Origin of the sequence: Streptococcus infantis, assembly GCF_047464155.1 — a bacterium.
In the GTDB taxonomy this organism is placed as follows: Bacteria; Bacillota; Bacilli; order Lactobacillales; family Streptococcaceae; genus Streptococcus; species Streptococcus infantis_U.
This window is the reverse complement of the sequence record NZ_JASHCL010000001.1, coordinates 749727-807397: the sequence shown is the minus strand read 5'-3', so window position 1 is coordinate 807397 and position 57671 is coordinate 749727. Positions and strand designations below refer to the sequence as shown.

Here is a 57671-nt window from a genome sequence, read left to right as displayed (position 1 = left end):
AATTCAGTTGGAAATATTAGGTAGTGTTTGTCAAACGCTACGTAAAGGTGGTATAATAACTTATAGTACCTGCACTATTGTCTCTGAAGAGAACTTTCAAGTTGTTCAAGCGTTTTTAGAAAGTCATCCAGAGTTCGAGCAGGTTAAACTAGAACACGAATGCAAGGATATCCTGAAAGATGGCTGCATCCTCATTACTCCAGATTTGTATGGAAGTGATGGATTCTTTATCAGCCAATTTCGCAAGATATCCGATTAGGAAGGAACTGACACAATGGAGATTTCATTATTAACAGATGTGGGTCAGAAACGTACAAATAATCAAGACTATGTCAATCTTTTTGTCAACCGTGCCGGTCGCACGATGATTATCTTGGCTGACGGGATGGGAGGACACCGCGCAGGTAATATTGCCAGTGAGATGGCAGTAACAGATTTGGGTGTTGCCTGGGTAGATACTCAGATTGATACCGTTAATGAAGTTCGTGAATGGTTTGCAGAACATCTAGAGATTGAAAATCAAAAGATTTACCAATTAGGTCGAGATGAAGCATACAAGGGAATGGGTACAACTCTAGAAGCCCTTGCAATCATAGATAATCAAGCTATCTATGCTCATATTGGCGATTCTCGTATCGGATTGGTTCGTGGTGAAGAATACCATCAATTAACGAGTGACCATTCTTTGGTGAATGAATTGCTCAAGGCAGGTCAATTAACACCTGAAGAAGCTGAAGCACATCCACAAAAGAATATCATCACCCAGTCTATCGGACAAAAAGATGAAATTCAACCGGATTTAGGAATTGTAAGCTTGGAACCAGGGGATTATATCGTTATGAACAGTGATGGTCTCACGAATATGATTTCAGGAAGTGAAATCTATGACATCGTGACAAGTGATATTTCACTTGAAGACAAGGCGGCAACTTTAGTACGTTTTGCAAACAATGCCGGAGGGCTTGATAACATTACTGTTGCCTTGATTGCGATTGAGGAGGAATCAGAATGATCCAGATCGGCAAGATATTTGCCGGACGATATCGGATTATCAAACAAATTGGCCGCGGAGGGATGGCAGATGTCTACCTGGCCAAAGATTTGATTCTGGATGGGGAAGAAGTTGCTGTAAAGGTTCTGAGAACCAACTATCAGACAGATCCTATCGCTGTTGCACGTTTTCAGCGTGAAGCGCGTGCGATGGCAGACTTAGATCATCCTCATATCGTTCGAATTACGGATATCGGTGAAGAAGACGGTCAGCAGTACCTAGCTATGGAATATGTAGCGGGTCTTGACCTCAAACGCTATATCAAAGAACACTATCCTCTCTCTAACGAGGAAGCTGTTCGTATCATGGGGCAGATTCTCTTAGCTATGCGTTTGGCACATGCAAAGGGAATTGTTCACCGTGATTTGAAACCTCAAAATATTCTCTTGACTCCTGATGGCACTGCAAAAGTTACAGACTTTGGGATTGCGGTGGCCTTTGCAGAAACAAGTTTGACACAGACCAACTCTATGTTAGGTTCTGTTCACTATCTATCACCTGAACAGGCGCGTGGTTCAAAGGCGACAATACAGAGTGATATTTATGCCATGGGGATTATTTTCTTTGAAATGTTGACAGGTCATATTCCTTATGATGGCGATAGTGCTGTTACCATTGCACTTCAGCATTTCCAAAAACCACTTCCTTCTGTCATTGCAGAAAACCCATCAGTGCCACAATCATTGGAAAATGTGGTAATTAAAGCGACAGCTAAAAAATTAACAGACCGTTATCAAACAGTTTCTGAGATGTATGTTGACTTGTTGAGTAGTCTTTCATACAATCGTCGCAATGAACCAAAGCTAGTATTTGACGATACAAGTAAGGTTGATACTAAAACCTTACCGAAAATCTCACAGTCTACTTTAACAGCGATTCCTAAAGTGCAACCGAAGGAAGAGAGTCATCAGAGCCAAAAGCCGACCCAAAAGGCAACTAATAAAGAAACCGTGGCAAAACCAGTCAAGAAACGTCGTTTCAAAGCAAGATATTTTGTGCTTTTAGCTAGTTTTATACTTGTTATGGCTTCTCTATTTTGGATTGTATCGAAAACACCAGCAACTGTGGAAATTCCAAAAGTTGCAGGACAAACTGTAGCAGAAGCCAAGGAAAATCTTAAAAAAGCTAATTTTGAAATTGGCGAGGAAAAGACTGAAGCTAGTGATACTGTCGAAGAAGGTCGAGTTATCCGAACAGATCCAGATGCTGGCTCGGCACGAAAAGAAGGAACAAAAGTTAATCTTATTATCTCTTCAGGTCAGCAATCGTTTAAGATTGGAAATTATATTGGACGTAAATCTACGGACGTCATTGCAGAATTGAAAGGTAAAAAAGTTCCTGAAAATCTCATCAAGATTGTAGAAGAGGAATCAAGTGAAACAGAGGCGGGCCTTGTTATGAGACAGAGTCTGTCAGAAGGAACCACTTATGATCTCAGTAAGGCAACAGAGATTACCTTGACAGTAGCCAAGAAGGTAACTAGCGTTCCTATGCCAAGTTACATTGGATCAAGTCTTGAATTTACCAAGAATAACTTAATTCAGATAGTAGGTGTAAAAGAGGCTAATATTGAAGTGGTAGAGGTCTCTACAGCTCCAGAAGGAACTGCTGAGGAAACTGTAGTCAGTCAAAGTCCAAAACCAGGTGAAGGAGTGGATCTGAATACTACTCGTATCAAGATTTCTATCTATAAACCGAAAACAACTACGACAACTATAAATCCATCGCAAGGGAACCCTTATCGTGGAGAGACATCGCCACAGATTAGAGAACCACAAACTAATCAAACCACCACATCTTCAGATACCCATCAAGGTGAGAACTAATCAATCTTTGTCACAGTTTTTGTGACAAAGATTTTTTTTCCTTCAAATTTATGATAAAATAAAAAGGAGTTTTAGAAGGAGGAAAACATGGACGAAGTCAAACAACTGAATGCAGTGATCGATGTCATTATGCTAGCAGGAACGATACTGCTTCGCAATGGTTCTGAGATTTATCGTGTTGAAGATACCATGATTAGGATTGCTCATTCACAGGGCATTATGGATTGTAATGTTTTGGCCATGCCTGCAGCTATTTTTTTCTCCATTGAAAATACAAATATCTCTCGAATGAAACGAGTAACCTCTTCTGCATATAATATTGAGAAGGTTTGTGATGTTAATCAGATTTCACGACAACTTGTATCAGGACAGCTTGATTTGGAGACAGCCTTTATTCAACTCAAGCAATTAAATGCTAAGGCATCTCCCTACACCAATGTTCAGCTAACTGCTGCAGCTACCCTCAGTGCTCCCTTCTTCTCTATCATGTTCGGGGGGAATGTCTACGATGCCATTGGTGCAGGAGTAGCGACCATATTCGCTTTCACCTTTTCCCTTTACGTAGAAAAATTTATTCGAATTCCCTTTATGACAGCTTTTGCAGGTGCTCTTGTTTTTGGCTTGATTGCACAATTTTGGGCGCGCTATTCTGGATTGCCCTCTACAGCTGATTTGGTCATTGCAGGTGCGGTCATGCCATTTGTACCAGGAATTGCCCTGACTAATGCTGTTAGAGATATTATGACCAATCACATTAACTCTGGTATGAGCAAGATGTTTGAATCCTTGCTTGTTACCCTTGCCTTAGGGGCGGGCACCTCTGTCGCCCTCGTACTCATGAACTAATATGACTGTAACAACATTTTTATTGCAGGCTCTAGCTAGTCTGCTAGCTATTATCACTTTTTTAATCGTTTTAAACGTCCAACGTTCCATGCTCATTCCTGGTGGAGTTTTGGGTATGTCAATCTGGCTACTCTATCTAATACTCAAGGAACCAACTAATGTTATTTTGGCGACCTTTATTGCCGCTGTAATTGGTTCTTGTATCAGTCAGATTATGAGTATTATCTACAAAACACCAGCCGTTGTGTTTGCTTTAGCCATATTGGCTCCGCTGGTACCAGGTTATCTCTCTTATCGAACGACTTCATTTTTTGTGACAGGCGACTATAGAAACGCCATTGCCAGTGCAATGTTGGTGATGATGTTGGCCCTTGTTATTTCAATAGGAATGGCAAGTGGGACAGTCATACTCAAGTTGTATTACTATCTCAAAAAGAATCGAGCTAGCTAAGACTCGATTTTTTCGTGGGTAGAGTGGCTGAAAGAATATGGATGCTCCGATGGAAATGAACTTGATTTGGGGAATCAAGTCTTTTTTCGCTCATTTGACTTCAATTGTGATAAAATAGAGGTGAACGAATTTTTACAATGAATGATAAAAATAGAGGTAAATATGACAATCGGTATTGATAAGATTGGTTTTGCGACCAGTCAATACGTTTTGAAATTACAAGATTTAGCAGAAACCCGAGGAATTGATCCTGAAAAATTGAGTAAAGGACTCCTTTTAAAAGAATTGAGTATCGCTCCTTTAACAGAGGATATTGTTACCTTGGCTGCCAGTGCAGGAAATTCTATCCTGACTGAAGAAGAGAAGCAAGAGATTGATATGGTTATCGTAGCGACAGAATCTGGAGTCGATCAAAGTAAGGCCGCTGCGGTTTTTGTACACGGTTTGCTTGGAATTCAACCTTTTGCTCGTAGTTTTGAAATCAAGGAAGCTTGCTATGGTGCAACTGCGGCTCTTCACTATGCTAAGTTACATGTAGAAAATTCTCCTAAATCAAAGGTTCTGGTGCTTGCTAGTGATATTGCAAGATATGGTGTCGAAACTCCTGGAGAACCAACTCAAGGTGCAGGATGTGTTGCTATGTTGATTAGCCAAAATCCACGTGTGATGATTTTCAACAATGATAATGTTGCACAAACTCGTGATATCATGGATTTTTGGCGTCCAAACTATTCGACAACACCATTTGTAAATGGGGTTTACTCAACGCAACAATATCTTGATAGTTTAAAAACGACTTGGGAAGAGTATCAAAAGCGTTATGACTGTAATTTGAACGATTTTGAGGCTGTATGTTTCCACTTACCTTATCCGAAGCTAGCTCTCAAGGGTTTGAAGAAAATTCTCGACAAATCCTTGCCTCAAGAGAAGAAGGACTTGCTTCAAAAGCACTTTGATGAATCTATTATTTATAGCCAAAAAGTTGGGAACATTTATACAGGTTCACTCTTCTTAGGTCTCTTGTCTCTTCTTGAAAATTCTGATAGCCTGAAAGTTGGAGATAAGATTGCCCTCTACAGCTATGGTAGTGGTGCTGTATCTGAGTTCTTTAGTGTGGAATTAGTTGAAGGCTATGAAAAACAATTGCAGAATAATCGATTAGAGTTGCTAGACCAACGTCAAGCATTGAGCGTAGCTGATTATGAACGAATGTTCTTTGAGGAAGCCCACTTGGATGAGTCTGGATCTGCAACGATGTCAGGCTATGAAGGACAGGATTATGCTCTTGTTGAGATTGTAGATCACCAACGTCGCTACAGCAAGGTTGAAAAATAATGAAAAAGAATTGGAATGGATTTGCTAAAAAATCAATTCAAGAGCGCCTAGAGCTCGTTAAGTCTCAGGCGCTTACTTCTATGGAAGCCCAAGAAAGTCTCGAGCAAAACGAAAATCTCAGTCTAGCAGTAGCGGACCAATTGAGTGAAAATGTGATAGGAACTTTCTCACTTCCATACTCAGTAGTTCCAGAAGTGTTGGTAAATGGTCAAGAGCACACAGTTCCTTATGTGACCGAAGAGCCATCTGTTGTTGCTGCAGCTAGTTTTGCCAGTAAGATTATCAAACGTGCGGGTGGTTTTACTGCTCAGGTTCATCAACGCCAAATGATTGGTCAGGTAGCTCTTTATCAGGTTCCAGATAGGGATAAAGCTTGTAGTGCTATTCTGAGTCAAAAAGCAGAGCTACTCGAACAAGCAAACCAAGCCTATCCATCTATTGTCAAACGTGGTGGTGGAGCCAGAGAGCTAACAGTTGAGAAAATTTCTGGTGAGGCTGACTTTTTAGTGGTTTATCTTCATGTGGATACTCAGGAAGCCATGGGAGCTAATATGCTCAATACCATGCTTGAAGCTTTAAAACCTAGCTTAGAGGCTTTAAGTCAAGGGCAAAGTTTAATGGGCATTCTATCCAACTATGCCACGGATTCTCTAGTAACTGCAACTTGTCGGATTGCCTTTCGTTATTTGAGTCGCCAGAAGGATGAAGCGCGTGAGTTGGCAGAAAAAATGGTTTTAGCCAGCCAGTTTGCTCAAGCAGATCCTTATCGAGCAGCTACCCACAATAAGGGAATTTTTAACGGAATCGATGCTCTCTTGATTGCGACAGGAAATGATTGGCGTGCCATCGAAGCAGGAGCGCATGCCTATGCCAGTCACGATGGTGCTTATCGAGGTCTCAGTCGTTGGACCATGGATTTGGAAACAGAAGAGTTAATCGGAGAGATGACTATGCCGATGCCGGTTGCTACCAAGGGTGGATCAATTGGTCTTAATCCTCGAGTAGTCCTCAGCCATGAATTGCTAGGTCATCCATCAGCTAAGGAATTATCCCAAATTATCGTGTCAATTGGTCTTGCACAAAACTTTGCAGCTCTTAAAGCTCTTGTCAGCACAGGGATTCAGCATGGACATATGAAACTACAAGCAAAATCCTTGGCTCTTCTAGCAGGAGCCACAGAGACTGAAGTACCTAAGTTGGTAGAAAGCTTGATTGCTGAAAAAACTTTTAATTTAGAAAAAGCCCAAACTCTTTTGAAAAACTTAAGATCATAAGAAAAAACTCAGACGAAACTAGTCTGAGTTTTTTGTTTAAATACTTTTACCTGGTAAGAGACTAACTGGTAAGAAATAACCAGTCGTAGCAACTTCTTTCCCCTCGATTTTTTGAAGTAGTAAATCAACTGTCAGGCGAGCAATTTCCTCCAAAGGTTGTTTAATGGTAGTGAGGTGAGGATAGAAATTCTCGATAAAATAAGTTCCGTCGTATCCAATAACCTTAAGTTGTTCTGGAACAGAAATACCAAGTTCCTGAGCGATCTTCATCACCAAGATGGCTGTCAAATCATCCGATGCGAAAATCGCATCTGGTTTTTGTTTGGTCAGGATATTTTTAATTTCCATTTCCTTACGAAGGGGCGAAAAGTCACTGGAAACATTGATAATAGGAGCTTTTGGTAAGATAGAAGCAAAACCAGCATGACGAAGTCCAGTTGGTGAATTGGAGTTGTCATTTCCTGTAATCATGATGATAGATTGGGCTCCAGTTTTAGCCAAGGTCTGAGCAGCTAGGACACCACCAGCATAGTTGTCAGAAGAAACGACAGGGATATCTGGTGAGAGGTTACGGTCAAATGAAATAATCGGAGCAGTAACGCGATTGTAATCCTCAATCCCAAGGTTATGACTTCCCGAAATGATGCCGTCTACCTGGTTGGCTTCTAGCATTTCGATGTATTCACGTTCTTTTTCCGAATCGTGTTCACTATTACAAATGATTGTCTTGTAACCTTTTTTGAAGAGTTCGTGTTCCAATTTGTCAATCAATTCAGCATAGAACACATGGCTGATTTTAGGGAAAATCAAACCGATTAACTTGGCTGATTTTCCTTGAAGACTTCGAGCTAAGTTATTGGGTTTATAGCCCAGCTCACGCATAGCATCATTAACCTTTTGAATGGTTTTTTCTGAAAGATAACCCTTTTTATTGATGACACGTGAAACAGTAGTAGGGCTGACGCCAGCTAATTTTGCGACATCAGTTAGTTTTGCGACCATATTCTAATTCGTAGTATGTTCCAGTTGGGTTTCCAGATTTAATGAGAATTCCATTTTGATCTGCATGCGGGAATACACGACCAGAAAATACTTTTTCTCCTTTATTAATGAAAATTTCAAAGACTGAATGATCAATGAAGATATTTACGGTAGTAGCTTGCTTGTCAATAGGACATGAGCGAGTAGTTCCAAATTCTTGAGCGTATTGCTCACCTGCTTGACTGCGGTCGACGGTTACTTGACCATTGACAAGGTCAAAATTGATAGAGAGTCCCTTGCCATCTTTATCAGCAAGAAGAACGATTTCACTTTGACTATCGGCTTCTAGGTTAAGCTCAAGTTCGTAGGTGTTTTTGGTTTCAGAACGATTTGAAAATTCCTCTTTTGAAGCACGGAGTTCCTTGATGGCTGCTACAGGATACTGATAGAGTTTGCCATCTTTAATGGTTAATTCTTTGACCAATGAGAAAGTTCCTTGGTGATCAAAGCGATCAGATGGATAAGAAACATCTGGTAAACCAAGCCAACTTACTGCTAAGGCACGTCCATCAGGAGCGTTAAAAGCTTGAGTAGCATAGGCTTCAAAACCATGATCAAGATTGTGAAGTTCAGAAACATCTATCATACGAGCATTTTCTGGGTCAAAGGAAGCACCGATTTTATACATATTTGGATAGATATTGTCATAGTCAAGAACCTTTTTATCCAAACCTTGTGGACAGTAGAGAAGAACTGGCTGTTCCCCAACAAAGACTAGGTTTGGGCACTCCATCATATAGGCAGTACGGTCATTGTTGAAGTCCAAATCACCCACTTCTTGCCAGTTTGTATAATCGTTATCGACCGCTTTGTAGAGACGGACAAATCCTTTTTTCTCCAAGTCCTGACCGCCGACGATAGCATAGTATTGTCCTTTAAAGTTAAAAATTTGTGGATCACGGAAGTGGTCAGTAGCATCAGCTGGTTGATCAATCAAGACCTTATCAATTTTTTCAATCTTTCCGTCCTTATCCATTAAGGCACCAATCTGATAAGGGTGACGCACCCAGTTTTCATCACGGACATTTCCCGTATAAAATAGGAATAACTGATCGCCAAACTGCATAGCAGATCCAGAGTAAGCACCGTGGCTGTCAAGTGGAGTATCAGGTAAGATTTTTACACCTGTTTCAGTAAAGTGAACCAAGTCGTCACTTTCAAGCTGAACCCAAGATTTCAAACCGTGAGCTGCACCAAAGGGGAAGTTTTGGTAAAAGACAACCCACTTGCCATCAAAGTAAGAAAAACCGTTCGGGTCGTTAAGGAGTCCTTCTTTTGGCTCAATGTGATAGCTGACATGCCATGGGGATTGTGCCATCTTTTCTTGGATTTCTTTTCTTTCTTCTTGTGTCCAATCTTCATAACGTCTGTAACGACGTTCAGTAGTCCATTCCATTTATATTCCCTCCATAAATTCTACTATCTTTATAGTAAACGTTTCCTTTTAAAAAAGCAAGTCTTTTATCATGAAATTAAGAAAAAAATGTCAAACGATTGACAGAAATAGTTTGAAGAAATTTATGAAAATAAATGAAAAAATGAAATAATTTGCAAAAAAATCCTTAAAAACCTCACAATAATAGGTAAAATATTGCTTGTTTTATTTAAAAAACCTCAAAAACAATCAAAAAATTAAAATACTAAAATTTTTTCTGCAAAACGCTTGACATATTTTAAAAACATGATAGAATTATATGCGTAGGGCGGATAAAATCGCTTTCAAACATTTTACAAATTTTTTATAAGGAGATTTTTGCAAATGACGAATACAGAAATTGCAAAAAAAGTCATCGAAGCCTTAGGTGGACGTGAGAACGTTAACAGTGTTGCGCACTGTGCGACTCGCCTTCGCGTTATGGTTAAAGATGAAGCGAAAATTAACAAAGATGCTATCGAGAGCTTGGAAAAAGTTCAAGGTGCTTTCTTTAACTCAGGTCAATACCAAATCATCTTTGGTACTGGTACAGTAAACAAGATGTACGATGAAGTCGTAGCCCTTGGTTTGCCAACTTCAACAAAAGCTGAAATGAAAGCAGAAGCTGCTAAACAAGGAAATTGGTTCCAACGTGCCATCCGTACTTTCGGTGACGTCTTCGTTCCAATCATTCCAGTTATCGTAGCAACTGGTCTCTTCATGGGTGTTCGTGGTCTCTTGACTGCTCTTGGAATGACACTTCCAGAAGATGTGACAACTTATACTCAGATCTTGACAGACACTGCCTTTATTATCTTGCCAGGTTTGGTTGTGTGGTCAACTTTCCGTGTATTCGGTGGTAACCCAGCTGTTGGTATCGTTCTTGGTATGATGCTCGTTTCTGGTTCACTTCCAAATGCCTGGGCTGTTGCGTCTGGTGGTGAAGTAACTGCAATGCAGTTCTTCGGATTTATCCCAGTTGTAGGTTTGCAAGGTTCAGTTCTTCCAGCCTTCATCATCGGGGTTGTCGGAGCTAAGTTTGAAAAAGCAGTTCGTAAGGTTGTTCCAGATGTACTTGATCTCTTGGTAACACCGTTTGTAACACTCCTTGTAATGTCAATTCTTGGATTGTTTGTTATCGGACCAGTCTTCCACGTTGTTGAAAACTACATTCTCATTGGAACTAAAGCAATTCTTAACTTGCCATTCGGACTTGGTGGTTTCTTGATTGGTGGAGTTCACCAATTAATCGTCGTATCAGGTGTTCACCACATCTTCAACTTGCTTGAAGTTCAATTGCTTGCTGCTGACCATGCTAACCCATTCAACGCTATCATCACAGCTGCCATGACTGCTCAAGGTGCTGCGACAGTAGCCGTTGGTGTGAAAACTAAAAATCCTAAACTTAAAACACTTGCTTTCCCAGCTGCTCTTTCTGCCTTCCTAGGTATTACTGAGCCTGCTATCTTCGGGGTTAACTTGCGTTTCCGTAAACCATTCTTCCTTTCATTGATTGCTGGTGCAATCGGTGGTGGATTGGCATCTATCCTTGGACTTGCTGGTACTGGTAATGGTATCACAATCATCCCTGGTACAATGCTTTACATTGGTAACGGACAACTTCTACAATACCTTCTTATGGTAGCTGTATCATTTGCACTTGGTTTCGCTCTTACTTACATGTTTGGTTATGAAGATGAAGTAGAAGAAGCTGCAGGTGCTGTTACTGAAGCAGAAACAGATCGTTTGGCTGAAGAAGCAGTAACTGGTGCTGTTGTTGCACCGAGCGAAGGCGTTATCCAAACACCAATCGTTGGTGATGTTGTTGCTCTTTCAAATGTGAATGACCCAGTATTCTCAAGCGGAGCTATGGGACAAGGTATCGCTGTAAAACCAAGTGAAGATGTCGTTTACGCACCAGCTGATGCTGAAGTGACAATTGTCTTCCCAACAGGACATGCTTATGGCCTAAGAACAGCTAACGGAGCTGAAATCTTGATCCACGTTGGTATCGACACTGTTTCAATGAATGGTGAAGGATTCAACCATAAAGTTGCTCAAGGTGACAAGGTTAAAGCTGGAGATGTTCTTGGAACGTTTGACTCAGCTAAGATTGCTGCTGCAGGTCTTGATAACACAACAATGGTTATCGTGACGAACACTGCGGACTTTGCTTCAGTAAATCCAGTTGCTTCTGGATCTGTTGCTAAGGGAGATGCAATCATCGAAGTTAAAGCTTAATACTCTTCGAAAATCAAATTCAAACTGCGTCATACTCGCTTTGCCGTATGTATGTGTTACTGACTTCGTCAGTTCTATTTACAACCTCAAAGCCGTGCTTTGAGCAATCCACAGCTCGATTCCTAGTTTGTTCTTTGATTTTCATTGAGTATACTACTGTCGATTTAATAAATCAAAAAAACGAACAAATGTCATGTTTGTTCGTTTTTGCTTGAATGGTAAAATTTACAGAGGAAAATCTAAAATATAGAGCAATTTTCCTTCTGGAAATATGCTATAATAGAGAAAACAAATACAAGAGGTTTATCATGACAAAACTATACGGAAGCTTGGAAGCGGGCGGTACAAAATTTGTCTGTGCTGTCGGTGATGAAAACTTTAACGTTGTAGAAAAAGTACAATTTCCAACAACAACTCCTATCGAGACAATCGATAAAACTATCGAGTTCTTTTCAAAATTTGAGAATCTTGCAGGACTTGCCATTGGTTCATTTGGTCCTATTGATATCGATAAAAACTCAAAAACTTACGGATTTATCACAACAACTCCAAAACCTAACTGGGCAAATGTAGATTTACTTGGTGCCCTTCGTCGCTCTCTAAACGTGCCTATGTATTTCACAACAGACGTAAACAGTTCTGCTTACGGTGAAGTGGTAGCTCGTAATAATGCGGGTGGTCGTATCGAAAACTTGGTTTATTACACAATCGGTACAGGTATCGGTGCAGGTGTTATCCAACGTGGCGAGTTTATTGGCGGTGTTGGTCACCCTGAGATGGGTCATTATTATGTGGCTAGACACCCAATGGATATTGAAAAAGAATTTAAAGGTGTTTGTCCTTTCCATAATGGGTGTTTGGAAGGTTATGCAGCTGGTCCAAGTTTGGAAGCTCGTACAGGTGTTCGTGGTGAAAACATCGAACTGAACAACTCTGTATGGGATGTTCAAGCCTACTACATTGCTCAAGCTGCAGTGAATGCGACTGTAACTTTCCGTCCAGATGTCATCGTCTTTGGTGGTGGGGTTATGGCTCAACAACATATGCTTGACCGTGTACGTGAGAAATTCACATCCTTGCTCAACGGCTACCTACCAGTTCCAGATGTACGTGACTATATCGTAACTCCAGCTGTTGCTGGCAATGGTTCAGCTACACTAGGAAACTTCGTTCTTGCTAAGAGCGTTGCAAAATAAGAATATAAAAAACTCCCAACTGAGAAAGTTGGGAGTTTTGCTTTAGTCTTTTTCTATTTTGGTTTCCTGATGGAAAATATTTTGCCAAGTTTCGTGACGACGCCAGATGCTGGTATGAATGGTATCACCGACTTGGTAGCGGATGAGTTTAGTCTTTTGACTGATGGAAGTTAAATGAAGCTCCTTGATAGCAGAGGTCAATTCTTTTTCAGCCTTATAGGCTCCTTTGTCTAATTCTTGTCCGTCTTGGCGGATATAAATGAAGTCTTCTGCAAGTAACTCTTCCAGTTGATTTCCTTGGTCAATCAGTTGCTCTCTCATGAGCAATTTTTTATAGACATTATCTAGGATTTCATCCTCAGGGATTGGGGCTGGTTCGATATGAATGTCTGTATCAAAAACACCAAATTGTTCTGATAACATGGATTCGACCTGATCCGCAATTTCGTGGCTCTCGAAAACAGAGAGGTCTGGGTTCATCTCAAGAGTAATATCCAGATAAATGTTGCTACCGTAGGTACGACCGCGTTGTGATTTAACTTTGCTAATCTTAGGGATTTCCATGATAGCCTTTTGGTAATCTTCGAGTAAGTGCTCATCAAAACCATCAGAAAGACTGAAGGAAGACTCGATAAAGATATCATAGGCAGTTTTGAGGATAAAAAAGGTGATAACGATGGCAACCAACTTATCCACGAGAGGGAAGTTAAAACTGCTGGCTAGGATGGCGATAGTGGTTCCGAGTGAAGTGACCGCATCTGATAGATTGTCCTTGGCAGCTGCTTTCAACGCCTTAGATTTAGACTGCTTGCTGAGGTGAGTGTTGTAGAGATAGACTCCAAACATAATCACTGCAGAGATTACTCCCAGAATCGCCCCAAGTGGGTCAATCACAGTTTCTTCGCGACTGATAATCTTTTGAATCGTATCGCGTAAGACATCAAAACCAACATAGAACATGATGATAGAGGTGATAAGACTTGCTAGGTCCTCGATTTTCCAGTGACCGAAGCGATGATCTCTATCTGCGGGTTGGCGAGCCAAACGAATCCCGATGAGAAGGGCCACGTTTCCAACAATATCTGAAACGTTGTTAAAACCATCAGCTACCAAACTGGATGAATGGAGGAGGTGTCCGGTCGCTAGCTTAGCTGCAGATAAGAATAGATAGGTCAAAATGCTGATAATGGCACCACGCTCAGCCAATTTTAAGTTTGAAACCGATTGATTCATCTAACTCCCCTTCTAGCATTTTAGTATTCTTTCATTATACTGGTTTTCCAAGGAAAATTCAAATGGAGGGGATGGGGAGTTTTGCATTGATTCAACAGATTTTTTGATTGAAATATGATAGAATATAAAGTAATCATAATTTTAGAGAGAGTTTTCCATGACCCATAAACAAATCACAGATAGAATGATTCGAATTGGTCTGATTGTGCTACCATTTTTTATTTTTTATGGATATAGATTGATGAAAGGCTTTGAATATCCAGTCGTAGATGATATCATGGTCAATCAAACCATACTATCTGGTGATAATATGTTGCTTCCCTACATTGGGATTATGTTGTCATCTGCTTTAGTATTCCTTCAGCAATTGTTTACAACTTGGAATGTTTATTTTATTTTCCTAGCCCTCAGTTTTTGCTTGAGCTTTAGTGTATACTTGGATTCTTTTTTCAGGAAGAAACTTTTTTTTGTTCTTCCCCTACTTGTTATACTTCAAATGATTTTGATGAAGTATTTCTCGTTTTCAGTAATCGCTTATTTGTTGTCTACAGCAGGGATACTTTTATTGTTCGATAGAAAATACATCGTAGGAGCTCTGTTGTCTCTGATTGGATTGTCGATTAGACCGCAAATCATTGCCAGTTTATTGCTACTTTTACTGCCGTTTCTAGTTTTTGAAGTAATCAAAGAGAAAAAGAAAAAAGAGTTCTTCGTATTATCTGCTCTTATTTTACTTATCTTTGCTTCTAATAAAGTTTACACATTAACGAAACCAGATGTTCAAGAATACTTAACTTGGAATACTCTAAGTACCAATTTGAGAGATTTCCCTGCGATTGAGTATGAGAAGCATGCCAAGGAATTTCAGGAATTGGGGGTCAGTGAAAACGACTTATCTGCTTCAACCTACTGGTTGTTTGCTGAAAAAGATGCTTTGAACAATGAGTTGTTAACAAAAATTCAATCCGTACGTTCTTTCTCTGAGAAGTACTCCTTTAATGTATTTCAGATGGTGAAAGATTATTTCCAAAACATTATTTTGACAACCTTTCTTCTTGTTATGGTTGTCTGGTTTTTGTTCTTCAAGCCTAAGAAAGTCTATGGCTGGTTACTCCCGCTTGTTCCATTTGCACTAATCGGTGCATTATTTGTTAGGCAGAGAGTAGTAGAACGTGTCTATATCCCAATTATCATTAGCTTTTTAATCTTTTTCATCTACTATGCGCCCTTATTTTATACCAAGAGAAAACTGTTAGAAAAAAGAGGAGTTTTTTATAGTTTACAACTTGTAGGAATGCTGGCAAGTATGGTCTGGGTGAATAGTATAGGGCAAGAACTTTATTGGTTCCCAATCATCCAATCGTCAATGGTATCAGAGTACCATGATGTAGTGGAAAAACATTCTGATAAATTGCTTGTTTTTGGTGGCTATGGCACACTTGTCAATTCCCAACCGAGCTTAGCTACGATTAGAACGAAGTCTAATCAGTTGATAGGAAACACTACGACCTTAGGTAATTGGCAGACTTTTTCTCCTCATTACTATCAATTAATGGAAAACTACAATGTGGAGGACCCTAGTAATCTTCTTTCATCAGCTTTAGATAAGGAGAACATCCTATTCTTTTGGTCACCTTCCTCAGGAAATATGGATAGAGTAAAAAAAATTATGAAAGAACATTACCAGAAAGATGTTTATTTTGAAGAAGTTGAGGAAGTCACTTCTGATATGAATCTTTATCGACTAAGAACAGGAGAAGATAGATAGGATGAAAAAGCGAATAGGCTACCTAGATATGGCTAAGGGTCTAGCAATCATACTTGTTATTATAGGGCACAGTAGTTTTGTACCTCTTCGTGCCAAAATACTTCTTTATGTTTTTCATATCCCCTTATTTTTCTTCTTGTCAGGTTTTACTTTAAATGTTACTAAATACAAAACACTTAAGGAGTATTTTCTTAGCAAGGTAAAAAGTTTGGTTGTTCCCTTTTTTTGCCTGAATATTTTTGTTTTTCTCTTTCAACTTTTTGTCATGTATCCTGAACAAGTGTTTAGTTTTAATCTTATTCATTTTGCTAAACAGTTATTGTTGTCAGACCGCTTGCATGTTTATTTTCAGTTATGGTTTCTGAATGTCATGTTTTTAGCACATGTTTTTAGTTACTTTATTCTCAGAAAAAAATGGACCATTATCCAATGGCTTTTGATTAGTGTATCACTCTTATTTTTAGTCGTTTTGGGACAAAAAATCTATGCTTGGAATTTTTATCTTATCTGGAATATTGACCTGGTCCCTGTAGCCATTATCTTTACACTCTTAGGTGTCGGAGTGAGAAAATATTTAGCGCAGATGGAAAAGTTTTTTGCAATTTATTATTTGCCGCTTGCCTTATTGCTGACTATATTTGTTGGTAGGTTGAACTATCATTGGAGTGGGAAACAGATTGTTGATCTTTACTATCAACAGATTGGAAACCATCTCTTGTTTTACATTGCTGCAATTTCAGGTATATGGTCCACCCTCATATTCTTTAAGTCAATTCCTGAAATGACTCTCTTGAAATCAATCGGTCAAAGAACCTTGATTTACTATGGTGTCCATGCCCCGATTGTTTTAGTATTGGTAGAAAAATTAGTTTTACAATTATCTACTAGATACACCGGTATTTTTGTGAATGGTTATATTACAACAAGTGTTGTGGTAATATTGACTTTAATAGGTTGTGAATTGATTGTAAGGGTATTTAGAGGGACAAACTTTCCCTTTGGGATTAAAAGGTTAGGAGTCAAAAATGAGTAGAAATAATCCGATTTTATATATCGTGATTCCATGTTATAACGAAGAGCAAGTATTACCTCATACTAACCCAATGTTTGTTGGAAAAATTGAGGAGCTTGTGAAAAACCAAGAAGTCCATCCATTAAGTAAGGTCATGTATGTCAATGATGGCAGTAAAGATCAAACTTGGGAGCTTATCCAAGAATATGCTACATCAAATCCATATGTAGTAGGTATTTCGCAGAGCCGAAATCGAGGTCATCAAAGTAGTGTCCTTGCTGGAATGTATGAAGCTGCAGAATTTGCGGATATCGTGATTACCATTGATGCAGACGGCCAGGATGATATTCATTGTATGAATCAAATGATTGCTGAATATAAGACAGGTTCAGAGATAGTCTACGGCGTTCGTGATAATAGAGATACAGACTCAGCTTTTAAGCGTATTACAGCAGAAGGTTTTTATAAAGTGATGCATTTATTTGGAGCGGATGTCGTTTTTAATCATGCTGATTATCGTTTAGTCTCAAAACGATTTCTACAGGAATTATCTAAGTTTAAAGAAGTAAATCTGTTCCTTCGAGGGATTATGCCTCTTGTAGGATTTAAGTATTCTTACGTGACCTATAAACGGCATGAACGGATTGCTGGTGAGAGCCACTATCCACTCTCTAAAATGCTTGGTCTAGCTATGGATGGAATTACTAGCTTATCGATTAAACCAATCCGTTTGATTACTAGCTTGGGAGTTATGACTTCACTGTTTAGTTTTTTGTTAATCATTTGGGTTTTGTGGAGCAAATTTGCTGGTACAGTAGTAGCTGGTTGGGCCAGCACATATGCCATTGTAAGTTTACTTGGCGGAGTTCAGCTGATTAGTCTTGGTGTAATTGGGGAATATATCGGAAAAATTTATCTAGAAACCAAGCAACGTCCAAGATATATTATCAGTGATCGTACCTATGATGAGAGTGATGAGCAATCCTACCTCAAGGCTTGAAAACTTTTGAAATTCTGATATAATAGAACTACTCAAGGGAGTAGCTGGCGGTTAACCGCGATAGTGTCGTCATTCCGAATTATTTCCGGCACTATATTAAACAGCGAGACTTGTTTTTTTAAAAAACAGGTCTCTTTTTTTGTAAAAAGAGGCCAAAAAGGAGGAGACTGTTTTGTCAAAAGAACAAAAAAAAGATTTGTTTTACACGCAATCTTCTGAGGAAGTCCTAAAGAACTTGGACTCATCTCTTGAAGGTTTGTCAACTGCTCAAGCTCAAGAACGCTTAGCGACTTATGGTCGTAATGAGTTAGAAGAGGGCGAAAAACGTAGCCTGCTAGCTAAATTCCTGGATCAATTTAAGGATTTGATGATCATCATCTTGCTAGCGGCAGCGGCACTTTCTGTGATTACAGAAGGGATGGATGGTTTAACAGATGCCATTATCATCTTGGCCGTTGTTGTCTTGAATGCAGCCTTTGGTGTTTACCAAGAAGGGCAAGCAGAAGCAGCCATTGAAGCACTGAAAAATATGTCTAGCCCCATGGCACGTGTTCGTCGTGATGGCCATATCATTGAGATTGACTCAAAAGAATTGGTACCCGGAGATATCGTCTTGCTTGAAGCGGGAGATGTCGTGCCTGCAGATATGCGTTTGTTTGAAGCAGCTTCTCTTAAAATTGAAGAAGCTGCTCTTACTGGTGAATCTGTACCAGTTGAAAAAGATGTGACAGGACTTGTTGAAGCAGATGCTGGTATTGGGGACCGCGTTAATATGGGTTACCAAAACTCAAATGTAACTTATGGTCGTGGTATTGGTGTCGTAACAAACACTGGTATGTATACAGAAGTTGGTAAGATTGCGGATATGTTGGCTAATGCCGATGAGACTGAAACACCATTGAAGCAAAGCTTGGAACAATTATCTAAAGCCTTGACTTACTTAATCGTTGTGATTGCGATTATCACTTTCTTGGTTGGTGTCTTCGTCCGCGGGGAACATCCATTAGAAGGTTTGATGGTTGCAGTAGCTCTTGCGGTTGCGGCGATTCCAGAAGGTCTTCCTGCCATTGTTACCATCGTCCTATCTTTAGGAACAACAACCCTTGCTAAACGTAATTCAATCGTTCGTAAATTGCCAGCCGTTGAAACACTTGGTTCAACAGAAATCATCGCATCTGATAAAACAGGTACCTTGACCATGAACCAAATGACGGTTGAAAAAGTCTATACAAACGGTCAATTGCAAAGCTCTGCAGCTGAAATTACTGCCAACAACAATACGCTTCGCATCATGAACTTTGCCAATGATACAAAGGTGGACCCATCTGGCAAATTGATTGGGGATCCAACAGAAACTGCTTTGGTACAGTTTGGTTTGGACCACAACTTTGACGTTCGTGAAGTTTTGAAGGATGAGCCACGTGTAGCTGAATTGCCATTTGACTCTGATCGTAAGCTCATGTCTACCATCCATAAGGAAGCAGACGGTTCTTACTTTATCGCTGTCAAGGGTGCCCCTGACCAATTGCTCAAGCGTGTGACTCGTATCGAAGTCAATGGGGAAGTTCGTCCAATCACTGAGGAAGACAAACAAGATATACTTGCCACCAATAAAGACTTGGCTAAACAAGCCCTCCGTGTCTTGATGATGGCTTATAAGACAAGCACCGAAATTCCAACCTTGGAATCTGAAATTGTTGAGTCTGACCTCATCTTCTCTGGTTTGGTCGGCATGATCGACCCTGAACGTCCAGAAGCTGCAGAAGCTGTCCGTGTCGCTAAAGAAGCAGGTATCCGTCCAATCATGATCACGGGTGACCACCAAGATACAGCAGAGGCTATTGCTAAACGTCTTGGAATCATCGATCCAAATGATACAGAAGACCATGTCTTCACGGGTGCTGAGTTGAATGAACTCACTGATGAAGAATTCCAAAAAGTCTTCAAGCAATACTCTGTTTATGCTCGTGTATCGCCTGAACACAAGGTTCGTATCGTGAAAGCATGGCAAAAAGAAGGTAAAGTTGTTGCCATGACTGGTGACGGGGTTAATGACGCACCATCGCTTAAGACAGCTGATATCGGTATTGGTATGGGGATTACTGGTACAGAGGTTTCTAAGGGTGCTTCTGATATGGTCCTTGCCGATGACAACTTTGCAACCATTATCGTAGCAGTAGAAGAAGGACGTAAGGTTTTCTCAAATATCCAAAAATCCATTCAATACCTCTTGTCTGCCAATATGGCTGAGGTCTTCATTATTTTCTTTGCAACCCTCTTCGGTTGGGATGTGTTACAACCAGTGCATCTTCTATGGATTAACTTGGTAACAGATACGCTACCAGCCATCGCTCTTGGTGTTGAACCAGCTGAGCCAGGCGTTATGACCCACAAACCTCGTGGCCGTAAGTCAAACTTCTTTGACGGTGGTGTATTCGGAGCTATCCTTTATCAAGGTATCTTCCAAACCATGCTCGTTCTTGGTGTCTATGGTTGGGCAATTCTCTTCCCAGAGCATCAAGTTCAATCTGAAATCCACGCAGATGCCCTTACCATGGCTTTTGCAACTCTTGGTTTGATCCAATTGCTCCATGCCTTTAACGTTAAATCTGTTTATCAATCAGTCTTTACAGTCGGACTCTTCAAAAACAAAACCTTTAACTGGTCAATCCCAGTTGCCTTCATCCTCTTGATGGCTACGATTGTAGTTCCAGGATTTAACAGCCTCTTCCACGTTTCACATTTGAGCTTGACTCAATGGATGGCGGTTGCTGTAGGAGCACTTATGATTGTTGTTCTTGTTGAAATTGTTAAAGCAATCCAACGCGCACTTGGAAAAGATAAAAACGCCATTTAAACATTGAAAAGTCATCTTCGGATGGCTTTTTTGCTTTTATATAAGATAAACGGAGATAGATTTTATGCTATAATCAAGTAGAATGATAAAGGTGGAGGAATAGTAGTTGGAAAAGAAAATTGTAAAAGATATGATGTTTTTGTCGCAGGTATCCCAGCCTGCTAGTCAGGAAGATTTACCCCTAGCAAAGGATTTGCAGGATACCCTATTGGCTAACCGAGAAATCTGTGTTGGACTAGCGGCCAATATGATTGGGGTACAAAAACGCGTCATTATTTTTAATATCGGAATGATTCCCATGGTTATGTTTAATCCAGTTCTCAAATCTTTTGAAGGCTCATACGAAACAGAGGAAGGTTGTTTGTCTTTGGCAGGTGTAAGACCGACAACTAGGTGTGAGAAGATTACAGTAAGCTACAGAGATATCCATTGGCAAGAGCAGACCATTACCCTGACAGGATTTCCTGCTCAAATTTGTCAGCATGAATTGGATCATTTGGAAGGGATCATCATTTAGGCTTAAATCCTTGGTAGTCCTAAAAAAATATGCTACACTAACACTATGAAAATTCTAATCCCAACTGCAAAAGAAATGAACACCCAAATCCCTAGTTTAGAGGCACAGCCTTTGCGTCCTGATAGTCAGGCAGTGCTGGATGCATTGGCGACATACTCTGCCCAAGAGCTGGAGAACTTTTATAAAATATCTTCCGAAAAAGCGCAAGAGGAATATGACCATATCCAAGCCTTGAAAAATGAAACTGCGACAAACTATCCCGCCTTGCACCTCTTTGATGGACTCATGTATCGCAACATCAAACGGGACGATCTCACCAAGGAGGAGCAAACCTATCTGGAGAAATACCTCATGATAACGTCAGCTCTCTATGGTGTGATTCCAGCCTTTGAACCGATTGCACCTCACAGACTGGACTTTTTGATGAAGCTCAAAGTTGATGGAAAAAGCTTGAAAAGTCATTGGAAGGTGGCCTATGAGGAGTCGATGAAGGGTGAAGAACTAATCTTTTCTCTCTTGTCTTCTGAGTTTGAAACTGTCTTTCCAAAAGAAATCCGTGAGAAAATGGTGACCTTCAAGTTCATGGAAGAAAGAGATGGAAAACTAAAAATCCACTCAACTATTTCTAAAAAAGCTAGAGGGGCCTTTTTGACAGCCTTGATGGAAGGTCAGGTAACTTCAGTAGAAGAGATTAAAAAGCTCAGTTTTGCAGGTTTTACCTATCGAGACGACCTGTCTAGTGACAAGGAAATGGTCTTTGTAAAATAGATAGAAAATAGAGTCTGTCCTAAATTGTATCAGGGCAGGCTTTTTGTGATTTGGTGCTCCTATTTTTAGTTTAGAATGGTAGGAATTTTCTCACAATTTTGGTATAATAGGACTATTAGAAAATTTCGAGGAGACAAACATGTCAGTTAAGATTGCTTTACTTGGATTTGGTACAGTAGCCAGTGGTGTGCCATTCTTGCTAAAGGAAAATAGAGAAAAAATTGTTCAAGCAGCCCAGTCAGAAATTGAAGTAGCTAAAGTTTTGGTCAAAGACGATCAAGAGAAAGCCCGCTTGCTTGAAGCAGGAAATGATTTTAATTTTGTAACAAATATCGATGAAATCTTGTTAGACAAAGACATCACGATTGTTGTTGAGTTGATGGGACGTATCGAGCCTGCAAAAACCTTTATCACTCGTGCGTTAGAAGCAGGGAAACACGTCGTAACAGCCAACAAGGACCTTTTGGCAGTCCATGGTGCAGAATTGCTTGAAATTGCTAAAGCTCACAATGTTGCTCTCTACTACGAAGCAGCTGTTGCAGGAGGAATTCCAATCCTTCGTACCTTGGTTAACTCACTAGCATCAGATAAAATCACTCGTGTTCTTGGTGTTGTCAATGGAACATCAAACTTCATGATGACTAAAATGGTAACCGAAGGTTGGTCTTACGAGGATGCTTTGGCAGAAGCCCAACGACTTGGCTTCGCTGAAAGCGACCCAACCAATGATGTGGACGGGATTGATGCAGCCTACAAGATGGTTATCCTTAGCCAGTTTGCTTTTGGGATGAATGTCAAGTTTGAAGATGTTGGTCACCAAGGAATTCGCAACATCACTCCAGAAGATGTGGCAGTAGCTCAAGAACTTGGTTATGTTGTGAAATTAGTTGGTTCTATCGAAGAAACAGCTTCTGGAATCGCTGCTGAGGTTACACCAACCTTCCTTCCTAAAGAACACCCACTAGCAAGTGTTAACGGTGTTATGAATGCGGTTTTTGTGGAATCTATCGGTATCGGCGAGTCTATGTACTACGGACCGGGTGCAGGTCAAAAACCAACTGCAACAAGTGTTGTGGCTGATATTGCCCGTATCGTTCGTCGTTTGAATGATGGAACAATTGGAAAAGCCTTTAATGAATACAGCCGTCCAGTGGTCTTGGCTAAGCCAGAAGATGTCAAAGCCAACTACTATTTCTCAATCTTGGCTCCAGACTCAAAAGGTCAAGTCTTGAAATTGGCTGAACTCTTTAACGCAGAAGATATTTCCTTCAAGCAAATCCTACAAGATGGCAAGCAAGAAGGTAAGGCTCGTATTGTCATCATCACTCATAAAATCAACAAGGCGCAACTTGAAAATATTACAGCAGCTTTGAAGCGTGTATCTGAGTTTGAACTTCTCAATACCTTCAAGGTTTTAGGAGACTAAGATGAAGATTATTGTACCTGCTACAAGTGCTAATGTGGGTCCAGGTTTTGACTCTGTTGGTGTAGCTGTAACTAAGTATCTAGAAATTCAGGTTTGTGAAGAACGTGAAGAATGGATGATTGAGCACCAACTAGGTAAATGGATTCCACGTGACGAACGTAATCTTTTGCTGAAGATTGCTCTACAGATTGTTCCAGACCTACAACCTAGACGTTTGAAGATGGTCAGTGATATTCCGCTTGCACGTGGACTAGGTTCTTCTAGTTCAGTCATCGTTGCAGGGATTGAGCTGGCAAATCAACTCGGGAACTTGAAGCTAAGCAAACATGAAAAATTACAGTTGGCGACTAAGATTGAGGGACACCCTGATAATGTTGCACCTGCTATCTATGGAAATCTCGTCATTGCTAGCTCAGTCGAAGGCCAGGTTTCAGCAGTTGTGGTGCCCTTCCCAGAGTGTGCTTTCTTAGCTTATATTCCAAACTATGAATTGCGTACTCGCGATAGTCGCGGTGTCTTGCCTAAGAAACTTTCTTACAAGGAAGCTGTTGCAGCAAGTTCTATCGCCAATGTGGCTATTGCAGCCCTACTGACTGGAGATATGGTCAAAGCAGGCCAAGCTATTGAGAGTGACCTCTTCCACGAGCGTTACCGTCAAGAACTGGTGCGAGAATTTGCGACCATCAAAAAAGTTGCCAAGAAAAATGGTGCTTATGCAACCTACCTCTCTGGAGCTGGTCCGACTGTCATGGTCTTGGCTGACCCTGACAAGATGCCAAAGATTAAGGCAGAGCTTGAAAAGCAACCTTTCAAAGGCAAGCTTCATGATTTACAAGTAGACACAGAAGGCGTTCGCGTCGAAGCAAAATAAATTTAGCAATAGGATGGGGAAACTCTCTATTAGAGGGCTTCCTGTCCTTTTTTTGAAAATGAAACATGGGATATGAAATGTTTCCCGTGTTTAGCGACCGACAGACGGTCAAGGAGGATTTGAAATGGCAGAAATATATCTAGCAGGCGGTTGTTTTTGGGGCTTGGAAGAGTACTTTTCACGTATTTCTGGAGTGCTGCAAACCAGTGTTGGTTATGCCAATGGTCAGGTAGAAACCACCAATTATCAACTAATCAAAGAAACAGATCATGCAGAGACTGTACAAGTTATCTATGATGAAAAAGCAGTCTCGCTCCGTGAGATTTTGCTTTATTATTTCCGAGTCATTGATCCATTATCTGTCAACCAACAAGGAAACGACCGTGGTCGTCAGTACCGCACAGGGATTTATTATCAAGATGAAGAGGATTTGCCAACCATCCATACGGTCGTTCGAGAACAAGAGCTTCTCATCGGTCGTAAAATAGCGGTAGAAGTGGAGAAACTCCGTCACTATATCCTGGCTGAGGACTATCACCAAGACTACCTCAAGAAAAATCCTGGTGGTTATTGCCACATTGATGTGAGGGATGCTGAGAAACCACTGATAGATGCCGCCAACTATGAAAAACCTAGTCAGGCAGTTTTACGAGAAAGTTTATCAGAAGAGTCCTACCGAGTTACCCAAGAGGCTGCGACGGAAGCTCCCTTTAGCAATGCCTATGACCAAACTTTTGAGGAAGGAATTTATGTAGATATCACGACTGGCGAGCCCCTCTTCTTTGCCAAGGATAAGTTTGCCTCAGGCTGTGGTTGGCCAAGCTTTAGCCGTCCTATTTCCAAGGAACTCATTCATTACTACCAGGACTTGAGTCATGGTATGGAGCGAATCGAAGTTCGTTCACGTTCAGGAAATGCTCACTTGGGACATGTCTTTACAGACGGACCTCAGGAACTAGGTGGTTTACGCTATTGTATTAATTCTGCATCCTTACGATTCATTGCTAAGGATGAGATGGAAGAGGCTGGCTATGGCTACCTACTTCCATATTTGAACAAGTAGAAAAGATGGTGGTTTTCCCACCTTCTTCATTTTGAAAATAGAAGGGACACATGAAACAATTACTTTCTTACTTTAAACCCTACCTGAAAGAGTCTTTCCTAGCACCCTTGTTTAAGTTGTTAGAGGCTGTCTTTGAACTTTTGGTTCCCATGGTGATAGCTGGGATTGTCGACCAATCCATCCCTCAAAAAGATCAGGGTCATCTCTGGCTGCAAATGGGTCTCCTCTTTGTTTTTGCAGTTATCGGCGTTTTGGTAGCTTTAGTAGCCCAGTTTTACTCAGCCAAGGCAGCAGTCGGCTTTACTAAGGAGTTGACCAATGACCTTTATCGTCATATTCTTTCCTTGCCTAAGGATAGTAGAGACCGTTTGACAACTTCGAGTTTGGTGACGCGCTTGACTTCAGATACCTATCAGATTCAGACAGGGATCAATCAATTTTTACGCCTCTTTTTAAGGGCGCCTATTATTGTTTTCGGTGCCATTTTCATGGCTTATCGCCTCTCGCCTGAATTGACTCTATGGTTCTTGGTCATGGTTGCCATTTTGACCTTTGTCATTGTCGTGTTATCACGCTTGGTCAATCCTCTCTACAGTAGTTTGAGAAAGAAAACTGACCAGCTAGTTCAGGAGACGCGCCAACAGATACAAGGGATGCGTGTGATTCGTGCTTTTGGCCAAGAAAAACGAGAGATTGAGAATTTCCAACGACTCAACCAAATCTATACGGCTATCCAAATGAAAACAGGCTACTGGTCTAGTCTATTGACCCCCTTGACCTATTTGATTGTCAACGGAACTTTGCTGGTGATTATCTGGAATGGTTATATTTCTATTCAGGGAGGCTGGCTCAGTCAGGGAGCCTTGATTGCCCTGATCAACTATCTCTTACAAATTTTGGTAGAGTTGATTAAACTAGCCATGCTGATTAATTCACTCAACCAGTCTTATATATCAGCTAAGCGTATTGAGGAAGTCTTCGCTGAAAAACCTGAAGATATTCATACTGAACTTAAGGCAGGAAGGGTTTCTGGAAATCAAGTTTTACACGTCCAAGACTTGACCTTTACTTATCCAGATGCAGCTCAGCCTTCGCTAAGGGATATTTCTTTTGATATGCAGCAAGGAGAAATTCTTGGGATCATCGGAGGAACTGGTTCTGGTAAGTCAACCTTGGTACAGGTTTTACTTGGTTTGTACAAACCAGATAAAGGAACAGTGGGCCTCTATCAGGCTGGACATGGCTCTCGGGATCTGGCTCAATGGCGGTCCTGGATAGCCTATGTCCCTCAAAAGGTTGAACTTTTTAAGGGAACGATTCGTTCCAATTTGACCTTGGGTATGGAAGAGCCTGTCTCTGACCAAGAACTTTGGCAGGCTTTGGAAATTGCCCAGGCCAAGGACTTTGTCAGTGAAAAAGAAGGGCTCTTGGACGCAGAGGTCCAAGCAGGAGGTCGTAATTTCTCAGGTGGACAAAAACAACGCTTGTCCATTGCCCGAGCAGTTTTACGCCAAGCACCTTTTCTTATCCTGGATGATGCGACTTCTGCCCTTGATACCATTACCGAGTCTAATCTTCTAACGGCCATTCAGGAAAACTTGCCAAATACTAGTTTGATCCTGATTTCCCAACGAACTTCGACCTTGAAGATTGCAGACCAGATTCTTCTTTTAGAGAAGGGTCAACAATTAGCACTTGGAAATCATGAAGAATTGATGAAGACGAGTCAAGTCTATCGTGAGATCAATGCTTCCCAACATGGAAAGGAGGACTAGAATGAAAGGCAAACATGCAAGTCAAACCCTTAAACGCTTAGCGAAAGATTTAGCAAACCATCCCGTCCTTCTTTTCCTGGCTTTCTTGGGAACCATTGCACAGGTGGCCCTATCCATCTATCTGCCAATCTTGATTGGACAGGTGATTGACCAAGTCTTAGTGACAGGATCATCTCAGGTATTCTGGCAAATTTTTCTCCAGATGATTTTGGTGGTTATTGGGAATACGCTGGTACAATGGACCAACCCGCTCCTTTATAATCGTCTCATCTTTTCATACACCAGAGATTTGCGGGAGAAAATCATTGAAAAACTCCATCGTTTGCCGATTGCCCTTGTAGATAGACAAGGTAGTGGGGAAATGGTCAGCCGTGTGACGACAGATATTGAACAGTTGGCAGCGGGTCTGAATATGATTTTCAACCAATTTTTCATCGGAGTTTTGATGATTTTGGTCAGCATTCTTGCCATGCTCCAAATTCATCTCTTGATGACGCTCTTAGTTCTGCTCTTAACACCTCTGTCTATGGTCATTTCACGCTTTATCGCTAAGAGGTCCTACCATCTCTTTCAGAAGCAGACGGAGACTAGAGGGATTCAAACCCAGCTGATTGAAGAGTCACTTAGTCAGCAAAACATTATCCAGTCTTTTAATGCTCAGGAAGAATTTATCGATAGACTTCATGAAGCTAATGACAACTACTCAGGTTATTCTCAATCGGCTATCTTTTATTCGTCAACAGTCAATCCTTCGACACGATTTGTCAATTCCCTCATTTATGCCCTTCTTGCTGGGGTAGGAGCCTTACGCATCATAGCAGGTTCCACCTTGACCATTGGTCGTTTGGTAACCTTTTTGAACTATGTGCAGCAGTATACCAAACCCTTCAACGATATTTCATCAGTTTTGGCTGAGTTGCAGAGTGCCTTAGCCTGCGCAGAACGTGTTTATGCGGTTCTAGAGAGTCCGGAAGTTACAGAAACTGGTCTGGAAGAATTGAACAGTGACCAAGTCAAGGGAGCCATCTCCTTTAAGCATGTTTCTTTTGGTTACAATCCTGAAAAGATCTTGATTAAGGACTTGTCTATTGATATCCCAGCTGGTAGTAAGGTCGCCATCGTTGGTCCAACGGGTGCTGGTAAGTCTACACTCATCAATCTTCTCATGCGATTTTATCCTATTAACTCAGGAGATATATTACTAGACGGTCACTCGATTTATGACTATACCCGAGCCTCATTGAGACAGCAGTTTGGGATGGTGCTCCAAGAAACCTGGCTCAAGCAAGGAACCATTCATGACAATATTGCCTTTGGAAATCCTGATGCTAGTCGAGAGCAAGTCATTGCAGCAGCCAAGGCAGCGAACGCAGATTTCTTTATCCAACAATTACCTCAGGGTTATGATACCAAGCTTGAAAATGCGGGTGAATCACTGTCAGTCGGTCAGGCTCAGCTCTTGACCATCGCACGTGTCTTTCTAGCCATTCCTAAGATTCTGATATTAGACGAAGCGACTTCATCCATCGATACCCGGACAGAGGTGCTGGTTCAGGACGCCTTTGCTAAACTCATGAAGGGGCGGACAAGTTTTATCATTGCCCATCGTTTGTCAACCATTCAAGATTCTGATTTGATTCTTGTCTTGGTAGATGGAGATATTGTCGAACATGGCAATCATGAGGAACTCATGGCGAGAAAAGGCAAATACTATCAAATGCAGCAAGCAGCAGCCTTTAGCCCAGAGTAAATGGTAAAGCCATTATAATGCCAATGAACAAACAAGAAAAGTTGCCTTCGGGTGACTTTTTTGTTACAATAGCTAGAAAAATTATCCAGTATGAATACTTATATAGAAAAGGAGCCTAGGGATGAAAGTCTATCAGCATGTAAATATCGTGACTTGTGACCAAGATTTCCACGTTTACCTGGATGGGATTTTAGCTGTTAAAGAATCCCGAATCGTCTATGTCGGTCAGGAAAATCAAGAGATTCTCAATCAAGCAGATCAAATCATAGACTATCAGGGTGCTTGGATTATGCCTGGCTTGGTTAACTGCCATACCCACTCTGCCATGACAGGCTTGAGAGGGATTCGTGATGATAGCAATCTCCACGAATGGCTAGAAGACTATATCTGGCCAGCAGAAGCAGAATTTACACCAGAGATGACTACAAAAGCCGTCAAAGAGGCGCTAACAGAGATGCTCCAGTCAGGAACGACAACATTCAATGATATGTACAATCCTAACGGAGTGGAGATAGAGAAGATTTATGAAGCAGTCAAGGCATCTAAGATGCGTTGCTATTTTTCTCCAACCCTCTTTTCTTCAGATGTGGAGACGACAGACGAGACCATAGTCAGAACTCGAGCTATCATTGAGACAATCAAAGGCTACCAGGATCCCAAGTTCAAGGTCATGGTGGCCCCGCATTCGCCCTACAGTTGTAGTCGAGATTTGCTGGAGGCTAGCTTAGAACTAGCAAAAGAAGAAGACATTCCCCTTCATATCCATGTAGCTGAGACCCAGGAAGAGTCAGGCATTATCCTGAAACGTTATGGCAGAAGACCAATAGCATTTTTGGATGAACTTGGCTATTTAGACCATAAAGCTGTCTTTGCCCATGGAGTGGAGTTAAATGAAGCAGAGATTACCCGCTTGGCAGATTCGCAAGTCGCTATCGCCCACAATCCTATCAGCAACCTCAAACTAGCCTCAGGTATTGCACCAGTCGTTCAACTTCAAAGAGCAGGAGTACCGGTTGGTATTGCGACAGACTCTGTTGCTTCTAATAACAATCTCGATATGTTTGAAGAAGGGCGCACGGCGGCCCTTTTACAGAAAATGAAAAGTGGTGATGCTAGCCAATTTCCAATCGAAACTGCCCTCAAGGCACTGACCATCGAGGGTGCTAAGGTACTAGGAATGGAAGACGAGATTGGTAGTTTAGAAGTCGGTAAGCAAGCTGATTTTCTCGTCATTCAACCCCAAGGGAAAATCCATCTTCAACCCCAAGAAAACATGCTGTCTCACCTAGTCTATGCTGTCAAATCCAGTGATGTTGCTGACGTCTATATTGCTGGTCACCAAGTCATGAAAGACGGTCAAGTGTTGACAGTTAACTTGTAAAAAGTAGTATAAATTCTCTAAATCTCATGGGAAATTTCTTGTGAGATTTTCTAGTTTTGCTTATGGAATTGCAGGTTTGACTTCTTACAGAAATCTATTGATAATAAATTTTAAAAAACACCGATTAGATAAATAAGAAAAATTGTGGTATAATAAAACGATACAATTAAAGGAGTATGTATGGACATTTCAGAAATTCGTCAAAAAATTGACGCAAATCGTGAAAAATTAGCTTCTTTTAGGGGGTCTCTTTGACCTCGAAGGTTTAGAGGAAGAAATTGCCATTTTGGAAAACAAAATGACAGAACCTGATTTTTGGAACGATAATATTGCGGCCCAAAAAACGTCGCAAGAATTAAACGAACTCAAAAATACCTATAATACCTTCCACAAGATGGATGAGTTGCAGGATGAAGTTGAGATTTTACTAGACTTTTTGGCAGAAGATGAATCCGTGAAGGATGAGTTGGTCGAAAAACTCGATGAGTTGGATCAGATGATGACCAGCTATGAAATGACCCTTCTTTTGTCAGAACCCTATGATCACAACAATGCTATCCTTGAAATCCATCCGGGTTCAGGGGGAACAGAGGCTCAAGACTGGGGCGATATGCTCCTTCGTATGTATACTCGCTATGGAAATGCCAAAGGCTTCAAGGTTGAGGTCTTAGACTACCAAGCAGGTGATGAGGCAGGAATCAAGTCAGTAACCTTGTCATTTGAAGGACCAAATGCTTATGGTCTTCTCAAGTCAGAGATGGGAGTTCACCGTTTGGTCCGAATCTCACCATTTGACTCTGCTAAACGTCGCCACACCTCATTTACTTCTGTAGAAGTCATGCCAGAATTGGATGATACCATCGAAGTTGAAATCCGTGAGGATGACATCAAGATGGATACCTTCCGTTCAGGAGGAGCAGGTGGACAAAACGTCAACAAGGTTTCAACAGGTGTCCGCTTGACTCACATTCCGACAGGGATCGTCGTAGCATCAACCGTCGACCGTACTCAGTACGGAAACCGTGACCGTGCTATGAAGATGCTTCAGGCAAAACTCTATCAGATGGAGCAGGAAAAGAAAGCTGCTGAGGTAGACTCGCTCAAAGGTGAGAAAAAGGAAATTACATGGGGAAGCCAAATCCGCTCCTATGTATTTACACCTTATACAATGGTAAAAGACCATCGTACAAACTTTGAAGTAGCGCAAGTCGATAAGGTTATGGATGGAGACCTAGATGGTTTCATCGATGCTTATCTGAAATGGCGTATCAGTTAAAAGAAAGGAAGTCACATGTCAATCATTGAAATGAGAGATGTTGTCAAAAAATACGACAACGGGACAACAGCCCTACGTGGCATCACTGTAAATATCGATGCAGGAGAATTCGCCTACATCGTAGGACCTTCAGGTGCTGGTAAATCAACTTTTATCCGTGCCTTGTATCGTGAGGTCAAAATCGACAAAGGAAGCTTGCAAGTCGCAGGTTATAACCTAGTTAAAATTAAAAAGAAAGATATTCCGTTCTTGCGTAGAAATGTCGGAGTAGTCTTTCAGGATTACAAACTTTTGCCAAAGAAAACCGTTTATGAGAACATTGCATACGCAATGGAGGTTGTCGGTGAAAGCCGTCGTAACATCAAAAAACGTGTTATGGAAGTCTTGGACCTTGTCGGTTTGAAGCACAAGGTTCGTTCATTCCCAAATGAGCTTTCAGGTGGTGAGCAACAACGTATCGCCATCGCGCGTGCCATCGTAAACAATCCTAAAGTATTGATTGCTGACGAACCAACAGGTAACTTGGACCCAGATAACTCATGGGAAATCATGAACCTCTTGGAACGTATCAATCTTCAAGGGACAACTGTTTTGATGGCGACCCACAACAGCCAAATCGTAAATACCTTGCGCCACCGCGTTATTGCCATCGAAAATGGTCGCGTGGTACGTGATGAAGCGAAAGGAGACTACGGATACGATGATTAGTAGATTTTTCCGCCATCTATTCGAAGCTTTAAAGAGTTTAAAGCGTAATGGATGGATGACCATTGCTGCTATCAGTTCAGTAATGATTACCTTGACCTTGGTTGCTATCTTTGCTTCAGTTATCTTCAATACTGCAAAATTGGCAACTGATATCGAAAATAACGTCCGCGTCATGGTTTATGTTCGTAAAGACGTTGAAGACAACAGTGAAACCATTGTAAAAGAAGGCCAAACAGTCACGAACAACGACTACCACAAGGTCTACGATGCCCTCAAAGCCTTGCCAGCTGTTAAAAATGTAACCTTCTCAAGTAAAGAAGAACAGTACCAAAAGCTGACTGAAACCATGGGTGACGAGTGGAAGGTATTTGAAGGAGATGCAAACCCTCTTCATGATGCCTACATCGTAGATACCAATTCACCAAGTGATGTAAAACCAGTAGCTGAAGAAGCTAAGAAAATCGAAGGTGTCTCTGAAGTTCAAGACGGTGGTGCCAATACCGAACGTCTCTTCAAGTTGGCTTCCTTCATCCGTGTATGGGGATTGGTCATCGCAGGACTCTTGATTTTCATCGCAGTCTTCTTGATTTCAAATACCATCCGTATTACTATCATTTCACGTAGTCGTGAAATCCAAATCATGCGTTTGGTTGGTGCCAAGAACGGCTACATCCGTGGCCCATTCTTGCTAGAAGGTGCCTTTATCGGATTGTTGGGAGCAGCCCTTCCATCAGCTTTGGTTTACTTTATCTATAATAAAGTCTTCCAATCTGTCAATCCATCTTTGGTTGGCCAAAACCTATCTTTGATAACACCGGATACCTTTATTCCATTGATGATTGGACTCTTGTTCCTCATCGGAATCTGTATCGGTTCACTTGGTTCAGGAATCTCAATGCGTCGATTCTTGAAAATCTAAGTCAAATAACTTGATAAAACACATAAAAAAGTGGGATGTCATCAAGACTTCACAGTACTTGATACCCCGCTTTTTCTTTTGGTCTTGGGGCTCAGTCGCTTGCCAATTTTTGGTAAAGAGTGTATGATAGGAAAGGACCTTTTTTACTAATATGAATAATGAATGAGGAAAAGATGAAACAATTTTTGGAAAAAGTGAGCATACTATCCCTATCGTTAGTATTGATCACATCGTTTTCTATTTCGAGCGCCCTGCCTGCTATGTTTGACTATTATCAGGGCTATTCGACTGGTCAGGTCGAACTCTTGGTCAGCCTCCCATCCTTTGGGATTATGGCCATGCTTCTACTAAACGGACTTCTAGAGCGTATTTTTCCTGAACGCCTCCAGTTGACCTTGGGACTCTTGATTTTATCCATCAGTGGGACTGCACCTTTCTGGTATCAGGGTTATTACTTTGTCTTTGCAACCCGCTTGCTATTTGGGCTTGGAGTTGGGATGCTCAATGCCAAGGCTATTTCGATCATCAGTGAACGTTACCACGGCAAGACTCGTATCCAAATGCTTGGTTTTCGTGGCTCTGCTGAGGTAGTAGGAGCCTCTATCTTGACTCTGGCAGTTGGTCAGCTCCTAGCCTTTGGCTGGACCGCAACATTCTTAGCCTATGCCGCAGGCTTGGTAGTCTTGGTGCTCTTTCTTCTATTTGTCCCTTACAACAAGGAAGAAATTCACGAGTCCAAGCATCAGACAGAAGAAGCGGCGAAACTGACTCGTTCCATGCTCCAATTGATTTTCTTCCTTGCTATTGCAGCCGCAGTGATTGTATGTACCAATACTGCTATCACCTTCCGCATCCCTAGTCTTATGATTGAGGCAGGGTTTGGAGATGCTCAGTTGTCCAGTTTGGTACTTAGTGCCATGCAGTTGATTGGGATTCTAGCTGGAATCAGCTTTTCTTTCTTGATTTCGACCTTCAAGGAAAGGCTTCTATTGGTCGCTGGTGTCACTTTTGGTATCGGGCAAATCATCATTGCTCTTTCCCCATCACTCTGGGTGGTGGTTGCAGGTTCTATCCTGGGAGGATTTGCCTACAGTATCGCTCTGACGACAGTCTTTCAGTTGATATCTGAGCGAATTCCTGCAAAACTCCTCAACAAAGCAACTTCCTATGCTGTTTTGGGATGTTCTTTTGGAGCATCATTAACACCCTTCGTTCTTTCAGGGATTGGCTTGGTGACTATGGATAGTCGAATGACCTTCATCATTCTAGGAGCATGGATGATTGCTACATCAGTGCTTGTTTCCCTCTTATTGAAAAAAGAAGCCTAACAAAGAAAAACTCAAGGATGAATCCTTGAGTTTTTTGTCTATTAGCCAAACATCTGCCAAAAGTAATCGATGATGTAGGTCAAGCCATAAGTGTAAACGACTAGGGTAAAGGGTTTGGTCAGGATGATAATGGTCATATAACGCTTGAAGCTCATCTTGGTCAAAGCAGCCAACATGCAGAGAAAATCAGCTGGACTAACTGGCCAAATCATCATAAAGATAAAGAAACGGTCAAAGCGATTGCCCTCATCAAGCCAACCGATATACTTGTCATAGGTGCGCTTGCTGACCATGGACTGGACAAAGGGTGCTCCGTAGAGACGCACCAAGTAAAAGATAATGGCACAACCAATGACAATGCCGATATAGTTATAAATCGTTCCGATGATGTGACCGTAGATAAAGACACCTGCAACGGAGGTCAGGGCACCTGGAATGATAGGAACAACCGTCTGTAAAATCTGCAAAAAAATAAAGAGTGGTGGTCCCCAAACCCCAGCTTGCTGGATAAAGGCAGATAGGGTTTCCTTGGAGTGCAAGATACCGGCTTGATAGGCCCAGATACAGAATATTAAAGTACCAACTCCACCGACGATGGAGGAAATATGAATAGCTTGCTGTAGAAGGGGAGAAACAGCTTTCATTTCTTTATCGTGTGACATGGAAACTCCTCTTGTATAGTATGATTCTACTATATCATATTTTAGGGAGAAAGACTAGATGGTTTTTCTGAGGGAAGTAGGATCATCAAGGCGCTTTCTGCCTGTAATATGATATAATGATAGGAAGAATGCGGTTTCCAAAAGGAGAAATATAGATGCAGGTAAAACCAGAACTGGAAATAGAAAAACAACTGATTAACCAGCTGGTAACTGGTGAAAGCCAATGGACTTATAGAGAAGACCTAAAAACAGAAGAACAACTATGGGACAATTTCTTTGAGAAATTAGCCCAAAACAACGTTGCTCTGCTAGCAGACCATCCCTTGACTGAACAGGAAAAACGCCAGATTCAGAATCAACTCAACTTTGTCAGCTACTATGATGCTGCCAAGTGGTTGGTCGGAGAAAACGGCATTGCCAAAGTCGAAGTTCAAAGAGAAGATGCTAGCTTAGGTACCATCCGTTTGTCAGTCATTTGGCGTGACAATATCGCAGCAGGAAAGTCTAGCTACGAAGTTGTCAATCAAGTCCAACGAGAAAAAGTAAATCCACTGGACCAAGACCGTAGACTGGATGTTACTCTTCTCATTAACGGCTTGCCCATGATTCAAATCGAGCTCAAGAGTTCCCAAGCAGCCTTCATCGATGCCTTTCACCAGATTAAAAAATATGACCGTGAAGGGAAATTCCGTGGTATCTACTCTAGCTTGCAGATGTTTGTTGTGACCAATAAAGTAGACACTCGCTATATCGCTGCAGCTCGTGAAAATAAACTTAACAAACAATTTCTAACCAAATGGGTGGATAAGGACAATCATCCTGTGACAAATCTGACCAGTTTTGCCCATGAAGTCCTTTCGATTCCGCGTGCCCATCAGATGGTCATGCAATATTCTGTCATTGATGATAGCAAGAAATCTCTCATTCTCTTGCGCCCCTACCAGATCCATGCTATCGAAGCGGTGCAGGAAGCCTCTCGCCAGCAAGCATCAGGTTATGTTTGGCATACGACAGGTTCAGGGAAGACCTTGACTTCTTATAAGGTAGCTCGTAATCTCCTTCAAATTCCATCGATCCAAAAGACGATTTTTGTCGTTGACCGCAGGGACTTGGACCAACAAACCACATCATCCTTCCTCTCTTATGCGACTAATGACGTCATCGATATCGATGAGACGGATAATACCCATGATTTGGTCAAGCGACTAGGAAGTAATGATAAGCGTGTCGTGGTGACCACTATCCAGAAAATCACTACCATGATGCGCAAGTTTGACCAAGGTCTTTACCAACGAGATGCGGATAAAATCAAGGGACTCCGAGTGGCCTTTGTCGTGGATGAATGCCACCGTGCTGTGACACCACAAACACAAAAAGACATTAAAGCCTTTTTCCCTCAGTCCCTCTGGTATGGATTTACAGGCACGCCTATCTTTAAGGAAAATAAACGCCAGCAGGTCGGCGACCTCGCCCAAACCACCCAGCAACAGTATGGAGACCGTCTCCATGAGTATACGGTCAAGGAAGCCATCCATGATGGAGCTGTCCTAGGCTTTAAGGTAGATTATCGCAATACCCTCATCACAGACCAGTCTGAAAATGACATACCAGATACCGTCTACGAGAATGAGGAGCACATGCTGGAAGTCTTGGATGCTATTATCAATAAATCCCGCCAACAACTGGGCTTCCAAAAAGGAGTGGGCAATACCTACAATGCCATCCTGACTGTCAAGTCTATCCCTCAAGCCCAAGCCTACTATGACCTTCTCAAAAGAGTCAAGGCTGGACAGACACGAGTCAAGGTATCTGAAAGAGTCAAGATGATCCTTCCAGACTTTCCAAAGGCAACCATCACCTACTCCGTTACGGAGAATGAAGAAGACTCAAGAGCCAACCAAGACCACATGAAGCAGGTCTTAGAGGACTATAACCAAGAGTTTGATACTCACTTTACTATGGCGGATCTGCGTGGCTTCAATACCGATGTCAATAACCGCTTAGCCCGAAAACAAGATAAGTATCTCTATCGCAATGAACAGTTGGACTTGGTTATCGTAGTCAATCGTCTCCTGACAGGATTTGATGCCCCTTGTCTATCGACTCTCTTTATCGACAGAAAGCCCATGCAACCGCAGGACTTGATTCAGGCCTTTAGCCGAACCAATCGTATCTTTGATTCTAGTAAGACCTATGGCCATATCATCACCTTCCAAAAGCCTCTAGCCTTCAAGGAAGCAGTTGATAATGCCCTCAAGCTCTACTCAAATGGTGGAGAAAATGAGGTTCTAGCACCGAGCTGGGAAGAGGAAAAGAGAAACTTTTTGAGAAGTTGTAGAGATTTCCAAAATCTAATCACCGATGACCCCGAAGAAGGACTCCAACTCGAACAAATCTCTACTCCACAGTTGAGAAAAATCGCCAAGGCCTATCAAGGATTTGATAAGTACCTAGCTTCTATCCGAGTGTATAAAGAGTATGATGAGGACGAAATATACGCCCAAACGGGACTCAGCGCAGAAGAGTTGGAAGTTTATCTTGGTTTTTATCAAAATATCCTAGCAGAGTTGAAAAGTCGTTCTGAAGATGATAACGACGATGGCGAACCACTTGATATCCACTATGAACTAGAGTCTATCCAAGTAGATGAGATTAACTACGCCTATATCTTGACCTTGATCCAAAGCCTGATCGAGCAAGAGCAGAGTCCGGAAAAGAGTCTTAGTGCACAGGACAGAGAAGCAGTGGATACCTATATCCAAAGTCTGGAGAAGACCAATCCAAATCTGGCACAGATCATCTCAGAGCTTTGGCAAGAAGTACAGGCAAATCCTGACCGATACAGAGGTCAATCCATCGCCAATATCCTTGACCAGATGATTGAAGCAGTCATCCAGCAGCATATCCAAGACTTTAGTAAGACCTGGTATGTGGGCGAAGATGAACTCCGCTACTATGTCAATCACTACCGCAAGGGAGCTAAAAAGCAACTAGGAGAAAGTCAACTGACCAAGAGTCAGCGCTACAAGGACTATAAAGTTGAGGTGACAGATGCCCTCAACCCACTCCTCTATAAAAAACAAATCAAAGAAGCCTATACCCAACTGATTGAAGAAGTGATTGAGCCGTTGAGGGTTGGGAGGTAGAATATGAAAATACAATTAATTAATTATACTGGTGAGAATAGCAAAGGACTATTAGTAGATTTATGTAATTCGTTTGGAAATGCAGAGTCTTTAGACTCGTACGATCTAAATATAATTGATTTAACAGATGAATTAATATGGCAAAATAGAAGTTTCAGAGCAGATTTTGATACTCTAAATTGTGATGATGATTTTCAAACTTTGAAAACTAGCATTATTCGTTCTAGCAAAACAAATTATTTATATGTTTTACCAAAGAATATTAAATTTAAAACAAATTTTGATAATCCAAATAGGCATTCTAGTAAGGTTCATCTAACTAGTGTATATATTAAGAATAATATTTATAAACTAACAACCAATTTGCAAAAGGTCATTCCTTTTAACTTTACCTTGTACTATGAGAAAACTTCAACGTATTTATCGGAAATTGAATTATCAGCTGATTTTTATTTTGACCTAAATATGAGGACAAATGAGGATGGAATTGTAATTTCTAAGAATGAGATATACTCGAGTGGAAGTGAAAAGTTAGTATTTTTAACATTGGGTAGAAATTCAATAACATCTTTACAGATTGAAAATGATAATTTAAAGCTGATATTAGATAATATATTTTTAACACAATCTCTTGAAAACATTCCTAAATGGTTTTCGAAACTAGAATTTTTTGACGATGCTTATCAAACGGGAATAGCGAAAATAGAAGAAAGAAAAATTCAAGAATCAAAACTTAAAATAGAAAATGTTGAACAAATTATTAAAAAAATAAATATTATGAATCGATACTTTATAAATCAGGAAAAGAATTAGAACATGTTCTAATAGAGATGTTAGTAGAAATGCTTGAAATAAAAACTGATTTTAAAGACACTAAAGATGAAGATTTCTCTTTTGAAAAGAATGGGATTCATTATCTATTTGAATTTAAAGGGTTAACTAAAGATCTAAAAAAATCCAATATTTCTCAGTTAATGACTCATGTATATAAATATGCCGAAAAGAAAGAAATTTCGGATAAAATTATTAAGAGAATTATCATTGTAAATCGGTTTAAGGATATAGATCCGAAAGACAGGGAATTAATCAATGATAGTATTATAGATATAGCAAAAAATAAGATATATAATGTGTTAATTATCGACACATTGCAATTTTTAATGCTATTTGAAAAATATAAACGTGGAGAAATAGTTATTGATGAAATTATTACTAGTTTTGATCAAATTGGGCTCTTTGAACTAAGTTAGATATAAAAATAAATATTGCGTTTCATTCATATTTAAAGAATAGGAGAATGTTTATGAAAAAAAGTGTTGGAGTTAGAGGTGCATATTTACTTTTTTCTAAGGAGGAAGAGATAGAATTACAAGAAAGATATTCCAAAGAAGATATAGAGATCTTATTTTTTGGAGAAGACAGTTTACAGGCATCTTTCGATTCATTTATTGAAATAATTTTAAATGAAGAAATGTTGAGAGCTATAATAGCAGGACTAACAGTTGAGATTTTAAAAGTGTTAATTTTTAAGGCTACATCTTCTATTAAGAATAAAAAAATAATAAAATTTGAGTCGGCTGATAAAATTTCACCAGCTACTATCACGATAAAAGCTTCAACTAAAAAGGGAACAATCTATCAAAATATACAGAATGATATTTCTGACAAAAATTTTTACGAGTCAATTAATAAAATAAAAGAAGCTAAAATACTTTTAGATTCCAACAAAAAAGATGGTATAAACGACTTATTCATAGTTGAAAACAGTATAGGAAATCTTGAGATAATGACCATGAAGGAATACATTGAGTATAGGAAAAAGAGTGAAGAAAATGATCAACAGAAACATTCCAAAAATAAGATTTAAGGAATTTGTTAATAATTGGAATAACTATAAATTAGGACAGCTTGGAAATTTTAAGTCGGGAATAGGCTTTCCAGATAGTCAACAAGGTGGTACAGAAGGGATTCCATTTTTTAAGGTTTCTGATATGAATAATATTGGAAATGAAACTGAGATGAGGAATGCAAATAATTATGTTACACAGGAGCAAATTATGAAAAATAGTTGGAAGGTTATTGATGAAACTCCAGCTATCATATTTGCTAAAGTTGGTGCTGCATTGATGTTAAATAGAAAACGGTTAGTTACTAGACCTTTTCTGATTGACAATAATACTATGAGCTATTCCTTCGATGAATCATGGGATAAAGATTTTGGTTTAACATTATTTCAAACGATAAATTTGCCTAAGTATGCACAAATCGGTGCTCTTCCTTCATACAATGCTAGTGATATAGCAATGATAAAGGTTAATGTACCAAATGTTCAAGAACAATCTGCCATTGGCTCCCTCTTCCGCACTCTCGCCGACCTTTTAGCTAGCTACAAGGACAATCTTGCTAGCTACCAATCTCTCAAGGCGACCATACTCTCAAAGATGTTTCCCAAAGCTGGACAGACCGTTCCTGAGATTCGTTTGGATGGATTTGAGGGGGAGTGGGAGAATTTAAGACTAGGTGACTGTGCAATAATTAAAGGAAGGTTAGGTTGGAAAAGTCTAAAACAAGAAGAATATACTGAAGTTGGACCAAGTATGATTGCTGGTAAACATATAAAAAATGGAGTAATTGATTGGGGAGAAGTCGACCATATACCACAGTGGAGATATGATGAATCTCCAGAGATTATGTTAGAGAACGGAGATATCATTTTTTCAAAAGATGGATCTCTTGGAAACCCTGCTTTAGTTTCGAATTTGAAAGGGGAAACAACGATTAATTCAACAATGATGTTAGTACGGTTGGATAAGAAAGTTTCTTCTCAGTTTTTCTATCAGGTTTTGACGAGTTCTGTATTTCAAAAATTAATTTATCTAAAGGTATCGGGTAGTAGTATACCTCATCTATTTCAAGCAGATATGCAAGATTTTAGGTTTTTTGCTCCTTGTATAGAAGAACAACAAGCCATCGGCTCCTATTTCTCTAATCTCGATAATCTCATTAATTCTTACCAAGAAAAAATTTTTCAACTTGAAACACTCAAAAAGAAACTCTTGCAGGATATGTTTATATAGAATTTTGTTATGAAAAAATTTAAAAGATTATGTTTGTCATTTTGTTTATCAATTTGTTCTTTTTCGCCAGGTTTAGTCTTGTATCTATTTACTATAGACATTTTTCCCTCACATGATACTTATGTATGTAGTTTTCTAAAAATAGGAGTGTTGACTTTCCTGATGCTTTCTTTTTCTTTTGGAGTCTTACAGTATTTGATAAGATTCAAGGAAGCGAATGATACTGCTCAAGTTGAAAGTATACAGCCGGTAGAAAATGAAATCATTCCAACTTACTTAGGACTTTTTGTAATTATGCTGGGTTTAGGTGAATTAACTTTCTTATATCAGATTGTAGTAATAGTCCTCATTTTTCTAATATGGTGGATTCTTATGGAGAGATCGTATTATTTTAATTTGATATGGTTACTCTCATATCGTTATTACAGAGTCACTGATAAAAACGGTAATGTCTTTATTATTTATAGCAAGAAAAAAGATGTTAAAGAGACTGGGACTATAGAAGGTCTAGTTAGAATAAATAATTTTACATTTTTGGAGAAGGGATAATATGTTTTTAGTAAAAGTAGGTCAAATATATAGAAAATTGGAGAATTCGGATGATATTTCAGAATTAGTTGCTCCGGAGATTAATCCTGAAAATAGTAGAGAATTTGATCCAGAAATAAAATTAGAACATGATGAATGGTTCTATGTTGAAATTGATGATTCGCATATGTCTATGGTCAAAGAATATGAAGATAAATTTTTAAATACCGCGGGTCTAAATGATGTGAATGAAGCAGAGTTCTCAAAAATTGACTTGATTTTTCGTAAAGTTGAAAATGATGGTTTAGTTTTTCAAAAAATTACACAATCAAAGAGACTGGTTGATAAGTCAATCTTGAAATGGAGACGTAGAAAAGCTGAGAGAACAATTATTGAAAATGGTATAGAATTAAAATCTGAGAACGATGCCTATTTTGATGGAAATAATAAATTGTACTTTAGAAGTTTTAGGACGATTCATAGTCTATTCAAAGGTATTGATGATTATTACCGTATAGCTAGTCTTGCAGAAGTTGATGAATTAAAAAGAATTGATTTAGTTACTTTCTCAGATTTTGAAATTAAATCTAATAATTTGAAAATGGTGGCAATTCTAAAAGATGATGAAATTGACCTATCTGATACCTCAATAATTAGCACCTTATTAACATCATATGAACAATATCCAGAGCAGGATTTCAAGGTTTCAGAAGGAAAATTTATTATTGATACCAATAAACGATTGACAAGTTTCTTAAAATTGGCGTTAGGGAGATTATATACTAATCCAATTACAAGTCATCAGATGGAAGCCAGCTCTGCTAGGCGATTACGGAAGAAGGAAAACTGAAGTAACATTCTTTAAAAAATTATCTATAAAGAGGAGTATTAATGGTATCTGTAACACAACGTATCAAAGAAATTAACCAACCTCGAGGTGGTTATCTGCCCATCAAATTATTTTCAGTAGAACAGTTCGAAGATCACAGAGTTCTGCACTCTGTAGAGTCTGTATCTCCTAGTTTAGTGGGGATTTGTGTAGACTACTTGACCCGTCTCATGAAAGGGGCAGAAGCCCGTGATGCTTTCAGAATTTCTCTCATGGGAGCTCAGATTGTGGGCATGGGAGACCTAGCAGAAGCACTTCTCGATTTGGTGACAGGATTGGATGACTTATCGATAGAAAGTGCTTGTCGTTTGGTTTCTTTTGATGTCGTTTTTCGTGCAGGGAAACAGTATTATAAGCCTTTTGAGGAAATTATAGTAGATGCAGAAACGATAGAAAATATTTGTATCATGGTGGAGCGAAGCCTTTGTTTCTTCGATCTTTATGGTCCTTTGGTAAAAGATGGCTTTAACTTTCTTGGAGCTTATACAGATACGATTGACAAGGGTGATGGAGATTTTCTTACCAAGGATACACTGTGGGATTTTAAGGTGACTAAAACAGCTCCAAATAAAGACCATACGCTACAAGTCCTTGTCTACTATATCATGGGGCTACATTCCTATGACCCCGATTTCCTGTCTATCGAAAATCTTGGATTTTTTAACCCTCGAAAAAATATCGTTTATCAACTTCCAGTCTCTTCTATTCCTTTAGAATTGATTCAAACGGTAGAAAGAGAAGTGATTGGTTATTTCTAAACACTCACTTTTTGAAGAATATTTGTAAAACTTAGAAAGAAACATTATGGAAACAACACAAACGTCCCAGTCGCTCTACCAAGCCCTGTGGAACTCAGCGGATGTTCTCCGCTCCAAGATGGATGCCAACGACTACAAGTCCTATCTTTTGGGTATGGTCTTCTATAAGTATCTGTCAGACAAGATGCTCTTTTTCGTGGCGGAGACCATGGAAGAGGGGACAGATAGTCTTGAGGATGCTCTTGAGGTCTATCGCAACTACTACGAGGAAGCGGATACCCATGAGGATCTAGTCTCAGTCATGAACGATGAGCTCAACTATATTATCAAGCCAGACTTGACCTTTACAGCTCTGGTAGCCCGTGTCAATGAGGGGACTTTCCAACTGGAAGATCTGGCTCAAGGTTTTCGTGATATCGAGCAGAGTGACGACCTCTATGAAAATCTCTTTGAAGATATCGATCTCTACTCTAAAAAGCTAGGGGCAACTCCGCAAAAGCAAAACCAAACGGTGGCGGCAGTCATGAAAGAGTTAGCTGTGCTAGACGTGGCTGGTCATGCTGGCGATATGCTGGGGGATGCCTATGAGTATCTGATCGGTCAGTTTGCGACTGACTCGGGTAAGAAAGCTGGTGAGTTCTATACGCCTCAACCTGTTGCCAAGCTCATGACTCAGATTGCCTTTTTAGGTCGTGAAGATCAGGAAGGCTTTACCATCTATGATGCGACTATGGGGTCTGGCTCTCTCTTGCTCAATGCCAAGAAGTACTCTCATAAACCGCAGACGGTTGTCTACTTTGGTCAGGAGCTCAATACTTCGACCTATAACCTAGCTCGGATGAACATGATCCTACACGGTGTGCCAGTTGAGAATCAATTTCTACACAATGCCGATACCTTGGATGAAGACTGGCCGACTCAAGAGCCGACTAACTTCGACGGTGTTCTCATGAACCCACCATACTCTGCTAAGTGGTCTGCAAGCTCTGGATTCCTGAATGACCCTCGTTTCTCTCCTTTTGGAAAACTGGCGCCCCAGTCCAAGGCTGACTTTGCCTTCCTCTTGCATGGGTATTACCACCTTAAGCAGGATAATGGGGTTATGGCTATCGTCCTTCCCCACGGTGTTCTCTTCCGTGGAAATGCGGAGGGCACCATTCGTAAGGCCTTGCTAGAAGAAGGGGCCATTGATACGGTTATCGGCCTACCAGCTAATATCTTCTTTAATACCAGCATTCCGACTACGGTTATCATTCTCAAAAAGAACCGTACCAACCGTGATGTCTACTTTATCGATGCTTCTAAGGAGTTTGATAAAGGGAAAAATCAAAATATCATGACGGATGCCCATATCGAGAAGATTCTGGAAGCCTACAAGTCTCGTGAGGAGATTGATAAGTTTGCCCACCTAGCAAGCTATGAAGAAATTGTCGAAAATGACTACAACCTCAATATCCCTCGCTACGTGGATACCTTTGAGGAAGAAGAAGTAGAGCCACTGACAGACATCGTCAGCAAGATTAACGATACAAATAAAGCTATTGAAAGTCAAACAGCTTCTTTACTTGAAATGCTGAACCAACTCCACGGAACCACACCAGAAGCCGATGCTGAACTCAAAGAGTTTTTGAAAAACTTTAAGGGGTGATAGGGCTAATTGATTCGCTCATTTTATAAATACAACTTTGTTTCCGTATTTCCTGGGAACTAGTAGAAAGTTAGGAGAAATATGGAAAATAACAACCAACGTTCCCTTTGTCAGCAACTCTGGGCTAGAAACAAATACCTTGTTTTGAGTCATTCCAGCAATATTTACAAGGATATTCGCCAGTATCTCAAGCAAGAAGTGGTAGAGCTTAGTCAGGTTCAAGAGATGATTGACCGTGCCTGCCAGATTCCAGAACACAGGGGTCAGGTTTGCAATGCCTTTCAGCATATTTGGGGCTACTTTAAAAAGCAAGCCAGTCTTGACGAGCGCAAAGACTATATGCTCTTGCTGGATCGCTATCGCTTTGGTCAAGCTTCTAAGGAAGACTTGATTGCAAAGACCAGAGACTTGCTCGAGCGTTACCCAAATGCTTATCTGCAAGATTCTACCCTGCTGAAAGGAGACTCCCATGAGACTTTGGCATGAGGCTTTGATTTCACAACTTCCCCGCCCGCAGCTCTTGGGACAACATCGAGAGTGCTGCGCCCTGCGTGGCAATGGCTGGGGCAGAAAGCATGCGACGGTTGACTACGTCTTTACCCACTCGCCTTATCGTCTCTATGCCTATCATCGTTTGATCATGGAGGAGATGGCTGGCCGTGGCTACAATGTCAGTCCAGAGTGGCTGGATAAGAACTACCGAGGTAAGACCTGCCCTTCCCATGAAGACTTAGCAGAGGAGAAGCTGAACAGTCCTATCTATAGCGAGCATGACGATGCCTACTATAAGGAATGTCTAGCTAATCTGCGAGAGAAGGGAATTAACCTATAGTCTTTTCTAATAGCAAGCCATAGGTAGCTTTCAATTCAATATTTTTTTGCGAAGAATATAGTAACCTTGAAAGGCTATCAATCTTTATCTATCAAAGGATTTGGAGGAACTTCTTCAAATCTTTTTTTGTACTTTAAATTTTGATATAGTTTCAAACTATATCAAAGCCTAATTTTTTACAATTATACAGACAGTTTCTTTTCTGTTAAGATAGTTTCAACAACAATTTTTGGAGGACAAAACATGTCAACTACAATTATCGGTTTCCCTCGTTTGGGTGAATTCCGCGAATTAAAATTTACAACTGAAAAATACTTTAGAAAAGAAATCTCAGAAGAAGAACTCTTGGCTGCGGCTAAAGAATTGCGTGCAAAACACTGGAACATCGTCAAAGAAAAAGGCATCACTGAAATCCCATCAAATGACTTTTCTCACTATGACAACTTCCTAGATGCTGCTTTCCTTTTCAACGTAGTTCCTGCATCAGTACAAAACTTAGAATTATCTGATCTTGAACGTTACTTTGCTTTGGGACGTGGTTACCAAGGAGAAAAAGGGGATGTTCGTGCCCTTCCGATGAAAAAATGGTTCAACACTAACTACCACTACATCGTTCCTAAATTTGAAAAAGACACTCAAGTAAAATTGGCTGGTCACAAGATTTTCGATGAGTTCCAAGAAGCAAAAGAACTTGGTCTTAACACTCGTCCTGTCCTTGTAGGTCCATTCACTTTCCTTCAATTATCAGACTTTGAAGAAGACGTAAAAGCAGAAGATTTCGTCGATAGCTTAGTAGCTGCTTACCAAGACGTTTTTGCAAAATTGGCTGAACTTGGTGCAACTCGTATCCAACTCGACGAAGCTGCCCTTGTCAAAGACTTGACAGAAGAAGAAAAAGCTCTCTTCTTGAACATCTACAACAAGCTTTTGGCTGACAAAAAAGGTCTTGAAGTCTTGCTTCAAACTTACTTCGGTGACGTTCGTGACGTCTACGCTGACCTTGTCAAATTGCCAGTAGATGCGATCGGTCTTGACTTCGTTGAAGGTAAGAAAACTCTTGAACTCGTTAAAGGTGGCTTCCCAGCTGACAAGACTCTCTATGCAGGTATTGTCAATGGTAAGAACATCTGGCGCAACAACTACGAAAAGAGCTTGGCTGTTCTTGAGCAAATCCCAGCTGAAAACATCGTCTTGACAAGCTCATGTTCACTTCTTCATGTGCCATTTACAACTGCTAACGAAGAATTTGAACCAGCTATCTTGAACCACTTTGCTTTTGCAGTTGAAAAATTGGATGAGATCCGTGACTTGGATGCTATCCGCAATGGTCAAGGTGCAGAAGCTCTTGCGGCTAACAAAGAACTCTTTGCGACTGAACGTGTTGGTGAAAATGCGGAACTTCGTGCGCGTATCGCTGGATTGACAGACGCTGATTACACTCGTTTGCCAGCCTTTGCAGAACGTGAAGCTATCCAAGAAGATGCCTTCAAACTTCCAGCTCTTCCAACAACAACCATTGGTTCATTCCCTCAAACAAAGGAAGTTCGTGCGAAGCGTTTGGCCTTCCGTAAGGGTGAATTGTCACAAGAAGAATACGATGCCTTCCTTGCTGAAACCATCGATGAATGGATCAAATGGCAAGAAGAAGTTGGATTTGACGTGCTTGTACACGGTGAATTCGAGCGTAACGACATGGTTGAGTACTTCGGTCAAAACTTGTCAGGTTACCTCTTCTCTAAGAATGGTTGGGTACAATCATATGGTATGCGTGGGGTTAAACCACCAATCATTTGGGGGGATGTGACTCGTCTCAACCCAATCACTGTTAAATGGTCTAGCTACGCACAAAGCCGTACTGACAAACCTGTTAAAGGTATGTTGACTGGACCTGTTACCATCCTTAACTGGTCATTCCCACGTGAAGACATCTCTATCAAGGATTCTACTCTTCAAATCGCTCTTGCTATCAAGGATGAAGTTCTTGACCTTGAAGCTGCAGGTGTGAAAATCATCCAAATCGACGAGGCTGCTCTTCGTGAGAAATTGCCACTCCGTCGTAGCGACTGGTACGAAGACTACCTTGACTGGGCTATTCCAGCTTTCCGCTTGGTACACTCAACAGTAGCACCAGATACACAAATCCACACTCACATGTGTTACTCAGAATTTACAGATATCATCCCAGCTATCGACAACATGGATGCGGACGTTATCTCATTTGAAGCTAGCCGTTCAAACCTTGAAATCTTGGACGAACTCAAAGCTCAAAACTTCCAGACAGAAGTGGGTCCTGGAGTTTACGATATCCACTCTCCTCGTGTGCCTAACGAAGGCGAAATCGACCACACCATCGAAGCCATCCTTGCTAAAGTACCAAGCAAGAAAGTATGGATCAACCCTGACTGTGGTTTGAAAACACGTGGTATTCCAGAAACGAAAGAAAGCTTGATCCGCCTTGTAGACGCTGCGAAAGCTGCGCGTGAAAAATTGTAAGAAAAGACAATTCTCCCTACACGGTTGTTCAAAAAATCAACTAGAAAAGGTTCATACATATGTCACGTCAAACACCGTCCCTCTCATTTGAAGTTTTCCCTCCAAACCCAGAAGTAGGCAATGACAAAATTATTGCAGCCCTGAAAGACATGCAGGGCTTGGCACCACACTTCATCAGTGTGACTGCTAGTAATAATAAATTTAATATCAAAGAGACGACGGTTCGTTTGGCAGACTATATCCAAAATGACTTGGAGATCCCAACCATTGCTCACTTGCCAGCTATCTATTTGACTAAGGATAAGGTGGCTGAGACCATTGCGGATTTGGATAAAGTTGGTGTTCAGAAAATCTTGGCTCTTCGTGGGGATATCATTCCAGGTGTTGAGCCACAGAAGGATTTCCGTTACGCCACAGACTTGATTGAGTTTATCACTGAACAGGCGCCACACTTTGATATTATTGGAGCTTGTTACCCAGAAGGGCACCCGGATTCGCCAAACCAAATCTCAGATATCCAAAATCTCAAGAGAAAAGTGGATGCAGGCTGTTCAAGTCTTGTCACTCAGCTGTTCTTTGACAATGAGCGTTTCTACGATTTCCAAGACAAGTGTACCTTGGCAGGGATTGATGTTCCTATTCATGCAGGGATCATGCCAATCCTCAACCGTAACCAAGCGCTTCGTCTCTTGAAGACTTGTGAGAATATCCATCTCCCACGTAAGTTTAAGGCTATCTTGGACAAGTATGAGAATGACCCTGAGTCACTCAGAGCAGCAGGACTTGCCTATGCTGTAGACCAAATCGTGGACTTGGTAACGCAAGACGTAGCAGGGGTACATCTCTACACCATGAACAATGCAGACACTGCTCAGTACATTCACCAAGCAACCCATGCCTTGTTCAATCACCAACCTTAAAATAATTAAAAGCAAACCATTCTTCTTTTCATAGCAGAATGGTTCCTTTTTTATAGAAAAGACCGTACTTTTTAAGAAAAATATGATAAAATAGACTCTGTACGTACTTGATACAAAGATGAGGGTATTTAGGTTGTAAAGGTTGCAAAAAATAAACTCAAAAAGTCCAAAATATCTTGAGTAATTGAACCCGGCCGAAAAGCTGTGTAAAAAAGATAAACTTCCTTGCACTCATCGAGTGCGACGTCACCTTCCTATTTTTCTACAGAAATGTTCGGCAAGCCGAACCGTCCAAAATATCTTGATCTTTGTAGGCAAGGCGTATAATTTTATCAATCCAAAGGGGATTAAAATGACAAAACATGTGTTTCAAACGACTTTCGCGGGTCGTGAGTTGATCGTAGAGACTGGTCAGGTTGCTAAGCAAGCAAATGGCTCTGTTGTCGTGCGTTACGGTGAGTCAACTGTCTTGACTGCTGCCGTTATGTCTAAGAAGATGGCAACTGGGGATTTCTTCCCACTTCAAGTTAACTACGAAGAAAAAATGTATGCGGCTGGGAAATTTCCTGGTGGCTTTATGAAACGTGAAGGACGTCCTTCAACAGATGCGACTTTGACAGCGCGTTTGATTGACCGTCCAATCCGTCCAATGTTTGCGGAAGGTTTCCGTAATGAAGTGCAAGTCATCAACACAGTCCTTTCTTACGATGAAAATGCATCTGCACCAATGGCAGCTATGTTTGGTTCATCATTGGCCTTGTCTATTTCAGATATTCCATTTGACGGACCTATCGCTGGGGTACAAGTAGGCTATGTGGATGGCCAGATCGTCATCAACCCAACGCAAGAACAAGCAGAGCAATCGCTTCTTGAATTGACAGTAGCTGGTACTAAGCACGCTATTAACATGGTAGAGTCTGGTGCCAAAGAATTGTCAGAAGAAATCATGTTGGAAGCTCTTCTCAAAGGACACGAAGCTGTTAAAGAATTGATTGCCTTCCAAGAAGAAATCGTTGCAGCAGTTGGTAAGGAAAAAGCAGAAGTTGAATTGCTTCATGTAGACGCTGAATTGCAAGCTGAAATCATTGCAGCCTACAACAGCGATCTTCAAAAAGCTGTTCAAGTTGAAGAAAAATTGGCGCGTGAAGCTGCAACTCAAGCAGTGAAAGACCAAGTTACAGCAGTTTACGAAGAAAAATATGCAGACCACGAAGAATTTGACCGTATTATGCGTGATGTGGCTGAAATCTTGGAACAAATGGAACACGCAGAAGTACGCCGTTTGATCACAGAAGACAAGGTTCGTCCTGACGGCCGTAAGGTTGATGAAATCCGTCCTTTGGATGCGGTTGTTGACTTCCTTCCTCGCGTTCATGGTTCAGGTCTCTTTACGCGTGGGCAAACTCAAGCTCTTTCTGTCTTGACTTTGGCGCCAATGGGTGAAACGCAAATCATCGATGGTTTGGATCCAGAGTACAAGAAACGCTTTATGCACCACTATAACTTCCCACAATACTCTGTTGGGGAAACTGGACGTTACGGTGCACCTGGTCGTCGTGAAATTGGTCACGGTGCTCTCGGTGAGCGTGCACTTGCTCAAGTATTGCCAAGCTTAGAAGAATTCCCATACGCTATCCGTCTAGTAGCAGAAGTTTTGGAATCAAACGGTTCTTCATCTCAAGCATCTATCTGTGCGGGAACACTTGCCCTTATGGCTGGTGGTGTTCCAATCAAGGCTCCAGTAGCAGGTATTGCCATGGGTCTCATCTCAGATGGAAACAACTACACCGTATTGACAGATATCCAAGGTCTGGAAGACCACTTTGGAGATATGGACTTCAAGGTTGCAGGTACGCGTGACGGGATTACAGCCCTTCAAATGGATATCAAGATCCAAGGGATCACTGCAGAAATCTTGACGGAGGCTCTTGCCCAAGCCAAGAAAGCTCGTTTTGAAATCCTTGACGTGATTGAAGCAACGATTCCAGAAGTTCGTCCAGAATTGGCTCCAACTGCTCCGAAAATTGATACTATCAAGATTGATGTGGACAAGATCAAGATTGTTATCGGTAAAGGTGGAGAAACCATTGATAAGATCATCGCTGAAACAGGCGTTAAGATTGATATCGACGAAGAAGGAAATGTGTCTATCTACTCTAGCGACCAAGATGCCATCAACCGTGCTAAAGAAATCATTGCTGGTTTGGTTCGTGAAGCAAAAGTGGACGAAGTCTACCATGCCAAAGTTGTGCGTATTGAGAAATTCGGTGCCTTTGTCAACCTCTTTGACAAGACGGATGCCCTCGTTCACATCTCTGAAATGGCTTGGACACGTACCAATAATGTAGAAGATTTAGTTCAAATTGGTGATTTTGTCGATGTTAAGATTATCAAGATTGACGAAAAAGGTCGTGTAGATGCTTCTATGAAGGCACTCTTGCCACGTCCACCAAAACCTGAACGTTCAGAAGAAAAAGGGGATAAAGGTCATCGTCATGGCGATCGTCCTCGTCACCACCACAAGGACCACAAACCTAAGAAAGAAACTACAGAAACACCAAAAGACTCAGAATAAGAAAGGAGAAATGTATGGGATGGTGGCGTGAAACCATTGATATCGTAAAAGAAAATGATCCAGCGGCTCGCACCACTTTGGAGGTTCTTTTGACCTATCCTGGTGTCAAAGCCTTGGCTGCCCACCGTCTCTCTCATTTTCTCTGGAAGAATGGCTTTAAGCTTTTAGCTCGTATGCACAGCCAGTTTTGGCGTTTTTGGACTCAGATTGAGATCCACCCAGGAGCTCAGATCGACTCTGGTGTCTTTATCGACCACGGGGCAGGACTTGTGATTGGGGAGACGGCGATTGTTGAGAAGGGTGTCCTTCTCTACCACGGTGTCACTCTCGGTGGGACTGGTAAGGATGTTGGCAAACGTCATCCGACCGTGCGTAAGGGAGCTCTCATATCTGCACATGCCCAAGTTATCGGGCCTGTAGAAATCGGTGAAAATGCCAAAGTCGGTGCTGCAGCAGTTGTTGTAGCAGATGTTCCTAGCGACGTGACGGTTGTCGGTATTCCTGCCAAGATTGTTCGTGTTCACGGGCAAAAGGATGAACCAACCATTCACGAAGTCGAAGAAAAACGTGAATACTACGTCAATAAACTTGAGCATGCTAGAGAAGCCAGTCACAGGTCGTCTGGTTTGTAAGGAGAAGTGACTCTTTAATTAGGAGGTTAGGTCGATGCTATTAGAAGAATTTGAAAATGTACCTGCTGTTATCGAGCCAACTGATCGAAGCCTCCTTAGTGGTGGAGAAGTTTGTGATACCATTATCTTGTCTTTTAATGGAGAAATCCTTGAACGAGTAAAGCAGATAGAAGGTGTCTACGAAGGTGGCTATCTTACCAATCTAAATGGCAAACTGCCATGGTATATCTATGAAAAAGATGGGAGTAAGGTAGCAGTTTCTATGGCTACTATTGGAGCTCCAATGGTTGTTGGACTCTTAGAAGAACTAAAAGCAAGAGGATTTAAGAATTTTATTGTTTTGGGATCTTGCGGAGTTCTAGACCAGTCTATTCAAGCAGATAAGATTATCCTACCAAGTTCGGCTTTACGTGATGAAGGTACTAGTTATCACTATGCTCCAGCAAGTGATGAAATAGCCTATGAGCGATCTCTACTCTTAACTATGGAAAACGCCTTGGATAAAGCTGGTGTTGAGCATATTCGAACAAAGTCTTGGACCACAGATGCCTTTTATCGTGAGACAGCTGCTAAGGTCAAACGAAGACTTGAAGCAGGAGCTAGAGTTGTAGATATGGAAGCTTCGGCTATCATGGCCTGGGCCCAATATCGACAAGCCAAGGTCTATCAATTTTTCTATACAGCTGACTATGTCGACCATCACAATCATGAGTGGGATGCCAGACGCGAAGAAAGAAAAGCAGATGCTATGACTTTCTTTGAGATAGCCTTAGTAATTGCCAGAGAGCTGGATTGAAACTACTCTTTACGATAAACAAGAAACAGAAAGGAGTCAGTGAGTGATTAAAATCTATGACACCATGTCTCGTGATTTGCGAGAATTTGTCCCAATCGAGGACGGCAAGGTTAAGATGTATGTCTGTGGGCCAACAGTTTATAACTATATCCACGTGGGGAATGCCCGTTCAACAGTGGCTTTTGATACTATTCGTCGCTACTTTGAATACCGTGGCTATGAAGTTGCCTACATTTCCAACTTCACAGATGTGGATGATAAGATTATTAACCGTGCTAAGGAAGAAGGTATCACACCTCAAGAAGTAGCGGATAAGTACATCGCTGCCTTCCGTGAAGACGTGACGGCTCTTGGAGTGAAGCCTGCAACTCGCCATCCACGTGTTGTAGAGTTTATGGCTGATATCATCCGCTTTGTAGAAGACTTGATTGAAAAGGGCTATGCCTATGAGAGCCAAGGTGATGTCTATTTCCGTGTAGAAAAATCTCACAATTATGCTAAATTAGCCAATAAAACCCTAGAAGATTTGGAATTAGGTGCTTCAGGTCGCACAGATGAGGAAACGGCTCGCAAGGAAAATCCTGTAGACTTTGCCCTTTGGAAAGCTGCTAAACCAGGTGAGATTTCTTGGGATAGCCCTTGGGGACCAGGTCGTCCAGGCTGGCACATCGAGTGTTCAGTCATGTCGACTGAGATTTTAGGAGACACCATCGATATTCACGGTGGTGGAGCGGATCTTGAGTTTCCGCACCACACCAACGAAATTGCCCAGTCAGAAGCTAAGACAGGCAAGACCTTTGCCAACTACTGGATGCACAATGGTTTTGTCAATATCGACAATGTCAAGATGTCTAAGTCTTTGGGGAACTTCATTACAGTACACGATGCCCTCAAAACGATCGATGGTCAAGTGCTTCGTTTCTTCTTTGCGACTCAGCACTACCGTAAGCCTATCAATTTTACGGAAAAAGCAGTGCGCGATGCCGAGACTAATCTCAAGTATCTAAAGAACACCTATGAACAACCATTTACTGGAACTGTAGATGCGGGGGAGTTGCAAGCTTTTAAAGATAAGTTTGTAGCCGCTATGGATGAGGATTTCAACTCTGCTAATGGGATCACAGTTGTCTTTGAAATGGCCAAATGGATCAACTCAGGCAACTATGATGCAAGTGTTAAGGAAACTCTTGCAGCCATGTTGGAAGTCTTTGGAGTTGTCTTTGTTGAGGAAGTTTTGGATGAAGAGATTGAAGCTTTGATTCAAAAACGCCAAGAAGCGCGTGCCATTCGTGACTTTGCGACAGCAGACCAAATCCGTGACCAACTTGCCGCTCAAGGGATTAAGCTACTGGATACCAAGGATGGAGTGAGGTGGACTCGTGATTGATGTCAATCTCATTAACGGGATTGCGCTAGCCTTTGAAGGTGATGCGGTTTATTCGATGTATATCCGTCGCCATCTCATCCTCAAAGGCATGACCAAACCCAATAAACTCCACCAAGAGGCAACCAAGTATGTGTCGGCCAGGGCTCAGGCTCGCTTGATTTCCCTCATGCTGGAGGAGCAAGTCCTAACGGAAAAAGAAGAAGAAATCTATAAACGTGGTCGCAATACCAATAGTCACACCAAGGCAAAAAATGCAGATGTGGTGACCTATCGCATGTCTACAGGCTTTGAAGCGGTCATGGGCTATCTTCATATGACTGAAAATGTGGAACGCCTCGAAACCTTGATTTCTTGGTGTATCCAAAAAGTGGAGGGCTAGGAATGATTGCAAAAGAATTACTAGATTGGTTTCCACAAGCTCAAATCGTAGACCAACCAGTCGATAAGGAAGGCTATCTGACGCTTCCAGTATCCGCAAATCAGTGGGTTTTACTGGAAGAAGCTGGACTAAGTGAACGTGAGAAGCAGTTGGTAGCTCTCTTAACCCAGCAGGAACAAACCATCTCTCTCAACCCCTGGTATAGCTATTTGATAGAGGGCAAGGGGCAAGCACCGCAAAGTTTTAAAAAGCTACAAGTTGTCTATTGTCACCTTTCCTATTACCAACAGGAAAATCTGACCTCTTGGCTGGATATGATGAGAACCCTCTTTCCTAATTGCGAGACAGTGCTTCAGGTGGGAGCTCAGGATTACCTATTTGTTCTCCAACAGGACAAGTATACCTCGGTTCGCTCAATCTTGACAGATACCTTGGAAGCTGTAGAATACGACTTTGGGGTGCGTCTGTCTATTATGCTTGGTCAGGTCTGGTCGCAAACAGGAAATCAGAGTTTGACAGATCTCATCAAAGCAGAACGTGACTTGTTCAAAAACTGGTGGCGACAAGGACACCAAGGATTCCATACGTTTTCTCAGCTCTACCTTTGGAGTATGGGTGAAAAAATGGTGGATCTTGGTTTGATCAAAGATTATCTACACCAGATGATTTTGGATCAGGATCAGATTCAGGAAATCATTCTCTCATTATGGGAAAACAGTGCAGTCCTTACGAAGACAGCTCAGCAACTCTATCTACACCGCAATTCTCTCCAATACAAGATTGATAAGTGGGAAGAATTGACAGGGCTACAGTTAAAAGAATTGACTGATTTGACCTTGTGTTATCAGTTGATTTTACCAGATATTATTTAAAGTTTTGTGCAAGTTGCACAGAACTTTTTTATTTTTTTGGTCACCTTGCCATAGAAATGTAAAGCGTTTTCATTTATAATAAAACTATCAAAAATAAAAGGAGTTCACCGAAATGGTAGAATTAAATCTTAAAAATATTTACAAAAAATATCCAAACAGCGAACACTACTCAGTTGAAGACTTCAACTTGGACATCAAAGACAAAGAATTTATCGTTTTCGTAGGACCTTCAGGATGTGGGAAATCAACTACTCTCCGTATGATTGCAGGTCTTGAAGATATCACAGAAGGTACTGCATCTATCGATGGCGTTGTTGTCAATGACGTAGCTCCAAAAGACCGTGACATCGCTATGGTATTCCAAAACTACGCTCTTTACCCACACATGACTGTATACGATAACATGGCTTTCGGTTTGAAATTGCGTAAATACAGCAAAGAAGACATCGACAAACGTGTACAAGAAGCAGCAGAAATTCTTGGTTTGAAAGAATTCTTGGATCGTAAACCAGCTGACCTTTCAGGTGGTCAACGTCAACGTGTTGCCATGGGTCGTGCGATCGTCCGTGATGCTAAGGTATTCTTGATGGACGAACCTTTGTCAAACTTGGATGCAAAACTTCGTGTATCTATGCGTGCTGAAATCGCTAAAATCCACCGTCGTATCGGAGCTACAACTATCTACGTAACTCACGACCAAACAGAAGCGATGACACTTGCAGACCGTATCGTTATCATGTCAGCTACTAAAAACCCTGCTGGTACTGGTACTATCGGACGTGTTGAACAAATCGGTACTCCTCAAGAAGTTTACAAAAACCCAGTTAACAAATTCGTAGCAGGATTCATCGGAAGCCCAGCTATGAACTTCATCAACGTAAAATTGATCGGTGACCACATCGTTGGTGACGCCTTTAACTTGAAAGTTCCAGAAGGTGCTTTGAAAGTTCTTCGTGAAAAAGGTTACGAAGGTAAAGAACTGATTTTCGGTATCCGTCCAGAAGACGTGAATGCAGAACCTGCTTTCCTTGAAACATTCCCAGAATCAGTTGTGAAAGCAACTATCTCTGTATCAGAATTGCTCGGTTCAGAATCTCACCTATACTGCCAAGTTGGTAAAGATGAATTCGTTGCTAAAGTTGATGCACGTGACTACTTGCAAGCTGGTGCAACAGTTGAACTTGGATTTGACTTGAACAAAGCTCACTTCTTCGACGTAGAAACTGAAAGAACAGTTTACTAAGATAGATTTGAATCAACCAACACTACTAGAATTTCTCTAGTAGTGTTTTTTTAGAGTTCAGCAAAGTCTTAGGGAATAGGCTTTTCTAGTTTTCATATTGACCAAAAAGTGTTAAAATGGTAGGAAGAACTGGAGAGTATGCATGCCAAAAGAAGTAATTTATTCAGGCGATGAAGTCGTCGCTTTAACGCAAAAATATTTATCGAAAGAAGATGTGGCTTTTGTACACAAGGCCTTGGTTTACGCTGTAGAATGTCATAGTGGGCAGTATCGTAAATCAGGCGAGCCTTACATTATCCACCCTATTCAGGTAGCAGGTATTTTAGCCAAGCTCAAGCTAGACGCTGTCACTGTTGCTTGTGGTTTTTTGCATGACGTAGTAGAAGACACAGATGCTACTTTGGACGATTTAGAACGCGAGTTTGGTCATGATGTTAGAGTGATTGTAGACGGTGTTACCAAACTTGGTAAGGTTGAGTACAAATCTTTCGAGGAGCAATTGGCCGA

Annotated in this window: 50 protein-coding genes (2 of these 50 cut by a window edge); 46 read left to right on the top strand and 4 right to left on the bottom strand. The window is 41.0% G+C overall.

Going from position 1 to position 57671, the window contains the following annotated elements; all coding sequences use genetic code 11:
* From rsmB to QM810_RS03850, 7 genes are all read left to right on the top strand, one after another.
* Nucleotides 1-259, top strand: partial view of a 16S rRNA (cytosine(967)-C(5))-methyltransferase RsmB gene (gene rsmB / locus QM810_RS03880; protein ID WP_414253929.1) — the end only. It extends 1055 nt beyond the left edge of the window; 259 of the gene's 1314 nt are visible here — the last part of the coding sequence; its start codon lies off the left edge, out of view; its stop codon occupies nucleotides 257-259.
* A gap of 15 nt (nucleotides 260-274) precedes the next feature.
* Nucleotides 275-1012: a Stp1/IreP family PP2C-type Ser/Thr phosphatase gene (locus QM810_RS03875; RefSeq protein WP_045615317.1), complete on the top strand. Its 738-nt coding sequence runs from the start codon at nucleotides 275-277 to the stop codon at nucleotides 1010-1012.
* A complete protein-coding gene (gene pknB, locus QM810_RS03870; protein WP_414253928.1) occupies nucleotides 1009-2877 on the top strand; it encodes a Stk1 family PASTA domain-containing Ser/Thr kinase in 1869 nt (622 codons plus the stop codon). Before QM810_RS03875 ends, pknB begins: the two co-directional genes overlap by 4 nt.
* Nucleotides 2878-2964: 87 nt before the next feature.
* Nucleotides 2965-3723 carry a threonine/serine exporter family protein gene (locus QM810_RS03865; RefSeq protein ID WP_414253927.1) on the top strand — a complete coding sequence of 253 codons (759 nt, stop codon included), beginning with the start codon at nucleotides 2965-2967 and terminating at the stop codon, nucleotides 3721-3723.
* 1 nt (nucleotide 3724) lies between these two features.
* Nucleotides 3725-4174, top strand: a complete 450-nt coding sequence (locus tag QM810_RS03860; protein ID WP_414253926.1) for a threonine/serine exporter family protein — start codon at nucleotides 3725-3727, stop codon at nucleotides 4172-4174.
* A 162-nt stretch (nucleotides 4175-4336) separates the two neighbouring features.
* The gene (locus tag QM810_RS03855) at nucleotides 4337-5509 is read left to right on the top strand and encodes a hydroxymethylglutaryl-CoA synthase (protein ID WP_414253925.1); all 1173 of its coding nucleotides are present in this window, start codon (nucleotides 4337-4339) and stop codon (nucleotides 5507-5509) included.
* Nucleotides 5509-6783, top strand: coding sequence for a hydroxymethylglutaryl-CoA reductase, degradative (locus QM810_RS03850; RefSeq protein ID WP_414253924.1), 1275 nt, complete (start codon nucleotides 5509-5511; stop codon nucleotides 6781-6783). The genes QM810_RS03855 and QM810_RS03850 overlap by 1 nt, the downstream gene beginning before the upstream one ends.
* Before the next feature lie 36 nt (nucleotides 6784-6819).
* Here the strand turns inward: QM810_RS03850 and QM810_RS03845 are convergent, their stop codons facing one another.
* A complete protein-coding gene (locus QM810_RS03845; protein WP_414253923.1) occupies nucleotides 6820-7785 on the bottom strand; it encodes a LacI family DNA-binding transcriptional regulator in 966 nt (321 codons plus the stop codon).
* Nucleotides 7766-9220 (bottom strand): sucrose-6-phosphate hydrolase, encoded by a 1455-nt coding sequence (locus tag QM810_RS03840; RefSeq protein WP_414253922.1) that lies wholly within the window; start codon nucleotides 9218-9220, stop codon nucleotides 7766-7768. Before QM810_RS03840 ends, QM810_RS03845 begins: the two co-directional genes overlap by 20 nt.
* Nucleotides 9221-9583: 363 nt before the next feature.
* Here QM810_RS03840 and QM810_RS03835 point away from each other — a divergent pair, with 363 nt between their 5' ends.
* Nucleotides 9584-11479: a sucrose-specific PTS transporter subunit IIBC gene (locus QM810_RS03835; RefSeq protein ID WP_263394481.1), complete on the top strand. Its 1896-nt coding sequence runs from the start codon at nucleotides 9584-9586 to the stop codon at nucleotides 11477-11479.
* Nucleotides 11480-11787: 308 nt separating this feature from the next.
* Nucleotides 11788-12675, top strand: a complete 888-nt coding sequence (scrK, locus tag QM810_RS03830; protein ID WP_414253921.1) for a fructokinase ScrK — start codon at nucleotides 11788-11790, stop codon at nucleotides 12673-12675.
* A 42-nt stretch (nucleotides 12676-12717) separates the two neighbouring features.
* On the opposite strand, the gene QM810_RS03825 is transcribed toward scrK, so the two are convergent.
* Nucleotides 12718-13908, bottom strand: coding sequence for a cation diffusion facilitator family transporter (locus QM810_RS03825; protein WP_414253920.1), 1191 nt, complete (start codon nucleotides 13906-13908; stop codon nucleotides 12718-12720).
* A 157-nt stretch (nucleotides 13909-14065) separates the two neighbouring features.
* Here QM810_RS03825 and QM810_RS03820 point away from each other — a divergent pair, with 157 nt between their 5' ends.
* The 16 genes from QM810_RS03820 (at nucleotide 14066) to QM810_RS03745 (ending at nucleotide 34327) form a co-directional block, all read left to right on the top strand.
* Nucleotides 14066-15676 carry a hypothetical protein gene (locus tag QM810_RS03820; RefSeq protein WP_414253919.1) on the top strand — a complete coding sequence of 537 codons (1611 nt, stop codon included), beginning with the start codon at nucleotides 14066-14068 and terminating at the stop codon, nucleotides 15674-15676.
* Between the two features lies 1 nt (nucleotide 15677).
* On the top strand, nucleotides 15678-16709 hold the full coding sequence (locus QM810_RS03815) for an acyltransferase family protein (RefSeq protein ID WP_414253918.1): 1032 nt from the start codon (nucleotides 15678-15680) through the stop codon (nucleotides 16707-16709).
* Nucleotides 16702-17688, top strand: coding sequence for a glycosyltransferase family 2 protein (locus tag QM810_RS03810; protein ID WP_414253917.1), 987 nt, complete (start codon nucleotides 16702-16704; stop codon nucleotides 17686-17688). Before QM810_RS03815 ends, QM810_RS03810 begins: the two co-directional genes overlap by 8 nt.
* A 172-nt stretch (nucleotides 17689-17860) precedes the next feature.
* Nucleotides 17861-20545 carry a cation-translocating P-type ATPase gene (locus QM810_RS03805; protein ID WP_414253916.1) on the top strand — a complete coding sequence of 895 codons (2685 nt, stop codon included), beginning with the start codon at nucleotides 17861-17863 and terminating at the stop codon, nucleotides 20543-20545.
* Between the two features lie 106 nt (nucleotides 20546-20651).
* A complete protein-coding gene (locus QM810_RS03800) occupies nucleotides 20652-21062 on the top strand; it encodes a peptide deformylase (protein ID WP_414253915.1) in 411 nt (136 codons plus the stop codon).
* Between the two features lie 45 nt (nucleotides 21063-21107).
* The gene (yaaA, locus tag QM810_RS03795; protein ID WP_414253914.1) at nucleotides 21108-21830 is read left to right on the top strand and encodes a peroxide stress protein YaaA; all 723 of its coding nucleotides are present in this window, start codon (nucleotides 21108-21110) and stop codon (nucleotides 21828-21830) included.
* Between the two features lie 139 nt (nucleotides 21831-21969).
* Nucleotides 21970-23256: a homoserine dehydrogenase gene (locus QM810_RS03790; RefSeq protein ID WP_414253913.1), complete on the top strand. Its 1287-nt coding sequence runs from the start codon at nucleotides 21970-21972 to the stop codon at nucleotides 23254-23256.
* 1 nt (nucleotide 23257) lies between these two features.
* Nucleotides 23258-24127 carry a homoserine kinase gene (gene thrB / locus QM810_RS03785; RefSeq protein WP_254730545.1) on the top strand — a complete coding sequence of 290 codons (870 nt, stop codon included), beginning with the start codon at nucleotides 23258-23260 and terminating at the stop codon, nucleotides 24125-24127.
* A 124-nt stretch (nucleotides 24128-24251) separates the two neighbouring features.
* Nucleotides 24252-25190 carry a peptide-methionine (R)-S-oxide reductase MsrB gene (gene msrB / locus QM810_RS03780; RefSeq protein ID WP_414253912.1) on the top strand — a complete coding sequence of 313 codons (939 nt, stop codon included), beginning with the start codon at nucleotides 24252-24254 and terminating at the stop codon, nucleotides 25188-25190.
* A 50-nt stretch (nucleotides 25191-25240) separates the two neighbouring features.
* Complete coding sequence (locus QM810_RS03775) at nucleotides 25241-26965, top strand: ABC transporter ATP-binding protein (protein WP_414253911.1); 1725 nt, start codon at nucleotides 25241-25243, stop codon at nucleotides 26963-26965.
* A gap of 1 nt (nucleotide 26966) precedes the next feature.
* Complete coding sequence (locus QM810_RS03770; RefSeq protein WP_414253910.1) at nucleotides 26967-28715, top strand: ABC transporter ATP-binding protein; 1749 nt, start codon at nucleotides 26967-26969, stop codon at nucleotides 28713-28715.
* A 121-nt stretch (nucleotides 28716-28836) separates the two neighbouring features.
* Nucleotides 28837-30096, top strand: coding sequence for a TRZ/ATZ family protein (locus tag QM810_RS03765; protein WP_414253909.1), 1260 nt, complete (start codon nucleotides 28837-28839; stop codon nucleotides 30094-30096).
* Nucleotides 30097-30276: 180 nt separating this feature from the next.
* Nucleotides 30277-31372, top strand: a protein-coding gene (gene prfB / locus QM810_RS03760; protein WP_100069481.1) for a peptide chain release factor 2 whose coding sequence is annotated in 2 segments (ribosomal slippage) — nucleotides 30277-30348 and nucleotides 30350-31372 — 1095 coding nt in all. Because the reading frame shifts where the segments join, the coding sequence is not laid out codon by codon here.
* Nucleotides 31373-31387: 15 nt separating this feature from the next.
* Complete coding sequence (gene ftsE, locus QM810_RS03755; RefSeq protein ID WP_414253908.1) at nucleotides 31388-32080, top strand: cell division ATP-binding protein FtsE; 693 nt, start codon at nucleotides 31388-31390, stop codon at nucleotides 32078-32080.
* Entirely contained in the window at nucleotides 32073-32999 is a 927-nt protein-coding gene (gene ftsX, locus QM810_RS03750; RefSeq protein ID WP_414253907.1) for a permease-like cell division protein FtsX, read from the top strand. The genes ftsE and ftsX overlap by 8 nt, the downstream gene beginning before the upstream one ends.
* A gap of 173 nt (nucleotides 33000-33172) precedes the next feature.
* Entirely contained in the window at nucleotides 33173-34327 is a 1155-nt protein-coding gene (locus tag QM810_RS03745) for an MFS transporter (protein ID WP_414253906.1), read from the top strand.
* Nucleotides 34328-34368: 41 nt separating this feature from the next.
* Here QM810_RS03745 and QM810_RS03740 read toward each other — a convergent pair whose 3' ends face one another.
* Nucleotides 34369-34989: a TVP38/TMEM64 family protein gene (locus QM810_RS03740; RefSeq protein WP_414253905.1), complete on the bottom strand. Its 621-nt coding sequence runs from the start codon at nucleotides 34987-34989 to the stop codon at nucleotides 34369-34371.
* Nucleotides 34990-35144: 155 nt separating this feature from the next.
* Between QM810_RS03740 and QM810_RS03735 the strand changes: the two genes are divergently transcribed.
* From QM810_RS03735 to QM810_RS03635, 21 genes are all read left to right on the top strand, one after another.
* Nucleotides 35145-38135, top strand: a complete 2991-nt coding sequence (locus tag QM810_RS03735) for a type I restriction endonuclease subunit R (protein ID WP_414253904.1) — start codon at nucleotides 35145-35147, stop codon at nucleotides 38133-38135.
* 3 nt (nucleotides 38136-38138) lie between these two features.
* On the top strand, nucleotides 38139-38948 hold the full coding sequence (locus QM810_RS03730) for a hypothetical protein (RefSeq protein WP_414253903.1): 810 nt from the start codon (nucleotides 38139-38141) through the stop codon (nucleotides 38946-38948).
* Nucleotides 38949-38965: 17 nt separating this feature from the next.
* A complete protein-coding gene (locus QM810_RS03725; RefSeq protein WP_414253902.1) occupies nucleotides 38966-39385 on the top strand; it encodes a hypothetical protein in 420 nt (139 codons plus the stop codon).
* A gap of 53 nt (nucleotides 39386-39438) precedes the next feature.
* The gene (locus QM810_RS03720) at nucleotides 39439-40002 is read left to right on the top strand and encodes a hypothetical protein (protein WP_414253901.1); all 564 of its coding nucleotides are present in this window, start codon (nucleotides 39439-39441) and stop codon (nucleotides 40000-40002) included.
* Nucleotides 39968-41212 carry a restriction endonuclease subunit S gene (locus QM810_RS03715; protein WP_414253982.1) on the top strand — a complete coding sequence of 415 codons (1245 nt, stop codon included), beginning with the start codon at nucleotides 39968-39970 and terminating at the stop codon, nucleotides 41210-41212. The genes QM810_RS03720 and QM810_RS03715 overlap by 35 nt, the downstream gene beginning before the upstream one ends.
* Before the next feature lie 9 nt (nucleotides 41213-41221).
* Nucleotides 41222-41761 carry a hypothetical protein gene (locus QM810_RS03710; protein WP_060552961.1) on the top strand — a complete coding sequence of 180 codons (540 nt, stop codon included), beginning with the start codon at nucleotides 41222-41224 and terminating at the stop codon, nucleotides 41759-41761.
* A gap of 1 nt (nucleotide 41762) precedes the next feature.
* Complete coding sequence (locus QM810_RS03705) at nucleotides 41763-42590, top strand: hypothetical protein (protein ID WP_414253900.1); 828 nt, start codon at nucleotides 41763-41765, stop codon at nucleotides 42588-42590.
* A gap of 41 nt (nucleotides 42591-42631) precedes the next feature.
* Entirely contained in the window at nucleotides 42632-43387 is a 756-nt protein-coding gene (locus tag QM810_RS03700; RefSeq protein ID WP_414253899.1) for a hypothetical protein, read from the top strand.
* Nucleotides 43388-43433: 46 nt separating this feature from the next.
* Entirely contained in the window at nucleotides 43434-45035 is a 1602-nt protein-coding gene (locus QM810_RS03695) for a type I restriction-modification system subunit M (protein WP_414253898.1), read from the top strand.
* A gap of 81 nt (nucleotides 45036-45116) precedes the next feature.
* Complete coding sequence (locus QM810_RS03690) at nucleotides 45117-45521, top strand: YbgA family protein (protein WP_414253897.1); 405 nt, start codon at nucleotides 45117-45119, stop codon at nucleotides 45519-45521.
* A complete protein-coding gene (locus QM810_RS03685; protein WP_414253896.1) occupies nucleotides 45505-45867 on the top strand; it encodes a TIGR02328 family protein in 363 nt (120 codons plus the stop codon). Before QM810_RS03690 ends, QM810_RS03685 begins: the two co-directional genes overlap by 17 nt.
* 243 nt (nucleotides 45868-46110) lie before the next feature.
* Nucleotides 46111-48360, top strand: a complete 2250-nt coding sequence (gene metE, locus QM810_RS03680) for a 5-methyltetrahydropteroyltriglutamate--homocysteine S-methyltransferase (RefSeq protein ID WP_414253895.1) — start codon at nucleotides 46111-46113, stop codon at nucleotides 48358-48360.
* A 59-nt stretch (nucleotides 48361-48419) separates the two neighbouring features.
* Nucleotides 48420-49280, top strand: a complete 861-nt coding sequence (metF, locus tag QM810_RS03675; RefSeq protein ID WP_247912957.1) for a methylenetetrahydrofolate reductase [NAD(P)H] — start codon at nucleotides 48420-48422, stop codon at nucleotides 49278-49280.
* A 352-nt stretch (nucleotides 49281-49632) separates the two neighbouring features.
* Nucleotides 49633-51855 carry a polyribonucleotide nucleotidyltransferase gene (pnp, locus tag QM810_RS03670; protein ID WP_414253894.1) on the top strand — a complete coding sequence of 741 codons (2223 nt, stop codon included), beginning with the start codon at nucleotides 49633-49635 and terminating at the stop codon, nucleotides 51853-51855.
* Between the two features lie 14 nt (nucleotides 51856-51869).
* Nucleotides 51870-52487 (top strand): serine O-acetyltransferase, encoded by a 618-nt coding sequence (gene cysE / locus QM810_RS03665; RefSeq protein ID WP_178894717.1) that lies wholly within the window; start codon nucleotides 51870-51872, stop codon nucleotides 52485-52487.
* A 34-nt stretch (nucleotides 52488-52521) separates the two neighbouring features.
* Entirely contained in the window at nucleotides 52522-53283 is a 762-nt protein-coding gene (locus QM810_RS03660) for a nucleoside phosphorylase (protein ID WP_178894718.1), read from the top strand.
* A 43-nt stretch (nucleotides 53284-53326) separates the two neighbouring features.
* The gene (gene cysS, locus QM810_RS03655) at nucleotides 53327-54670 is read left to right on the top strand and encodes a cysteine--tRNA ligase (protein WP_414253893.1); all 1344 of its coding nucleotides are present in this window, start codon (nucleotides 53327-53329) and stop codon (nucleotides 54668-54670) included.
* Nucleotides 54663-55049, top strand: a complete 387-nt coding sequence (locus QM810_RS03650; protein WP_414253892.1) for a Mini-ribonuclease 3 — start codon at nucleotides 54663-54665, stop codon at nucleotides 55047-55049. The genes cysS and QM810_RS03650 overlap by 8 nt, the downstream gene beginning before the upstream one ends.
* Nucleotides 55050-55051: 2 nt before the next feature.
* A complete protein-coding gene (locus QM810_RS03645; protein WP_414253891.1) occupies nucleotides 55052-55921 on the top strand; it encodes a helix-turn-helix domain-containing protein in 870 nt (289 codons plus the stop codon).
* Between the two features lie 112 nt (nucleotides 55922-56033).
* Entirely contained in the window at nucleotides 56034-57164 is a 1131-nt protein-coding gene (locus QM810_RS03640) for an ABC transporter ATP-binding protein (RefSeq protein ID WP_414253890.1), read from the top strand.
* A gap of 142 nt (nucleotides 57165-57306) precedes the next feature.
* A protein-coding gene (locus QM810_RS03635; protein ID WP_178894723.1) for a RelA/SpoT family protein crosses the window boundary here: on the top strand, nucleotides 57307-57671 show its 5' end (the start). The gene runs 1852 nt beyond the window's last position; the window shows 365 of its 2217 coding nt (coding positions 1-365); it begins with the start codon at nucleotides 57307-57309; its stop codon lies beyond the right edge, outside the window.

What these genes read in the sequence shown, in the direction of transcription:
- QM810_RS03875 (WP_045615317.1), top strand. Translation starts at nt 275, where the DNA reads ATGGAGATTTCATTATTAACAGATGTGGGTCAGAAACGTACAAATAAT.
- pknB (WP_414253928.1), top strand. Translation starts at nt 1,009, where the DNA reads ATGATCCAGATCGGCAAGATATTTGCCGGACGATATCGGATTATCAAA.
- QM810_RS03865 (WP_414253927.1), top strand. Translation starts at nt 2,965, where the DNA reads ATGGACGAAGTCAAACAACTGAATGCAGTGATCGATGTCATTATGCTA.
- QM810_RS03860 (WP_414253926.1), top strand. Translation starts at nt 3,725, where the DNA reads ATGACTGTAACAACATTTTTATTGCAGGCTCTAGCTAGTCTGCTAGCT.
- QM810_RS03855 (WP_414253925.1), top strand. Translation starts at nt 4,337, where the DNA reads ATGACAATCGGTATTGATAAGATTGGTTTTGCGACCAGTCAATACGTT.
- QM810_RS03850 (WP_414253924.1), top strand. Translation starts at nt 5,509, where the DNA reads ATGAAAAAGAATTGGAATGGATTTGCTAAAAAATCAATTCAAGAGCGC.
- QM810_RS03845 (WP_414253923.1), bottom strand. Translation starts at nt 7,785, where the DNA reads ATGGTCGCAAAACTAACTGATGTCGCAAAATTAGCTGGCGTCAGCCCT.
- QM810_RS03840 (WP_414253922.1), bottom strand. Translation starts at nt 9,220, where the DNA reads ATGGAATGGACTACTGAACGTCGTTACAGACGTTATGAAGATTGGACA.
- QM810_RS03835 (WP_263394481.1), top strand. Translation starts at nt 9,584, where the DNA reads ATGACGAATACAGAAATTGCAAAAAAAGTCATCGAAGCCTTAGGTGGA.
- scrK (WP_414253921.1), top strand. Translation starts at nt 11,788, where the DNA reads ATGACAAAACTATACGGAAGCTTGGAAGCGGGCGGTACAAAATTTGTC.
- QM810_RS03825 (WP_414253920.1), bottom strand. Translation starts at nt 13,908, where the DNA reads ATGAATCAATCGGTTTCAAACTTAAAATTGGCTGAGCGTGGTGCCATT.
- QM810_RS03820 (WP_414253919.1), top strand. Translation starts at nt 14,066, where the DNA reads ATGACCCATAAACAAATCACAGATAGAATGATTCGAATTGGTCTGATT.
- QM810_RS03815 (WP_414253918.1), top strand. Translation starts at nt 15,678, where the DNA reads ATGAAAAAGCGAATAGGCTACCTAGATATGGCTAAGGGTCTAGCAATC.
- QM810_RS03810 (WP_414253917.1), top strand. Translation starts at nt 16,702, where the DNA reads ATGAGTAGAAATAATCCGATTTTATATATCGTGATTCCATGTTATAAC.
- yaaA (WP_414253914.1), top strand. Translation starts at nt 21,108, where the DNA reads ATGAAAATTCTAATCCCAACTGCAAAAGAAATGAACACCCAAATCCCT.
- QM810_RS03790 (WP_414253913.1), top strand. Translation starts at nt 21,970, where the DNA reads ATGTCAGTTAAGATTGCTTTACTTGGATTTGGTACAGTAGCCAGTGGT.
- thrB (WP_254730545.1), top strand. Translation starts at nt 23,258, where the DNA reads ATGAAGATTATTGTACCTGCTACAAGTGCTAATGTGGGTCCAGGTTTT.
- msrB (WP_414253912.1), top strand. Translation starts at nt 24,252, where the DNA reads ATGGCAGAAATATATCTAGCAGGCGGTTGTTTTTGGGGCTTGGAAGAG.
- QM810_RS03775 (WP_414253911.1), top strand. Translation starts at nt 25,241, where the DNA reads ATGAAACAATTACTTTCTTACTTTAAACCCTACCTGAAAGAGTCTTTC.
- QM810_RS03770 (WP_414253910.1), top strand. Translation starts at nt 26,967, where the DNA reads ATGAAAGGCAAACATGCAAGTCAAACCCTTAAACGCTTAGCGAAAGAT.
- QM810_RS03765 (WP_414253909.1), top strand. Translation starts at nt 28,837, where the DNA reads ATGAAAGTCTATCAGCATGTAAATATCGTGACTTGTGACCAAGATTTC.
- ftsE (WP_414253908.1), top strand. Translation starts at nt 31,388, where the DNA reads ATGTCAATCATTGAAATGAGAGATGTTGTCAAAAAATACGACAACGGG.
- ftsX (WP_414253907.1), top strand. Translation starts at nt 32,073, where the DNA reads ATGATTAGTAGATTTTTCCGCCATCTATTCGAAGCTTTAAAGAGTTTA.
- QM810_RS03745 (WP_414253906.1), top strand. Translation starts at nt 33,173, where the DNA reads ATGAAACAATTTTTGGAAAAAGTGAGCATACTATCCCTATCGTTAGTA.
- QM810_RS03740 (WP_414253905.1), bottom strand. Translation starts at nt 34,989, where the DNA reads ATGTCACACGATAAAGAAATGAAAGCTGTTTCTCCCCTTCTACAGCAA.
- QM810_RS03735 (WP_414253904.1), top strand. Translation starts at nt 35,145, where the DNA reads ATGCAGGTAAAACCAGAACTGGAAATAGAAAAACAACTGATTAACCAG.
- QM810_RS03730 (WP_414253903.1), top strand. Translation starts at nt 38,139, where the DNA reads ATGAAAATACAATTAATTAATTATACTGGTGAGAATAGCAAAGGACTA.
- QM810_RS03725 (WP_414253902.1), top strand. Translation starts at nt 38,966, where the DNA reads ATGTTAGTAGAAATGCTTGAAATAAAAACTGATTTTAAAGACACTAAA.
- QM810_RS03720 (WP_414253901.1), top strand. Translation starts at nt 39,439, where the DNA reads ATGAAAAAAAGTGTTGGAGTTAGAGGTGCATATTTACTTTTTTCTAAG.
- QM810_RS03715 (WP_414253982.1), top strand. Translation starts at nt 39,968, where the DNA reads ATGATCAACAGAAACATTCCAAAAATAAGATTTAAGGAATTTGTTAAT.
- QM810_RS03710 (WP_060552961.1), top strand. Translation starts at nt 41,222, where the DNA reads ATGAAAAAATTTAAAAGATTATGTTTGTCATTTTGTTTATCAATTTGT.
- QM810_RS03705 (WP_414253900.1), top strand. Translation starts at nt 41,763, where the DNA reads ATGTTTTTAGTAAAAGTAGGTCAAATATATAGAAAATTGGAGAATTCG.
- QM810_RS03700 (WP_414253899.1), top strand. Translation starts at nt 42,632, where the DNA reads ATGGTATCTGTAACACAACGTATCAAAGAAATTAACCAACCTCGAGGT.
- QM810_RS03695 (WP_414253898.1), top strand. Translation starts at nt 43,434, where the DNA reads ATGGAAACAACACAAACGTCCCAGTCGCTCTACCAAGCCCTGTGGAAC.
- QM810_RS03690 (WP_414253897.1), top strand. Translation starts at nt 45,117, where the DNA reads ATGGAAAATAACAACCAACGTTCCCTTTGTCAGCAACTCTGGGCTAGA.
- QM810_RS03685 (WP_414253896.1), top strand. Translation starts at nt 45,505, where the DNA reads ATGAGACTTTGGCATGAGGCTTTGATTTCACAACTTCCCCGCCCGCAG.
- metE (WP_414253895.1), top strand. Translation starts at nt 46,111, where the DNA reads ATGTCAACTACAATTATCGGTTTCCCTCGTTTGGGTGAATTCCGCGAA.
- metF (WP_247912957.1), top strand. Translation starts at nt 48,420, where the DNA reads ATGTCACGTCAAACACCGTCCCTCTCATTTGAAGTTTTCCCTCCAAAC.
- pnp (WP_414253894.1), top strand. Translation starts at nt 49,633, where the DNA reads ATGACAAAACATGTGTTTCAAACGACTTTCGCGGGTCGTGAGTTGATC.
- cysE (WP_178894717.1), top strand. Translation starts at nt 51,870, where the DNA reads ATGGGATGGTGGCGTGAAACCATTGATATCGTAAAAGAAAATGATCCA.
- QM810_RS03660 (WP_178894718.1), top strand. Translation starts at nt 52,522, where the DNA reads ATGCTATTAGAAGAATTTGAAAATGTACCTGCTGTTATCGAGCCAACT.
- QM810_RS03645 (WP_414253891.1), top strand. Translation starts at nt 55,052, where the DNA reads ATGATTGCAAAAGAATTACTAGATTGGTTTCCACAAGCTCAAATCGTA.
- QM810_RS03640 (WP_414253890.1), top strand. Translation starts at nt 56,034, where the DNA reads ATGGTAGAATTAAATCTTAAAAATATTTACAAAAAATATCCAAACAGC.